Here is a 53472-nt window from a genome sequence, read left to right as displayed (position 1 = left end):
CGCGTCCAACCCGGTGAAGGAGAATCTGATCTCCGAAGCCGGCCAGTTGTGGGGCGTCAGTAACAACGTGTCTCGGGATGGGATGTGGTACTTCACCTATTCCGATCTCAGCGGGGGAACGTTTCCTTCGACGATTCAGGCGGGAACCTACACCTTTTCAGCGCGTGTTGGGGCGAGTTCCAATGCTCCTTTTCCCGGGCTGAATGATCTTAGCGGAGGCTCAAATACCGATGCCGGGTGTGTCGCGGGGTTTTTCTCGTCATTGAATGGTGATGCGGAGGTCGCCAAGAACAACATGGTCGCGGAGTTCAACTCCCGAACGGGCGTCACCTATTTGCCGCCGTCTGAGCCGGTCCCCGCCGCGACCTCCTTCACGACCTGGACCTTCACCTGGATCGTCGAGGAGGGCAGTCCAGTGATCGGAAGCGATCCCTACTTTGGGGTCTACACCAAGATCGGCTCCAGCGGGGGCAGTGGATTCTGGGACGACTCGGCGCTCAGCTATTCGACTGCCACGGAGCCGCCGCCGACGATCAACCGTTTTTCCGCCGACCACACCTACGTGCAAGCCGGTGATCCCGTGCTCCTTTCCTGGAATGTTGCAAACGCGGAGACCATCTCGATTTCCGGTTTGGGAAACGTCGAGCCGAGCGGTTCCACAATCGTGAATCCGGCCACGCGTATCTCCTACACGCTTGTCGCGACGAACTCTTCTGGTAGCGACGAGGCGGAGATCGAGATCAAGGTCGGCCCGGAACGCCCCAATATTCTGCTGATGCTGGTGGATGACTACGGACCGATGGATAGCTCCGTCCCGTTTGCCTACAATCGCTATGATGATGGGGGAAGCCCTCTAACAACCACCTTCAATCAATACTACCGAACTCCCAATATGGAGGTGCTCGCTGCCAACGGCATGAAATTCACCCAAGCTTACGCCATGCCGATGTGCAGCCCGACACGGGTGAGCCTGATGACCGGCATGAACAGTCCGCGGCATGGCGTGACCGTGCATCTGAATGTATATCAAACCGTCGACAATGCTTCCTTCGGAATCAAGACCCACCGCGGGCCGAACCACTGGCGTTTCATGGGTATGGACGGATCGGACACCACCTTGCCTCAGCTTCTCAAGAATCTTGGCTACCACACCTTCCATGTCGGAAAGGACCACATGAGCCACCTCCAGTCGCCGACAGCCATTGGTTTCGACGTGAGCGATAGTGCCCTCTATAAATCGACGGTCCTCACGCCCAAGGCGGCGAGCATGATTGAGAGTGCCGTGGTGGCGGGCAGGCCATTCTTCGGCTACATCTCCTATCAGGATGTGCATTCGGGCTTCTACTACGCCAGTGATGTCAGCCATGACTACGCGCAGGCGACGCCACCGGCCTACAACGCCAACCATGCGAAGTTCTCCACGATGGTTGAGAGCGTCGACAACTCGCTCGGTACGATCCTCGAGAAACTTGATGAACTCGGAGTCGCTGAGGACACCCTGATCATTTTCCTGGGCGACAATGGTAGTGACTCACCGGCGCTGTCCGATGAATTTGGCGCTCACGGAACCAGTTTCGACGACTTCCCCATGCGTGGCAAAAAGGGCTCCGCTTACGAGGGAGGCATTCGGATCCCACTCTACGTTTCCTGGGCTGCGCGTGATGAGAGCAATGGATTTCAGAAGAATCTTCCGATCCCTGCCGCGAGCGTGGAGCACGATATCGTCACGGTTGAGGATGTCGCGCCGACGATCCTGTCGCTGCTAGATCAGCCTGCGCCGGGTATGGATGGTTACGATCTGATACCTTATCTGCGCGCGGAAGCGGGGACCCACCGTCCCCAGAGAGTCCTGCGCCACATGCCACATGAACACCGGAGCAATTACTTCACTGCCTTTCGCGAGGGAGATTGGAAGATCATCTATCGCTACCATATGGCCGGAGCAGTTGCGGGGAGCAACGAAGATGTCAGTAAGGGGCATCCCAGCTTCGAGCTCTTCAATCTTGCCGAAGACCCGTATGAGGTGAGCAATCTCGCCTCAAGCCACCCTGGGAAGCTACTCAGCATGGCCCGCAGCATGGCTCGCGAGCTCGACCATTCATGGGGCTCCTACGGTCCGCTTTGGCCGGTGAGCAATCCGACACTCGCGTCCGCACCGGCACGTCCGCTCGTCGATGACCCCTTCTTCATTGATTTCGGAACGAATGGGCTCGATGGAATCGACGTCGATCAGGACGGGCTGGCCGACGCCATCGAGGACCTCAACCAGAATGGATTGGTCGATTTCGCAGAAACGGATCCTGACGATGGTGACAGCGATGATGATCGCTTCAGTGATGGAGACGAAATGCGGACAGGCACGGATCCCTTGAGCGCCGCGAGCTTCTTCCAGCTTGGTATTGAATCGACCACACCCTCCAGCATGTTGCTCACCTGGCCTTCAGCGCCGGGCGCTTCCTACCGGATCGAAGCGAGCACCGACCTGAATGACTGGAATCCGGTGTTCGACCATCTTCCCGCCACCGACTCCGGCTCTTCGACCAGTCAGGAGATCGATATCCCCGAATCTGCGACCGGGTATTTTCTGAGGGTCCGGTTGCTGTCTGGACCTTCCGAGTGACGGGAGTTTTTTTGTTAACGAATTTCAGAAATGGCGCATCTCCACGGGAACCGCGGCCTGCGGATCTCCGAATCGAACCCAAAAGAAAAAATATCCATATGAAAGTAAGAACGGCACTAGTAACCCTGCTCGGATCAGCTCTATCCGCGAATGCGGCATTCGTCTACGTGGGGACGGATCTTGTCCTAGGTGACGGCTCCGGGATCACCTACACCGTGACGGGGGACGTCGGGACCAATCCTCAGAACAATGGAGGTGCGGACGATTTAAGGTTTCTTGTCAACAACGGTGGATCATTCACGATCACATTCAGCAGCGCCGTCGACCTCAAAATTTTCAATTCGGAGGTCAGCCAGGGGGTAAATTTTGATGCGAACCCGACGACGGCCAATTCAGCGGTAATTACCGCGAATTCGGGAACGGCCTGGGGCTACACCGCCGGGGTTTATGATCTCACCGACGGGAGTGTGGATCCAGCTGCGGGACCTAGTGCGCTGAGCGGTCTCGGGACCAATGTTCTGACCATTGCGAGCACCCGAGGGTACTTCACAGGAGCAGGTATTGCATCGAGTGGTGCTCCGAGCTCTGAAACCGACTGGGGAGAGATCGCGGTTTCCGGCGTGACATCGATCACTTACGAATTCACGAATGAGACAAACTATGATGGATTCAGGATCGATGCGGTAGCCGTTCCGGAGCCTTCTGTGGCGGTGTTGGCGGGGCTCGGTCTGTTCGGTCTGGGCCTGCGTCGGCGTCGCTAATCATCCTACCCTTCGCTAAGCTTCCATCCGATGAAAGCCCGCCCTCCGATCCGATGAGGCGGGCTTTCCTGTTCTCCATCTTCCTCACCTTCCATGAAGACCGAACCCGTCCAATTTGTTTCCCTGCTGATTGATCATCAGGAGATCATTCGTTCGTTCATCATCACGCAGATTCCCGGCAGTCCCGACGTCCGTGACATTCTTCAGGAAGTCAACATCGTGCTGTGGGAGAAGCGGAGTAGTTTCAAGGAGGGCACGAACTTCGGTGCATGGGCTTGCACCGTGGCGAGATACAAGGTGCTAGAACACCGACGCAAAGAGGCCCGGCGCAGCGGGGTGCTGATCTTTAATAATGACCTGAGCGAGATCTTGGCGGAGAAGACCCAGAACCGTCATCCGGATTATCTCGAGGATCAGCGGTTGGCTCTCGAGCACTGCATGTCCCAGCTCTCGAAGACCAACCGTCGTTTGTTAGAAGTCCGTTATGCCGCCAAAAGGGGAGGCCTCGATCAGCTTGCGAAGGATACTGGCCGGACCAACGATTCGCTTCGCGTCACTCTTTTCAGGCTGCGGATCTTGTTGAGGCGATGTATCGCTTCGTTTCTTGAAGCGGAAGGGAGGTGCTCGTGAACCTTCAGGAATTCGAGCAATCCGTCTGGCGTCTATTGGACGGAACTCTTGATGAGGAGGGGTTCCGCGAACTCGAAGCCAGTCTGATCGGGAATGACGAACTCCAGGAGCGTTTCGTTGAAATGGCCGATCTTCACGGCACGCTGCTTCAAACGCTTGCGCGGAAAGGGGGTGAACCGAGCGTGCTGAATATGGATGAGATTCTCCGTCGGCAAAGAGGCCGGCAATTGCTCCGCTCATCACTGGCGGCAGCGGCGATTCTGCTGCTTGTCGGGATCATGCTGAAGGTGGTCTGGCTGAAGCCGCCGCAACCACTGGTGACTTTCCGACATAGTGGCGATGCGCTGTTTGAGGTCACCCATTCGAAAGATTCTGATTCCACCGACGGCCCGAATGCTCTTGAGAAAGGCTCGCGACTTCAGTTGACCCAGGGAAAGGTCGAGCTGACCCTTCGCAATGGCGTTCAGGTTCTTGTTAGGGCGCCTGCAGATCTGACACTGCACGATGAGAGCCTGATCTATCAGGGTCTCGGAATTGCCCGCTACGTGGTCCCGAAATCGGCGGCGGGTTTCCAGGTCAGGACCGCGGACTTGATTGTCACGGATTTGGGGACGGACTTTGGAGTGATTTCCGGACCTGAGAAATTGGATCAGGTCCATCTGTTCAAGGGGAAGGTCGAGGCCGAAAACCAGTGGGGCCTCCAGAAGAAGGAAGTCCTCGAAGAGGGCGAATCGCGCATGGCTGGGCCGGCTGGTCGTTTGCACTCCATCGAACCTCTACCCGAGCTTTTCATGACCACACTCGAGGAGAAGATTCCTTACATCCACTTGAGTTTCGATGATTTGGAGGACGATGAATTCAGGGTCTCGGGAAATCACCCCGACGTTCCGGGTATTTCAGCGATATTGCTCGACAGCACGAGAGAAGACAAGAGGCCGGGCCTCACTGCAGGCAAGTTCGGAAAGGGTTTGGAGCTGCATGGTTTCGGCGGATGCGTGCAAACCAATTGGCCGGGGATCTCGGGGAAAACGCCGCGCTCGGTGGCCTTTTGGGTCAAACTCCCCAGGGAAAACTCTCTCGTCAGGAAGCGCGGATTCCTCACCTGGGGGGATAACGATGTCGAAGCCGGCAAGTTCGAGTTAATCTTCAATCGCAATGCACAGTCCGGACAGTTGGGAGCCATTCGCTTTGATTGCGGCAAGGGCTATGTCATTGGCGAGACCGACCTTCACGATGGCAAATGGCATCATGTAGCCGTAACCATGGGTGGCACTATCGATCCCGCTACCGACATGGCCGTGAAACTCTACGTGGATGGCGAGCTTGAGAGCGTGACGGGATTCCTGCGCAACGAACCCGACACCGTCACCGGGTCCGACGAAAGCTTATGGATGAGCGTTGGACGCTACCTGGAAGCTGGCCATCCCCATGAAGGCTACCTGATTGGCTCGATGGACGAGCTCTTCATTTTCTCGGGGGTTTTGACTCAGGCTGACGTCCGTCAGGTCATGAAGGGGGATTGGTAGGTTCCAGCGTCCTTACGGCTTCGCCCAACTCTTTGGCAAGGCCTTCATGAGTGATGCCATTTTCCGGGGAGAAATGATCGTAGAACGACGGCAGGCTGAAGGTCGCGCGGAGGTCGGCACCCATTCTGGGGAACTTGGCCTCGGCGGCCTCGAGCACGAATCTGCCGCCCATGGCTCCCGGCGAAGTGGCCATGAGCAGCATCGGCTTGCCCGACCAGAGCTTGGCGTCAATGCGCGAAGTCCAATCGTAGAGGTTCTTGAAGGCGGCGGCGTACGATCCGTTGTGCTCGGCGAGTGAAATGACAATCGCATCGTGGGCGCGGATCGTTGCAAGGAACGCGTGGGCATCGGTTGGGATGCCGTGCTCGTTCTCCTCATCGGAACTGTAAATCGGGAGCTCGTATTTTCGAAGGTCGAGTTCAGTGACTTCGGCACCGGAGATGAGATGGGCAGCATGGTTGGCAAGCTGGCGATTGATGGAGGTAGAGCTGGTGGATCCAGCAAGGGCGAGGACTTTCATGAGAGGTGATGGAATGATGAATCAGTTGAGGAGACCTGCGAATTTACCGCGGGCGGACCATAGCAGGTAGGCGGACAGGGTGCTGACAAGAATGACGGGCGCCTGGGTAAGACCCGCGCCGCCGGTCATGAAGACCTGAAAGGCGAGGATGTTCACGACGACCGGGCCGAGTGCGAGTAACCCGATGTTCCGGGTCTTGGGAATGGCCACGAGGATGCCGCCAAGAATCTCGATGGTCTTGATGAAACCAAAGTAGCCGGTCGTGATGAGGGCCCCGAAAAACATTGCGGGAGGGGAACCTTCCGGAGGACCCGGTGGCGTGGGAAGGAAGTTGAGGAAGTGGTTCAGGCCGAAGGTGATGAAGGCGAGGCCGAGGATTCCTCCGGCGATGGCAGGTGCTTTGTCTTTCATGATTTGATGGATGCAGGTGGCTTAGTTAAGGCGGAAAACGAGGAACTTGCTGCTTGCTCCGGCTTTGAGGGAAAGGGCGTCGGGAGCATTTTCGATAGCGATGCCGTCACCGATGGTGAGCGATTCACCGAAGATACTGAGTTCGCCTTCAATGAGCTGAAGCCAGACGTTTGGAGTGCTGTTAGATGCGGGGATCTCAATGGAGGCTCCGGCATCTGCCTTCCCAAAGTAGATCTCGGCGTCCTGACGGATCTCAGTGGAGCCTTCTCGGCCATCGCCGGAGAAGAGCAATGTCAAGGCATTATCCTTGGCGGCGGTGCCGAGGGGCTTCTCGGAGTAGCGCGGTTCTCCTCCGCGTTCGCGGGGGTGAATCCAGACCTGATAGAGAGTAACGGGATTCCCGGATGATGGATTGAATTCGCTGTGACTGACACCCGAGCCGGCGCTCATGTACTGGAGGTCGCCAGCTTTGATGGTGGAGCCATTGCCCATGCTGTCCTGGTGGGCGAGCTCGCCATCGACGATGTAGGTGAAGATCTCCATGTCGCTGTGCTGGTGCATGGGGAAGCCACCACCGGGGGCAATGGTATCGTTGTTCATCACACGCAGCGTCCGGAAACCCATGTGATCGGGATCAAAATACTGGGAGAATGAAAAGGTGAAGCGGGCCTTGAGCCAGCCGTGGTCGGCGCTGCCGCGATCATTGGCACGGCGGATGGTGTAGGTGGGAGTGCTCATGTTTCTCATGTCGCAAAGATGGGGCGGGAACAAAAAATCGGCGAATACCTTGTGATTGGGTGCGCCATGCCTTTTGATTATACCCATGGAGCTACGTCACTTGCGCTACTTCGTGATGGCAGCGGCTGAGGAGAGCATCAGTCGGGCGGCGGCGCGGCTGAACATTTCGCAGCCGGCCGTTTCGCGACAAATCCGTGATCTGGAGGAAGAACTGGGTGTGCCGCTCTTTGACCGCGAAAGCAGTGGGTTGTCTCTAACAGAAGCCGGTCTGGCGGCGCTGCCGCATGCTCAGGAGCTGCTGCGTCGGGCAGGGGATCTGAAGCTGGCGATGGAGGTTTTCGGCAAACCGGTGCGAAAGACGCTGCGGGTGGGGTTCATCGAGACCGCCTTGCCGGGATTTCTCGCCAGTGCGATGCGGGTCTTCAACCAGAGGCATGATGATGTCTGCATTCAGATTCGCAGCATGCCGCCGCTGGCTCAGGAAAAGGCGCTGCGGGAGGGGGAGATCGATCTGGCCTTGTTGGGGACGCCGTGTCCGCAGTTGGCGAGCGAGTTCCGCGTCGAAGCGATCAAGAAAACCCCGATGGCGGTGGTACTGCCGGATGATCACCTGTTGTCGCTGAGAAAGTCGATCGATCTGTCCGAACTGGCGAATGAGCCATTTGTCAGTTTGCATGAGGCTCAGTTTCCGGGGAGGCCGGTGATGCTGGCGGACCTGTGCGGCCGCGCGGGCTTTGTGGCGGATGTCCGGATGAAGGCGGCGGGGCTTCAGGAGATGCTCGGTCTGGTAGCAGGAGGTGCAGGAGTGGGGGTGTTGCCGATGGATGTGAACCTGCTGCCTCACACCGGTGTGGTTTTTGTGAAACTACGCAAGCCGACGCTGACGCTGGTTTCGTCAGCCGTTTGGAAGCGGGAGAGCGAAACGAAGGAGCTGCTGGATTTGATCGGGTTGATGAAAGCTCCGCCCGCGTCCAAGGGGAAGAAGTAGGCCGAAAAAAATCAGTCGCGCTTTCTCACGCCGGGGGTGGCGAGGATTTCGATGTAGACGGATTCACATCCGGCGGCGGCGGCTTCATCGATGGCAGGGACGATTTCCTCGACGTGTTTGCTGACGGGGGCCTCGTTGCCTTGTCCGACCTTGCAGGCAAAGTCCCAGTAGTCGACGCCTTCGGGGAGTTGCTTCTTTCTCTCCCGCTTCAGGTACTTGCGGACATCGTTCTTGATGGCGGCGACGACGCGCTCCGGCTTGTGCTTCGGATCACTGAGTGGGAAGGACTTCTTCATGGCCAAGCTTGTGTCTGGAGGAAGCGCCCTTGTCTAGACGTCAGTTTTCGCAAGGCTTGTTTGCGGGGAGTATTGCTGTAATAAACACCGGTGTGAGCAACGATCCCCTACACGGCATTACCCTCGAACGCATGCTCACGGATCTGGTCGAGGCCTATGGTTGGGAGGATCTTTCCTACCGGATCCGGATCAATTGCTTCAGCAACGACCCCTCGATCAAATCAAGCCTCAAGTTCCTGCGACGGACCTCCTGGGCACGGACGAAGGTAGAGGTCCTCTACAAGCAGTTTCGGGGCTTTCAGAATCCGGAGCGGAGGATTTGAGGTGCCGAGTTGGCCGGCCTGGGACATCGAATGAAGAGGCCATCGGGGGGGGGCTGGGGATCATGGGGTCCCTGCTTGGGCTACGATAAATCTAGTAGATGAGGGGATCGCTCGGGACTCATGCTCGAATCACTCCCGCTGTCAGAAATGCCGTCGGACCCACCGTGGCCGGCTTTGCGATGCGCGGTTTCCTTCCATCGTGAAGCAAGGCAGAGCGAGCAGGACGTGGCCGAAGGGATCTTCCCGGGATATCGAGACCTCTCTATTTCGATCTTCGATTCTGGGGTCGGATTTCTGGGGTCGGTATTCGCCCGGGAGCTGCAGAAACTGCTTTTTCTCCTGCGGGTCCTCATGAGATCATGGGCGGTCGTTGGTCCCTGCTTCCGTCAAAACGTGCGAGTACTTGGCTTGACCTCGGGCGATGCCGTCTCAAAGTAGCGGCGTGTCCGAGGTCATCCAGGAAAGCCCGTTGAAGGAGTTGCATGAGCGGTTAGGGGCCCGGATGGTGCCGTTTGCGGGGTGGAACATGCCGGTGATGTATTCATCGATCCTCGATGAGCATTCGGCGGTGCGGGGAAAGGCGGGGATCTTCGACATTTCTCACATGGGGCAGTTCGTGGTCACGGGAGACGGCGCGGAAGCCTGGCTGAACCGGGTGCTGGCGAACAATGTGGCGAAGCTCGGTGATGGTGAGGGTCAGTACTCCTTCCTGCTAAACGAGAAAGGTGGGGTAATCGATGACCTGATCATTTATCGGGTGACGGCGACGGAGTTTTTCCTGGTCGTGAATGCATCAATGATCGAAGAGGATCTGGCTTGGATGCATGAGCAGCTCGATGGTGATGTGGAACTGATCAATGAGAGCGATCGATGGGCCGGCATGGCGGTGCAGGGGCCCGAGGCTGCGGAAACTTTTGGAAAGGTCTGCGGCGATGCGGTGCTGCCGCCGCGAAATGGCATCGCAAAACTCGCGAATGGTGGGGTGGTTTGCCGGACGGGTTATACCGGCGAGGATGGGTTTGAGTTTTTCTGTCCGGCGGGCGAAGGCGAAGGGATGTTCGAGGCGTTTGTGGCGGCGGGTGCGAAACCCTGCGGGCTCGGCGCTCGCGATACCTTGCGCTTGGAGATGTGCTACCCCCTGAATGGGAGTGATTTGTCTCCCGAGCGGACACCCTTGGAAGCCGGGCTCGGGTTCTTTGTGGATTTGGAAAAGGGCGATTTCATCGGTCGCGAGGTGCTCGCCCGCCAGAAGGCCGAGGGGCTGGGCGAGCGGCTGGTAGCGATCGAGTATCTGGAGAAAGGCGCGCCACCCCGGGCTCACTACAAGGTGGTGGCGGAGGATGGCGAGGAGCTCGGGGAACTGGGCAGTGGAGTGCTTTCTCCAAGTCTCGGCAAAGGAATCGGCATGGCCTACCTGCCAATTGGCCTGAGCAAACCGGGAACGGCAGTGTGGGTCGACGTCCGCGGACGCCGCTTTCCGGCACAGGTCGTGAAGAAACCGTTTTACAAACCGACTGCGAAAAAAGGATAAGCCTTTCAGACGATCAACCAGCCAATCAGACGATGAATATTCCCGACGATCTCCACTACAACAGCTCGCACGAATGGGTCCGCTTCGAGGACGGAATCGCTACGATCGGGATTTCCGATCACGCTCAGGAAGAACTCACCGATGTGGTCTTCGTTGAGCTTCCTGAGGTCGGCCGATCGGTCGATGCGGGCGACCCAACGGCTGTCGTCGAATCGGTCAAGGCCGCGAGCGACATTTACTCACCGATTTCGGGAGAGGTGGTCGAAGTGAACGACGCGGTGGAAGCGGATCCGGCGTTGGTGAATACGGATCCGTATGGGGCTGGCTGGATTTTCAAGATCAAGGTGAAGGATGAAGCACAGCTTGAGAAGCTGATGGATGCCGCCGCCTACGGTGCGCTGATTGGTTGAGCTTCTTTTCTGTCCTCCGACTTCCATGACCGTTCACTCCGATTTTCGCAGCCGCCACCTTGGAGCGATCGGCTCCGAGCTCGATGAAATGCTTCAAGCGATCGGCTACGATTCGCTTGATGCGCTGATCGATGAAGCGGTGCCGGCGGGTATCCGCACAGGCAAGCCGCTCGATCTTCCGGCCGCCCGTTCCGAACCTGATGCGCTGGCTTGGCTGAAGTCGGTGATGGGGAAGAACCGGGTGCTGAAGTCCTTCATTGGCCAGGGTTACTACGGGACCCATGTTCCGGCGGTGATTCAGCGGAACATCCTGGAAAACCCCGGCTGGTACACGGCCTACACGCCGTATCAGGCGGAGATCGCCCAAGGTCGCCTGGAGGCCCTGCTGAATTTCCAAACCCTCATCACCGATCTGAGCGGTCTGGATGTGGCCAACGCTTCCCTGCTTGATGAAGGCACGGCGGCGGCGGAGGCGATGAGTCTCGCTCTAACAGGTACACCGAAAGGAAAGGTGTTCTTTGTTTCGGATGCCTGCCATCCGCAGACGATCGAGGTGGTCAAGACACGGGCGGAGCCACTGGGAATCCAAGTCGAGCTGGGTGATTGGCAGAGTTTTGAGCCATCCGCATGCGAAGGCTTTTTTGCGGCGCTGGTCCAGTACCCGGACACGCTTGGTAGCGTCGACGATTATTCGGGATTCTTTGCGAAGGTAAAGGAGGCCAGGGGCACGGCGATCGTGGCGGCGGATCTGCTGGCGCTGACCTTGCTCAAGCCGCCGGGCGAATTCGGCGCCGACATCTGTGTCGGATCGAGCCAGCGATTCGGTGTGCCGATGGGATTTGGCGGGCCGCACGCGGGCTTCATGGCCTGCACGGACAAGCTGAAGCGAAAGTTGCCGGGCCGCTTGATCGGGGTCTCGCTGGATGCCCGCGGTCGTCCGGGATTCCGCTTGGCGCTGCAGACCCGCGAGCAGCACATCCGCCGCGACAAGGCGACTTCTAACATCTGCACGGCGCAGGTGCTCTTGGCGGTGATGGCATCAATGTATGCCGTCTATCATGGGGCGGAAGGCTTGAAGGCGATTGCTTCGCAGGTGAGGCAGAAAACGGCCGCTCTGGCCTCGGTGCTTTCGAGCGGCGGAGTAAAGCTGAAGAGCGAGCGATTTTTCGATACCCTGACGGTCGAAGTGAGCGATGCCGATCAGGTCATCGCAAAGGCAGTGGATGCCGGTATCAATTTGCGCAAGGTCGATGGCGGCTCGGTGGGGATTTCGCTGGATGAAACGAGTGTCTTTGGGGATCTGGCTCTGATTGCGAAGGTTTTCGGTGTGGAGTGCACGGCAGATGCGCTTGTCGCGGCTTCTTCGGACGCTCAGCCGAGCTGGGATGCGTCGCTATCCCGCGAGTCGGCCTTCCTCGATCAGCAGGTCTTCAATTCCTATCACACCGAGACCGAGATGCTTCGCTACATGAAGCGTCTTGAGTCAAAGGATCTGGCATTGAATGAATCGATGATCCCGCTGGGTTCTTGCACGATGAAGCTCAATGCGACATCCGAGATGATGCCATTGAGCTGGAATGAGGTTGCGAATCTCCATCCCTTTGTGCCTGCGGATCAGAGCGAGGGATATCGCGAGATGCTCAAGTTGCTCGAAGATTGGTTGGCGGAAATTACCGGGTTCGCCGGTGTTTCGCTTCAGCCAAATGCGGGTTCCCAAGGCGAGTATGCCGGTCTTCTGGCAATTCGTCGCTACTACCTTTCACGGGGTGATAAGGATCGCGACGTCTGCTTGATCCCAGTTTCGGCTCACGGCACGAATCCCGCTTCGGCGGTGATGGCGGGGATGCGGGTGATTGGCGTGAAATGCGATGATCAGGGAAATATCGACGTCTCTGACCTGAAAGCACGGATTGACGAGCATCGCGAAAAGCTAGCGGCGCTGATGGTAACCTATCCATCGACTCACGGAGTGTTCGAAGACACCATCGTCGAAATCTGCGAGGCGATTCATGAAGCGGGCGGACAGGTCTACATGGACGGCGCAAACATGAACGCGCAGGTTGGCCTGACAAGTCCAGGTCGGATCGGTGCCGATGTTTGCCACCTCAATCTCCACAAGACTTTCTGCATTCCGCACGGTGGTGGTGGTCCGGGTGTCGGGCCAATCGGCGTGGCATCACAGCTGGTGCCCTTCCTGCCGGGACATGCGGAACTGGAGGCCGTCGATGGAGTGGTGTGTTCCGCGCCATGGGGAAGCGCTTCGATCAATACGATCTCATGGATGTACATCGCGATGATGGGTGGTCCGGGACTGACCGAGGCGACCCAGGTGGCGATCCTGAATGCGAACTACATCGCCCGGCGACTATCATCGTTTTTCCCGATCCTCTACACCGGAAACAAGGGCCTGGTGGCGCATGAGTGCATCATCGACCTGCGTCCCCTCACGGAGGAAAGCGGCATCACGGTGGAGGATGTGGCGAAGCGTTTGATGGACTACGGGTACCATTCGCCGACGATGAGTTGGCCGGTGGCAGGAACGCTGATGATCGAACCGACTGAGTCGGAATCGAAGGCGGAACTGGACCGTTTCTGCGATTCGCTGATTTCGATTCACGGAGAGATCATGGCGGTCGCGAAGGGGGAGTCGGACGCGAAGGACAACGTACTTAAAAATGCGCCGCATCCTGCTGAGGCAGTCTGCTCGGACGACTGGAGTCATCCTTACAGTCGCGAGCAGGCGGCGTATCCGCTCGTTTGGCTGAGGCAGCACAAATTCTGGCCGGCAGTGGCGAGGATTGATAACGTTCACGGCGATCGGAACCTTGTTTGTACCTGCGACAGTGTCGAGGCTTATGCCGAGAACTGAACCGACACTGTGATGGAATCCAGCAATGTCCCTTCGCCGCTCGACTGGGGCATGTGGCGTGCCCACACGCACGCCACGCTGATGTTCATCATCAAGGATGGAAAGATTCTGTTGATTGAGAAAAAGCGCGGGCTCGGTGCGGGGAAGATCAATGGTCCGGGAGGGAAGATTGACCCGGGCGAAACGCCGCTGCAGTGCGCGATCAGGGAGACTCAGGAAGAACTGTTGATCACCGCATTGGGGCCCCGGAAGATCGGTGAGTTGCACTTCGCGATGTCAGATGTGCCTGACATTCTTTGCCATGTTTACGTGGCACATGACTTCGAAGGTGTGCCGACCGAGACGGACGAGGCAAAGCCGCGATGGTTTCGACTGGAGGATATTCCGTACTCCCAGATGTGGAGCGATGACGTTCACTGGATTCCCCTGATGCTGAGCGACCGGACTTTTTTGGGTCGCTTCGCCTTCAGCGATGAAGAGGTGGCGTGGTTTGATGTCGAGGAAGGCGTTGGTTTTCCCTCGGAAGGTTAGGCCTTTGGGCAATCGCCGATGCCGGAGCGAAAGAGGCATTTGGGAAATCTCTATTTCGAGAGATCTAACGATATCGCTCCCAAAAAAATCCCCAACCCGGAGAGGGAAGGGGATGGTTTGGTTAGAGTGGATGGATATTAGAGTGATGATTTGAGGGCGTTGAACTGTGCCTTCATCTTCGAGAGCTCCTTTTCAGCACGCATGATCTGATCATGCAGGGCTTGAAGCTTCGCCAGCTTCTTGCCGATCGGACCAGCGATGGACGGGGAGCTGGGGGTGATGCTCAAGCCGCTCGCTCCACCGATTCCGCTGCGAATCCAGCTTGAGATGGTGAGAGGAGAAATTTTGTATTTCTTGGAAGCGGCGCTTTGGCCACCGCGGCCCTTTTCGGCATTTACCTTGTCGACGTACTCGAGGATCTCTGCTTTTTCAGCCTGGGTGTAACGTCGCCCTTTGGAAACATTGACTTTCTTTTTGGTGCTCATGACGTTCCCCATTTATTACGGGGTTCTAGTAGGATCAAGGTGATTTTGCGCTTGGACACATGAATGGCGGACGATGAATGGGCTGCTTTCTCAGGTGCGTCTTTTCCGATACTCGCTCATAGCTAGAAAAATTTGGACTGAGCGAAGAAATGAAAGCCTTATGGAATCATGCCTACAGGTCTATTAATGAATTAAGTTTCGTCATATCTTCTATCCATGCATCTGCTTTGGAGCGCACCGCCTCGCGTGCGACGACGCCTCCATAGCCTACGAAAAAATCGGTCTCTCTCCGTGACTCGAGATCTGAAATACCATCTCCAACCATAATGGTTCGAGTTGGGAGGAGAGCATGTTTCCATTCGCGAATGATATCCGGTTTTCCACCGTTGCGTGTTGTTGGATAGTTGGCATCGAAATCTACGTAGTTGCCCTGATCATCGAAGTTTAAGGGAACAGCCTCGACATGGTCGATGCCGAGATGGCGGGCCAGGGGCATGATGAGTGGAGCGAAACCTCCTGAGAGAATGATAGGGGTCCAGCCATGTTGTTTCAGCTCAGCGATGGTTTGCTCGGTGCCGGGGGTAATCGTGTTGACGTAAAGTTCGGCGATCTCATCGCATAAGGAGCGATCCGGACGAATGATCTCCATGCGTTTCGGAAAGACTTCCTGGATGGGGATCTCGCCGTTCATGGCAGCATTGGTTAGGTCTTCGACTTGGGCGAATATTTCGGGACCGCGGGCACGCCCGAGTTCGTCGATCCCTTCGATGGTGGACAGGGTGGAGTCGCAGTCAAAGAAGATGAGTTTTCCTCCGGGCTTGATAGGTGGGTGGATGGTCACGGGAGTTCCTGTTTCGATGAGGTTGAAAAGTTCGATGATGTCTCGATTGGTCATGCGGACGCACCCACAACTGGCGGGCGAGCCGATCAGTGACTCATGATTGGTGCCATGGATGTAGATATAGCGTCCCTTTGTGTTGCGGTTCGATGCGTCAAGACCGTCGAGCCACAGGATGCGGGTGAGCACGAGATCCTGCTCGCATTCGCAGGCATCCCAGACGCCTTGGTCGATCCGACCTTTGAAGATGGTTCCTGAAGGGGCTTCAGCGCCGATCATTTCTGAGATGACGAAGTTACCGGTCGGCGTGCGGAAGCTTCCTTCCTGGGTTCCCACGCCTTTCCTTGCGGTCGAGACAGGATAGCTGCGGATGAGCTCACCCTGATAGATCAACTTGAGTTGCTGGTCGTCGACGGAGATTTCGATGCGATAATCGCTCATGATGGTGATTGCAGGGCGATGAGGGAGTGCTTACCGCCCATGGCTGAGGCGATCTTGAAGACTCTTGATGATGGAGGAAGATTCAATTCGGGTGAGCTGGGGGACGCGTCGTGAGTCATCGATGAGGCGATGATGGAGGCTTCCAGCAGGCCGCTGGCACCAATGGTGTGACCTGTCCAGGCCTTCAGGGGAAGAGTGCTGCAGTCCGGACCAATGGTTTCTACGAGAGCGGCAGGTTCGGAAATGGCCTGGGCGTGGGTGCCGCTGGCGTGGGGAACAACGAGGGCGGGACGGCCCCAGGAATCCATCGCCTGGCGGATCATGCGGGTGAGAGAAGGGTGCTCGGATGCTCCGCCAAGTGGGTCCGCGCAATCGCCGACAGTGAGGTAGCTGAGGAGCTGGGCATGCTTTGTCGAGTGGCCTCTTTCGAGGCAGATGGCAGCGGCACCTTCTGCCGGGATCATGCCGTCGCTTTCGGGGGAAAGGGGGGCGCAGTGGTCGCGGGATGAAAGGATGCCGGTGTCGGCGTAAGCCTTGAGGATGGGAGTGACGAGCGGGAGGTCGACGGAGATGACGAGGGCCCGCTCGGCGAGGCCCGCATTCAGCCAGAGGAAGGCCATGCCGAGGGCGTCGAGTCCGGCGCAGCATCCGCTGGAAAGAAGCTGCCAGGGGCCTTCGATACCGAATTCGGATGAAACGGCGGAGGCGGGCTCGCTGGGAAGCGAGTTGCTTGCGGCCATGAGACCGAAAGGTCGGCGGCCTGGCCAGGGTTCGATCCAGCCGGCGAGGGCTCCGCGACTGGTGCCTGCGAAAACGGCGGCGTTGCGTCGCTCCGCCGCCGACCAGCCCGCGGCATCGAGTGCTTCGCGGGCGACGTGGATGGCCGCAACGCTGGGAGGCGACCACTTGCGATGCGTGAGTAGTGAGCGGGATTCGATCCAGCCGGCGTGCTGGTTTTCAAATCCAGGTGGCGTGCCGGGCATCTCGCTGAGCGGGCGGAAGCGCGCGGGCTCGCGAGCGATGGCGGCGTGATGGGCCGCGAGGTCGTGACCGAGCACGCTGAGTGCTCCGCATCCGCTGATCGAAATGGGAGAGGGAAGGCTCAAAGCATTTCCTCAATGAAGCTGCGCTTGTTGAAGAGCGCAAAGGCTTCGGGTTCTTCGCCGGTGCCAATGAAGCGCGTCGGGATTCCCAGCTGATCGTAGATTGAAATGGCGACGCCGCCCTTACCCGAGCCATCCATTTTGGTGACGATCAAACCATCGATCGGCGAGGCGGCGTGAAACTTCCTGGCTTGCTCAACCGCATTCGAACCAGTGGTCGCATCGACGACTAACAGCGTCAGGTGAGGCGCATGTTCATCCTGTTTGCCGAGCGTGCGGTGAATTTTCGAAAGCTCCTCCATCAGGTTGTGGCGGGTGTGAAGGCGGCCGGCGGTATCGCAAATGAGATACTTGGCGCCTTCATTGATCGCCTTCTGGTGGGCGGTGTAGCAGACGGATGATGGGTCGGCATTCGGCGCGCCGGTGACGACCGGGATGTCGAGGCGTTCACCCCAGCGCTGGAGCTGTTCGGTAGCGGCGGCGCGGAACGTATCGGCAGCGGCAAGCACCGTCGGTGAGCCGCGACCATGGAGCCAGTGGGCGAGCTTGGCGCAGGAAGTCGTCTTGCCAACGCCATTCACGCCGACGACGAAGAACACGTAGGGTTTGTCGCCGGAAAGCGGGAGCGGCGGGGGCAAATCGGGGGGCAGAATCTCGGAGACCCGGGTGCGGGCAGTGTCGATGACGTCGTTCGCAGTGACCTGTCGTCCGAGGGCCTGGAGGTCGTCGATGATCCGCATTGCGAGCTTGGGACCGAGGTCCGCGGCGATGAGATCCGCCTCGAGTTCGTCCCAATCGACTTCCGCCTTGTTGGAGAGTTTGTTGTAGAGCGAGGAAAAGAAGCCGGCCATGGCGCGGCGGTTCTAGTGGGCTGGGGACACGGCGGCAAGCGATTCGAAAGAAGGAAATGACCCGATTCCACTCATTTATAGGTGAGGCAAGCGTTGTCAGGCGCGGTTTATTGGCTAGTTTCCGCCAAATGATTCGGCCGACGACCCTATTTTCCCTGCTGGTTCTTACGTCTCACGGTGCCCCTCGGGACCCGAATGCGGATGGCGCGGGCGGTGATCCGTTGCCTGAAGTCGGCGGTCTGGTGGCGAGCAAATCCTTGCCTGGAGCCACGATTCCGCAGGGTGTCAGGTTGCGTGTGGCAGCGGATCATGAAGCCCAGAAGGTTGCCTCACCGACGGCGCTGACGTTCGACGAGCAGGGCGCGCTTTATTTGACTGAGACCCACCGATTCCGTTTTGGAGTCGATGACAATCGGGGCCGGCTCTATTGGTTGATGGACGACTTTGCCAGCCAGACGGTCGAGGACCGGGCGAAAATGTACGAGAAATGGCGGGAGAAAGCGCCGCTCGAACAGATGATCGAGCGCTCGGAGATTGTGAGGAAGCTGAGTGGGCAGGGGACGGATGGGCGTTTCGAGAAATCCGAGGTCTTTGCCGATGGTTTCAATGACCAGCTTGATGGCACGGCAGCGGGTGTGTTCGCCTATGAAGGGACGGTATTCCTCGCGAACATCCCGAAATTGTATGCGCTGCGTGATAATGATGGCGACGGCAAGGCGGAGAGCCGCGAAGTCATCGAAGAAGGCTTTGGTGTCCGGGTGTCGTTTTCCGGGCATGACATGAATGGCTTCGCCCTCGGTCCAGACGGTCGGATTTACGGAACGATCGGTGATCGGGGATTCAATGTGAAGACCGCGAGCGGAGAAGAATACGTGTATCCGGATCAGGGGGCGATTTTCCGTTTCGAGCCGGATGGATCAAACTTCGAAGTGATCCATACCGGTCTCCGGAATCCCAAGGAGATTGCTTTCGATGCGTGGGGGAATGCTTTTACCGTCGATAACAATTCCGACCAGAAGGATGAGGCTCGCATTGTTTACATCGTCGATGGTGGTGATTCGGGATGGCGGATGGAGCACCAGACGATTTTCTCGTTTGCCACCCAGATCGGTCTCGATGGGCCTCCGCCGAGTCCGTGGATGAACGAGCGGATGTGGGAGCCGATGAATGAGGATCAGCCAGCCTGGCTTTTGCCGCCGGTGGCGAATCTAACATCCGGGCCCTCGGGGCTGACCTACCATCCGGGTGCCGGGTTTCTTGAAAGCGAAGTCGGTCGCTTTCTGGTGTGCGATTATCGAGGCGGGAGCGCAAAGTCCGGGGTCTGGTCGTTTGAAGTCGCACCGAAGGGCGCGGGGATGAAGCTCGTGGATTCGCGACCGCTGGTCTGGAGTGTGGGCGCGACGGATGTGGAATACTCATGGGACGGCCGGCTCTTCATCACCGACTTCGTCAATGGTTGGATTTCTCATGATGACGGTCGGGTTCTGGAGGCGACGGCTGAGGAACCCTATTTGCAGGACCAGGCAGAGGAGGCGGCCCGTCTCATCTCGGAGGGCTTTGATCAGCGCTCCGCCGAAGAGTTGGAAGTCTTGCTTTCCCATGCCGACATGCGGGTGCGGACGCGCGCGCAGTTGGCTCTAACAAGACATCTCGATGGTTTTCCGGTGCTTCAGAAGGTGGCGACCGAAGGCAAAGGCTTCGCTCAGCTGCACGGCATCTGGGGGCTGGGAATCGTGGCGCGCCGGGGCAGTGCGGCCTTGCCGAAAGTGGATGCCGATGACTTTGTGGATCTGCCGGGAAATCCGCTTCAGGACCAGGCTTTCAAGGCGCTGAAGCCGTTGCTGGCCCACGGGGATCCGGAGGTTCGGGCCCAGACGGTCCGGGTGCTGGGTGATGCCGGAATTTCCGGATACAAGATGAACATCGGAGCATTGCTCCAGGACGAGTCGGCGCGTGTCCGGATGTTTGCCGCGATCGCAATCGGTAAGACGAAGACGATCGGGATGATGGGCTACATCCTCAACATGCTCGACGTGAACGATAATCAGGATCCCTACCTGCGTCACGCCGGGGTGCGTGCTCTCGAGTTGATGATGGAACCGATCCAGTTGGCGAGCCTCCGGAAACACAAAAGCCCCGCCGTGCGTCTGGCGATTGCGACGGTGCTTGGAAGAAAGGGCAGTGACCGCATTGCCGACTATTTGTTAGATGAAGATCCGCGGGTGGCGGATGAAGCGATCCGGATGATTCACGATCGCGGCATCGAAAGCGTGCGCCCATTGGTGGCCGCGCTTCTGGATGAGGAAGTCGATCGCGAGCGGAGCATCATGATGTGGAGGCGAATTCTTCACAGCGCCTTCCGTCTCGGAGGCCAGGAGAATCTCGAACGGGTATTTGAGTTTGCGATGAATCCCGGGATGACGGTGGCGGCCCGAAGCGAAGCGCTGCGGTTGCTTTCGATCTGGAGTGATCCTCCCCAGGTCGATCAGTCGCTGGGTCGATTCAATCCCTTGCCCAAGCGCGATCCGAAGCCAATTCGTGAGTTCTTCCAGTCGAAGACCGCGGAGCTGATGGGCCTGGAAGGTGAGCTGTTGTCGGGCGGGATGCAGATCGTCTCGTCCTATGAGCTGAATCTGAGTCAGGTCCCCGATAGCAAGCTGAAGAACATGGTCTTCGATGACGGCATTTCCACCGAGGCGAGGACGTTGTCGATCTCCCTGCTGATGGAGAAAGCGCCGGACGATCTCGACGATGTGCTGCTCAAGCTGACGGGCTCGAAGGATGACGAGATCGCGATGGAAGGACTCTCGGGACTGGTGAAGCGGCGGTCGACGATGGCCCTGTCGGCTCTGGAAGATGCGCTGAAATCAGAGCGTCCGCAGATCCGGCAGCGCGCCTGGGAGTTGGCGGCGGATTTTGATGACTCCGCAGTGGTCGGGCATTTCGTCGGAGCCTTGAATGCCCTTGCCAAATCCGACGGGGAAGCGGCCGATGCGATTGAGTTGTTAGAAGCGGCGAAGCAGAGGAACGAGTCCGAGATCAAGAAGGCGCTGGCGGATTACGAAGCAGCGATTGGTTCATCAGAAGATCCACTGGCTAGTTGGAAGTCGGCGCTACTCGGAGGGAATGCGGATCGGGGAGAGAAGATTTTCGAATCCCAACCGGCGGCGCAGTGTGCCCGCTGTCATGCTGCCGGGCCGGGTCAGGCTGGGCCAAAGCTTGATGATGTCGGGCTCCGCGGAGACCGGAGCTTCCTGCTTGAGTCGCTGGTCCTGCCTGCGGCGGAACTGACTCCTGGTTTCGGCATGGTGGCCGCGACCCTGAACGATGGCAGCACGGTGGCAGGAACGCTGTCCGAGGAATCAGAGGAGGCCATCGTTCTCGACATGGCGGGCAAGAAGAAGACGATCCTCCGCAGTGAGATTTCCGAGCTGAGTGAGCCAATATCGGCGATGCCGCCGATGGGTGCGGTGCTGTCGCATCGGGAACTCCGGGACCTGGTCGAGTGGTTGTCCGAGCAGCGCAAACGATGACCGCTTTCCCACGCTTGTCCGCTAAGATTGGTCGGCGTAGTTTCCCTTCAGGCGAATGAGTAAACCTGCAAAAAAACCCGAGCCCCATCCTGGAGCGGCTGCCTTGGCGATCTCGTTCATGGCTCTCGCGGTGGCAGGAGTGCTGGTGATGGTTGGGGTGGCGGCGAAGCTCGATCTGATGGTGGTGCATGTCTCAAGATCCTTCGGGCTCGAGGGGGAACTTCGCGAACTCGGGAGACCCGTGGTCTGGGTGTGGACGGCATTTTCGACGATCGGGCTCTGTCAGGCGATGCTACATGCGCCGGGAAACTGGCGGCGGCTGGTGCTCTTTCTCAGTTCCTTGCTGCTGACGCTTTCGTGGATTCCGGTGCTGGCACTGGCATCCTATGCGGCTCCGATCGCCGTGCCGCTGGCGGCCATCCTCTGGGGTGGTTTTGGCTCGGAGATTTATGCGGTTCGACACCGCGAACCTGAGTGATTTCCTCTTCATGGCTCGAATTGAATACCCTGAATCCGTTGGTGCGCTCGTGGATGAACTGAAACGTCTGCCTGGTGTGGGACCTCGCAGTGCGGAGCGGATGGCAATCTGGTTGCTTCAGAATCCGAAGGCGGATCCGCTTGCCCTGGCTGGAGCTCTGGGGAAGGCGAAGTCGGAAGTTCAGGCCTGCGGAGTTTGCGGTTTCTTCGCCACTCAGGGTTACTGCGCGGTGTGCGATCATTCGAATCGCGAGGCGGTGCTGTGTGTGGTCGAGCAGGCCACCGATGTCCTGCCGATGGAGCGCTCCGCAGTTTTCAAAGGCCGCTACCATTGTCTCGGAGGAAAGCTTTCACCGCTCGACAACGTGACGCCCGAAGATCTGCGCATCGGCTCGATGCTCCAGCGCATCGAGCAGGAGGAAATCGAAGAAGTGATTCTGGCACTGAGCGCCGATGTGGAGGGAGAAGCGACGTCGAACTATCTAGCAGGATTGTTGAAGGGGAAGTGTCCGGTCACGCGCATCGCGCAGGGGCTGCCGGCTGGCGGCGGATTGGAGCACGCGGATGCGCTCACTCTGGCACGCGCGCTCGAGGGACGCCGGGGCGTGTAGCGATGCATGTGCCTTGCGGCTTGTTTGTCGCGGGGGAATGCGGGAACTTCCGGCGTGGACGAGTATCCGAATCGAGGCAAACGCCGCTTTCCCCCCAAGAAGAAGGTCGCACGGCGTGGCGGCTGGAAGCCTCCGGTGAAAAAGCCTGCCGGCAGAAAAGAGCAGGGCTGGGATCAGGTCGCGGCCTGGTATGATCAACTCGTCGGCAAGAATGGTTCGGACTACCACCAGCACGTGGTTTTGCCCGCGGCGATGGATCTGCTTTCTCCTCTGAAAGGAAAGAAGGTCCTCGATCTCTGCTGCGGTCAGGGCGTGCTCATTCCGCTGCTTCTGGAAAGCGGTGCCGTGCAGGTAACCGGAGTCGATGCCAGTCCGCAGCTCATCGAGTCGGCGCGTGCTCGCTTCGCCGATGACCAGCGGGTTTCCACGGAAGTCGCGGATGCCTGTGCGGATGGCAAGTGGGCCGATGCTTCATTCGATACCGTGGCTTCCCTGATGGCTGTGCACGATGTGCCGGACCTCCCGGCAATGTGCCGAAATGCGGCGGCGGCTTTGAAAAGTGGCGGCGAGTTCGTGGCGATTTTCATGCATCCCTGTTTCCGGATTCCAAGGCAGACGCACTGGGGCTGGGACGAAGGCCGGAAGCTTCAGTATCGCCGGGTCGATCGCTATGGTGTCGACCTCGAAATTCCGATCGTCACCCATCCGGGCAAAGGGGGCGGGGAGACAACGAGCTTTTACCACCGTCCGCTGGCGGAGGTGATGAATGCGATTGGTGGGGCGGGTCTCGCCGTGACGCGCTGCGAAGAGCTGGTCAGCCACCGCCGCTCCCAGGCCGGAGGCTCGCGGAGCAAGGGCGAGCATCGTGCGGCGCGGGAGTTCCCGATGTTTCTGGCTCTGAAGGCGGTGAAATTGCCCTAGATACGGCTTTCAAAGCCTGACTCCGCATTTTTGCCCTTTCCCCTGAGAGAGGGCGGGTCTAGCGTCCCGCCGAAATGAGCGGCTGCCACGGACCAAAGATGAAGATGGATCCCTCCCTTCATCAGGAGAAGAAACCCTCTTGGATCAAGGTTCGCCTGCCCAATGACCCGGTTTTCTGGTCGACCAAGTCGCTGATCACCGACCTCAAGCTGGTGACGGTTTGCGAAGAAGCCCAGTGCCCGAACCGCTGGGAGTGCTGGGGGCAGGGCACCGCGACTTTCATGATCGCCGGCGAGAAGTGCACCCGCGCCTGCGGGTTCTGCGCGGTGAAAACGGCCAAGCCCGACGCCCTCGAAGATGACGAACCCTACCGCGTGGCCGAGGCGACGCGACGCATGAAGCTCAAACACGTGGTGATCACCGCCGTGGCCCGCGATGATCTCCGCGATGGGGGCGCCGAACACTTTCAGAAAACCATCGAGGCGGTCCGTGCGATGAATCCGGGCATCGTCATCGAGGTGCTGGTTCCCGATTTCAACGACCGCGACTGGGCGCTGGAAATGGTGATGGCCGCCCGTCCGCACATCTTCAATCACAACCTCGAAACCGTCGAACGTCTGACTCCTCTGGTGCGTTCACGGGCGAAGTACGATCGCAGCCTGATCGTCCTGAAAAAGGCAAAGGCGATGGTCCAGGGCAAGGTCGCCACCAAGAGCGGGGTGATGCTCGGTCTCGGAGAAAAGCACGACGAGATTCTCAAAGCGATGGATGACCTGTTGGAACACGATGTCACCGTGCTGACCATGGGGCAGTATCTGCGCCCGACACCACGTCACTTGCCGGTGGTGGATTATCTGCATCCCGATCAGTTCGCCGAATTGAAGCAAATCGCTTTGGACAAAGGCTTCCGCCATGTCGCGAGTGGTCCGCTTGTTAGAAGTTCCTATCACGCGGCGGATTTCCGTCCGGAGCTCGATATTCTCGACGACATCGAAAAGGCAACGCCGGTGGCCGGCATGGACCTCCAGCCCGAAGATCTTCCGATCCCCGCGGCGACGAAGGACATCGTGCGTGCGTCGGTGAGTTGAGCGGCGGCTTGCTGTTTGATGAATCCCTGAGCTTTCGCGGGATTTCGCGTTTTTCGTCGATCTGAGACGTAGGGCCACAAGGCCGAGTGGTGGGTTCGTCATCAGGAACCTTGGCGTTCTTGACGGCGTGGCATTCTAGTTTTCAAACTTACCACACCAACTCCGCGACGACGGGGCGATGGTCGGAGCCGAGGTCGGGGCCGGTCGCCCGGGTCTTTGTCCCTTGGAATCCGCGCGTGAGGATGTGATCGATCGGGATGGTGACGAGCCAGTTCTTCCGCATCCAGGTGGCGCTGTAGCCATGGCCCTCCTGAGTGTCACTAAAACTTGTGAGGATGGGTTTCATGTGATGGCTCCAACGTGTCGCATTGAGGTCACCGAGAATCACGCAGTGGCCTTCAGCGGCGCTGCTGAGACGCTGGAGCTCGGCGAGATAATGGTCGCGCTCGGAGGCCCAGAAATCATTCATCGGTGGCACCGGATGGCAGCCGAAAACGGTGACGAGGCCATGTGGAGTCCGAATCCGGACTTCCAGAAGGGGGAGTTCGAGGTCTCCGGTAGGATGGACTTTTACAGACTCGATCGGATGCTTCGAGCGAAAGGCGAATCCGAAGTTGCTCGAGTAGCTCATCTCGGTGGCGTAGGGGAACGCGTTCGCAAGTGCGTCGAGCTCGCGAATCCACTTCCGATGGCATTCGGTGAAATAGATGAAGTCCGGGTCGGTTTCGAGAGTCCAGCGAACGGCATCACCGTAACGCTGATTCGAGGTGAGCACGTTGTAACTCGCGACGCGAAGCTCCGGTCCCTGCGGGCCGGGATTCGTCGACTGATAGAGTGGCGCGAGTCGGGCCGTGGGGATCAGCAAGGCCGCGACGGAAATGGCCGCGTGCTTCGGCTTTCGCCAAATGCCGAGCACCACCGAAATGATCAGCAGCGCGGCGAAGTACTGCGCTTGGAGGTGATTGAAGAGATCAAGAAACCAGTGCTGCTTTCCAAAGAGCCCAAGGATCGGGCAGATCGCGATGAGCACCGCCAGGCGCATGAAGGCCGCAGGCGAAGCAAGGTGCTGCCAGCGGGATTTCGCGGATCTCGATGGGGAGGCGTCGCTCACGCAGGCTCGGGGGCTGGCTTGCCGCAGTTCCAACATTCACTGAACTGCCCTTCGACGAGTTCTCCACAGGCGGGACAGGTCCAATCGGCAGCGACGGGCTGGTTCCTGAGTTTCTCACGGTAGTCCTCGACGAATGCCTTGGCTTTTTCGAGATCCGCATTCGAGAGCACCCAGAGTTCCGGGTAGACTTGGGTGAAGGGGACTTCACCCGCCACGCTCACGCCGCCTTCGTTACGGATTTCGCAGCGGATGCCCTGACTTTCCAAGAGGGACTTCATGTGCCCGACCATCGCAAACTCGAGGTTTTCGTAGACTTTCTTCATAGCTCTTTGGTGATTGTCGAATCATAGGGAATCCTCCTGCCGATGGGAGAAGAGATTCGTGAATTTTGAATGAAGGGGACGACGCGCTTCGAATCGAGCGATGACTAGAGAAAGCCGAGTTTTTCGAACATTTCGCGGGACTTGCTCTTGCCGGCGGACTCGATGACCTGGCCGTGGCCGACGATGACGCGATCGAAGTCCCAATCTAACAATTGCGCCAGCGAGCGACGGAAAGCCGCTTTGTCGGTGATGGAACCACGGAATCGTTTCGACATGCCGGGGGCGTGGTGGAGACCCATCGCGGGGTAGAGCAGAAGCTTTGTCCAGAGGCTGGGGGCTCTGCGGTAGTTGAAGATGAGATCGGCGACGATCAGGGTGTGCGATGGGCGGTGAAAGAGGGCGTATTCGTTGAAGGAGGGATTGCCTTCGATGGCCATCACCTCGATTTCCTCAGACCATTCAGCGGGGGGGGCGGTCAGGGACTGGACAGCTAAGGGCACCCGTTCCTCGAATCCCGGCGGCGCGAAGTAGGGGATTTCTGGGAAGGCGTCGCGCCCTTCGTTGCTGAAGGTGTCGTGATCGAGCATGGCCTCGACCAGCCACGCGGGTTCGCCTTCGCGCTTGATCGAATCGATGTCGCCGGACGTGAAGGGCGCGGTGGAGTGAATGATCAGTTTTCCGGATGCCAGGCGGATCACCGAGATATTGCGGGTAATGTCGGCGCCAAGCACCTTGAGGGGGTAGCTGAGCAGCCAGAGATTGTCGGCGAGTTTCCGCATAGGTCGAAGCGAATAGTCAGGCGCGATTTTCAAGAAGCGCAACTCCGCTTTCAGGGAATCTGGAATTGATCTGGCAGAGCCTCGCTTTCGTGCTTATTCATAAAGCATGAGATTTTTCCCGCTACTGCTCGTCTGTCTGGCCGCTTCGCTCGTTCCCGCGTTGGGAGCTGAAAAGGATTCGGTGCCGGTCGCGGCGAGCAAGCTGTCGCGTGAGGCGCTGGCGAAGGCGGCCGAGGTTTTCGTTTTCGAGGGACTTCCGCATCCCACACTGGAGCAAAAGCTTCGCACCTCCGAGTCCGAGCGGACCGACACGACAAAGTTCATGGGTCAGGTTTTCTACACCCCGGATGTGAAGGCCAAAGCGGAGGATACCGAGCTGCTCAAGAGCCTGCTATCGGGTTCTGATCATCTCTCGGTTTTTCAAGAAGAGGCCGAGCCCAAGGAGTTCCACCCGGATTACGCGGTCCGCTGGAAAAACGGAACCTTCACCACGGTGGCGATGATTTGTTTCGATTGTGGGGAGGTGATCTACGTCGAGGCCGGAAAGAAATTCCGATACGGACTTACGGAAGAGACGCTGAATGAATTGAAGGAGATTCTCGACAAGTATCAATCGAAGCGGCCGAAGTCTGAGTTTCTCGAAGAGTGACGGCGGACTGATGCGATTTTCCGTGCGCGCGGGACGAAATGGGGCATTCCTTTCGTGCAGCGGAATCGATGAGCGAGGAACCGATCAGTGAGAGCGAGGAGCTCGTGGAGAACAAGGCACCCGGCCTGCGGCAGGACCTGGCGGTGCTGACAAAGGTCAGGCTGAACGTGTTCGTGCTGATCACGACCTTCTTCGGCTTCCTGCTGGCGTCGAAAGGCGGGGAGTTTGATGTGGTGTTGTTGCTTCACACGCTGATCGGAACGGCAGCGGCGGCTTTCGGCTCGGCGGCTTTCAATCAACTGATGGAAGTCGATCTCGATGCGCGGATGAAGCGCACGGCGGATCGGCCACTGCCATCGCGGCGCATGGATCCGCTTTTTGCCTTCGGCGTCGGCTGGGTGCTTTCAGCGGCAGGGATTATCCACCTGGCGGTGAAAGTGGGCACGGTGGCGGCGGTTTTGGCGGCGGTGACGGTAGCGGTTTACGTCTTCATCTACACGCCGATGAAGCGGATGAGCAGCGCCAACACGCTGGTCGGGGCGATCCCGGGAGCGATCCCGCCGGTGATGGGCTGGGTGGCCGTGCCGGGGCATGGGCTCGATCAGGGCGCGGCGATTCTTTTCTCGCTGCTGTTTCTCTGGCAGCTCCCGCATTTCGTGGCGATCAACTGGCTGTGCCGTGAGGAATACGAATCGGCTGGCTACAAGATGTGGAGCGACGGCGATGTCTCGGGGCGTCGAAGCGCGTTGCTGAGTGCGGTTTTCTCGCTGATGCTCGCCGTTCTGCCGGTTTGGCCGTGGTTGGCGGGGCTGACTCCGGGCGTGCCGGGGCATATCGCGCTGGGCGGTGGGGTGCTGCTGGGTCTGATAATGGCGGGACTTTCCGGGCGCTTCATGCGCGATGGAGAGCGCAGCTCGTTTCGGAAGCTCTTCCTTTTCACGCTGCTCTACCTGCCGCTTGAACTTGGATTGCTTGCGTTTGCATGGAGGTAGTCTAGTTTCCGCCGCCCCATGAAGCGGTATCCTGCTCAAGACCTTGAACCTGCGGTTCGCGACCCGAAGAAGCTGCGCCTGACCGGGATTATTCTCGTCGTGCTGATGCTTGTCAGCGGCTTCGGAATCCTGATCGCCTACAATCGTTCGGCCAAACGACAGGCGGGCGATGATCGTCCGGCACTCGGCTCAGGACGACTCGACAAAAATTTTCGCGTCTGGCGTCAGGACGAGAGCGAAGCTGCATTGCTCGATATGGAAGGGGATGTGTTTGTGATCTCACCGGTGAGTTTCGAGCAGCCCGAGGGATGGAAGACGACTCGCAAAGTCCTCCAGGATTTGAAGGCACGTTATGGATCACGTGATGACTTCCATCTCGTGATGATGACCGTGGATCCTGAGAACGAGCCGCCGACGAAGCTTGCGGGCTATGCCGAGGAACTCGGTGCGGAGTTGCCGTTCTGGTGGTTGGTCGGAGCGAGCGAGGAAAGCACCCACAAGTTTCTCAAGAACCGCCTCAAAGCCCAGATCATGCCGCACAAGAAAGACGGCGAGTGGCAGTACGATCGATCGTTGGTGATTGTCGACCGTGACCGCCACCTTCGTCAGGCGACGGTTCGAGCGAAGAACTCGAAGGGCAAGGAATTGAATTTCAGAAATCCCGTGCCACTCGATTTTGAGCAGGCGGCGGCGTGGGATGGGGAAGGCCGCACGGAGGGATTGGAGAAGAGCAATGTCGAGAGCATGCAGGATCTTCTTTACAAGACGATCGATGATTTGCTTGCCCAGCCTGCCGCTGAGAAACCTGATGCCGAACAAAAGCCATGAGTCGAAAAGCACAAGTCATCGCCATCTATTCGGTCGTCATCGTTCTCTCGGTGGCGATGTTGATTTATTTCCGCGGAGTCGGCGCCCGGGCACCTGAAGCGGACCTGCCCATTGTCTCGGACGCGGGAAGAACCGAGGTGGAAACGATGTTTCCCATCGAGAAGGATATCGATCTAACAAATCAGGAAGGCGAGGCGGTCAAGCTCTCGGATATCAAGGGTGAGGTGACCTTAATCGCGGAGTTCTTCGCGGTCTGTCCGCACTGTGCGGTGCGCAACGGCAAGGAATTGGTGGAGATTTACAAGCAGTTCGGAAGTCACCCGGATTTCAGGATCGTGTGCATCAGCGTGGATCCGGAAACTGACAAGGTTGCGCAGCTGAAGTCGTATGGTGATTCGCTGAAGGCAGACCCGAAGAACTGGTGGTTTGTGCGTGGTGAGAACGAGGAGGAAGTTCACGATTACCTCGAGAACACCCTGAAGTTTTTCCAGATCAAGAAGTGGCGCAACCCGGTGGATATCGCGAGCAATGGTCGCTATTCGCACGACATGGGATTCCTGTTAGTCAACCGCGAGTTTGAAGTGATCGGCAAGTGGCCATTGGTCGATGCGAGATCGGATCAGGCGGTGGAGCGCGATCCCGGACTCTACGGGAAGCTCAAGCTTGAGATGTACGACCGCATTCGCAAGGAACTCGAAAAGAAATGAGCGAACGATCCGAGTGGCTGGCAAAGCCGGCGAATGAGGCGCTTTCCCGGAAGCTGAAGGCGGTGGCTTGGGTGCTGACGACGGTGGTACTGACGCTGGTCGCGGTGATGCAGAAAGTAAGGCTGCCGTTGCCGGATGGCTGGGACACCTCGATGCTGCCGCCGTTTCACGCGGCGGTGAACGCGGCGGGAGCGATCGTCTTGATTCTGGCACTGATCTTCATCAAGCAGGGCAAGGTCCGCGCCCACAAGACGGCGATGGTCACGGCGATGGGCTTGTCGGTGCTGTTCCTGCTTTCCTACGTGGCCTATCACATGACCAACGACCCGACGCGTTATGGTGGCGAGGGGCCGATGCGGACGGTGTATTTTGTCCTGCTGATCACCCACATCGTTTCGGCGGCAGTGAGTTTTCCCTTCATCCTGTTCACCTTCGTAGCAGGCATCACGAATCGCTTCGATGCGCATCGCCGGATGGCCCGCTGGGTGTTTCCGCTGTGGCTCTACGTCGCGGTGACCGGGCCGGTCTGCTATCTGATGCTCCGGCCCTATTATTGAGGCTTGGCCAAGCGGGATTGGGACGGCAGATTCCGCCCGTGAAAGTTCTGAGTTATCGTGATCCTGGCTATGTGGAGTTCGTGCAGGGACTGAAGCGTCGGGCAATTCCTGGCGATGATGTTCGCGACCTGGTTTCGGGAATTATTTCCGAGGTATCGGCGAAGGGGGATGCGGCGCTTTTCGAATACGCCAGGCGTTTTGATCGGGTAGAGCTTTCGAAAGAGAGTCTTTTCGTGAGCGAGGCAGAGTTTGCGGAGGCGAAGAAAGCGGTATCGCCGGCGACGAAGAAAGCGATCGCTGCGAGCTTGAAGAACATCACCGAGTTCGCGAAGCGCAGCATGCGCAAGGACTGGTCGTACCGGAACGCGGAAGGTGCGCGAGTGGGGGAACGGTTCACGCCCTTCGAGCGGGTGGGTGTTTATGTCCCTGGCGGCAAGGCGCCCTTGGTTTCGACCGCGCTGATGACGGCGGGATTCGCCAAAGCGGCAAAGGTCCCGGAAATCCTCGGGGCAACTCCCTGTGGACCGGATGGAAAAGTGAACCCCGCATTGCTCTACGCGCTCTATGCCGCAGGGGTGCGCGAGGTGATCAAGATCGGTGGCGCGCAGGCGATCGCGGCGATGGCTCTGGGGACGGAGTCTGTTAGTCCGGTGGATCGGGTGTTTGGTCCAGGAAACAAGTTTGTGGTCGAGGCGAAGCGACAGCTGGTCGGTGCGGTTTCGATCGATCTGCTGCCGGGACCGAGTGAAGTTTTGGTGCTTTCCGATAAGACAGGAAACGCGGAATTCATCGCGGCGGACCTGCTGGCACAAGCCGAGCACGGTGGTGATAGCGTGATTGGCTTTGTCACTGATTCAAAGGCGCTGATCGGAAAAGTTCAGAAGGCGATCGGCCGTCAGTTAGAGACGCTTTCGCGTGCGGAGTACATCCGTGAAGTCATCGAAAAGGAAACCTTCATGCTGCACGTGAAATCATTCGCCGATGGCGTGGCGATCTCGAATGATTTTGCGCCGGAGCACTTGTCGCTGGTATGTGCCGAGGAGAAGAAGTGGCTCAAGGAGATCCGCACGGCAGGTGCGATTTATGTCGGAAACCTTTCGGCCGTGGCTGTGGGGGATTTCCTCGCCGGTCCAAGTCACACCCTGCCGACAGGTGGCGGTGGTCGTTCGTTCTCAGGCTTGAGAGCGGATCAGTTCCAGCGTCGGACAAGTGTCGTGAAGCTTGACGCCGGAGCAGTGAAGAAGTCGCTGGCCTCGGTGGAAGAGTTTGCACGGATTGAAGGCCTCGATGCGCACGGACGCTCGGTGAGCATTCGAGTGGAGAACTGAATTGCCTTTGTGCCTGTTGCGTCGCGACGGTTGATGTTAGCCGAGGGCTTCGAGCCCACGGAAAGAGGACGTTTGAAATCCCGTCGCGTCGCGACGGTAGGCTTCATCAAACTCGACGCCGTGCCTTTCCAGGAAAGGCTACGCTATTCTTGCTCAAAGGTCTTGTGACGATGATGCTGGCGCTGGTTGGCGGTGTAATTTACGACGTCGGGAACGGAAGACGGGCCCTCACTTCAGCGCTTCGGCGATGATCCCGACGTTCTTGCGCATCATCTCTTCGTAGGTGTCGGCGGTGGAGCCGTCGGCGTTGAGAGGAGGGGCGAGGCGGATGCCGGTTTCTTCTGTTAGAGCGGCGAGCGTCTTGGGATTGGAGGCGGCTTCGGGGAAGATGACGGGAACCTTCTTGCTTTTGAGGTCCTTGATCAGGTTCGCAAGAGTGCGGGCGTCGGGCATTTGCTCGCGATTGATGCCGCTGATGGGAAGCGGCTCAAATCCGTAGTCGCGACAGAAGTAGCCGAAGGCGGCGTGGGCGGTGGCGAGGATGCGCCGGTCCTGGGGAATGCGAGCGAGGGTTCTCCGGGTCCAGCGCTCCAGTTCGTCGAGCTTGGCTCGGTAGGCGAGGGCGTTGGCTTGATAGACTTCGGCGCCGGCGGGATCCGCTTTGGCGAAGGCGGCGGCGGTCAGGGTGCTGGCGCGGCGGAAGGTATCGATCGAGTGCCACCAGTGCGGGTCGAGCTCGTGAGCGTGGTCATGCTGGGCGTGATTGTGGGTGGGGTCGTTGCAGGCGCCTTCGATCGAGGGAAGTCCATCGCCGAGGACGATGAGCTGGCTCGGCGGTTGAATGATGGTTTTCAGGGACGAAAGGTAGCTTTCGAGGCCCATGCCGGAAGCGAGGAAAAGATCGGTGCCGCTTGATTGACGGAGCTGGTCGGGAGTCGGTTCGAAGTGATGTGGGTCGGAGGTTTTATCCAGAAGATCGACCACGTGGACCCGGTCGCCGCCCACCTGGCGGGCAAGGTCACCGAGCAGCGGGTGCAGGGTGGCGACTTGAAGTTCCTTGGCGGAAAGCGAGCCGGCAAGCAGAAGGATGAGGAAGCTGATCCAGTGGCGCATGGCGGGAAGGTGCATGCGAAATCATCTGTTGCAAGTGAATTGCGTTAAGGAGGTCTTGCGAGGGAGCGGATCGGGGTTTACAGCGGGGCATGAGGATTGTGCTCGCATCGACATCGCCCCGACGCCGTGAATTGCTGGAGCGGGAGGGGCTTGAGTTTGAAGTGATGGCCTCTCCGGCGGAGGAGCTGCACGACGAGTCGATCGCGCTTTCTGAGCTGTGCGAGAGGAATGCCGAGCTGAAGGCGCGGGCGGTGGTGGTGCCGGAGGCGGCGGTGATCGGCGCGGATACGCTGGTGTGGATCGACGGCGTGCCGCTGGGGAAGCCGAAGGATATGACGGAGGCGAGGGAGGTCCTGGCCCGGCTGTCCGGACAGGTGCATACGGTTTGCACGGGGGTTTGCGTGGTTTTTCCGGGTGGGAAAGTGGAGCGTTTCCATGAGTTGACGGAAGTGAGCTTCAGGGATTTTGACGAAAAGGTGATCGAGGACTACTTTTCGAAAGTGAACCCATTGGACAAAGCAGGGGCGTATGGCATCCAGGAGCATGGCGAGATGCTGGTGGAGGAGATTGTCGGGAGCTTCGACAATGTGATGGGATTGCCCGTCGCGTTGTTAATGGCGCGGCTCGAAGCTTGCGGGACGGCCATGGGATGAGTTGAATTCCCCCACGTGATTCTTCCTCGGAGATACCCGGTTTTGTTCAACCCCAAGGCGCGCAGCCAGCGGGGACGAAGGGCGTTGGAATTTTTGATGGATAATGCCGCAGGTCTCGGGCTCTACGCGACGCGTTCGGCGGAAGAGGCGGAAGCTCTCTCGAGGCGCTTTGCGGATCAGGGTGAGGACATCGTGATCGCGGCGGGTGGCGATGGAACCCTCAACGCGGTGGTCAAGGGTCTGGCTGGCTCCCGGACGGCGCTCGGTGTGCTGCCGACCGGAACGATGAATGTCTTCGCGCGTGAGTTGGGCATTCCCTACGACAATCTGGATCGTGCCTTTGAGGTGATTTTGGAAGGTCACGTGCGTGAGGTGGACTTGTTCGAAGCGAACGGCACGCCCTTCGTGCAGATGGCGGGCGTGGGATTCGATGCCGCAGTGATCGAGGAGACGACCTGGGAGAGCAAGAAGGTGCTCGGTCCTTTGGCCTATCTTTTATCGGCGGTGAAGGTCCTTGGTGAGACTCCGCCACTGATGAAAGTGATCGCCGATGATGGCCGGGAAGAGGAAGGCGTTGCCGTGCTGGCGGGGAATGGATCGCTCTATGGAGGGCAGTTCAAACTGTTTCACAAGGCGGACAATACCGACAACAAGCTCGATGTGCTGGTCTTTAAGGAGGCGGGTTACAAGTTGGTGTTGGATTCGCTGCGGGGGATTGCAATGGGTGGCGTGGACTTCAGCAACTCGACGGTGGAGTACTTTCAAACCGAGCGCCTCGAGGTCACGGCAAACCGGATGGTTCCGTTGGAAGTGGACGGTGAGTTGGTGGGCCGGACCCAGCATGTGATTTTCAAGGATGACCAGCCGGAACGTCTGCGGGTGCTGGCACCGAGACAACCGATCGGGACCCGCTTTGAGGAATCATTGAAGGCCATGATGTCATGGACGAAGAAGACCGTGGGAGGTTCATCGATGTGAAGACCCCGGGGCGATGGAAACGAATCCTGAAGCGGATGGGATTGTTCCTGTTTACGCTGGCGGGACTGTTTGCGGCCTTTGTCGCGTGGGCAAACATTGCGGCGGTGCTGGCAGGTGCCGGGAAGGTTCACGATGAGGTGGATCGGCTTCCCAGCGATGGTGTGATGCTGGTTTTCGGATGTGACGATCAGATCGATGGACGCGAGAATCTCTATTTCCGCTACCGGATCGATGCGGCTGCCGAGGTGTGGAAGGCGGGGAAGGCGCGTTGCGTGATCGTCTCAGGCGACAACCGCACGAAATACTACAACGAACCGAAACGCATGCGCCAGGCGCTGATTGAAAAGGGGGTGCCGGCAGACAAAATCATCTGCGACTACGCCGGGCTACGCACTCTGGATTCGGTGGTGCGGGCAAAGGAGATCTTTGGTGTGGAAAAGGTCGTGTTCATCTCCCAGAGATTTCAGAACGAGCGTGCGGCCTATCTGGCGAAGGCGAACGGGATGGAATACACCGGATACAACGCCAAGGATGTGGCAGGGAAAGGCGGGCTGAAGACCCGACTTCGAGAAGTCGGGGCGCGGGTCAAGATGTGGCTCGATGTGAAAGTCCTGGGAACCCGTCCCAAGCATCTTGGTGAACAGGTCCCGTTGCCGGAATAGGGGTCACCCGCCTGCGGCAATCGTAACAATCTCCAGTTCGGAGCCATCGCTGACAGGCGTCGACGGATAATCGCCAGGCAGTACGGCCTCGCGGTTCAATTCGACGACGACGGGTTTTCCAGCGAGGTCGAGCTCGTGGAGGAGCTGGTCGACCGTGATCTCGCTGGCTTCGAAACTGCGGACGGTGCCGTTGATGGTTAGAGTCATTGTCAGGATCCGAGGATGGCTTCGTCCCAGTCTTTCCAGACGGGATCGAGTCCGCGTTGTTGGAGCATGGTGGCGACTTGGGAGGGTGAGCGGGTGTCGTCGATCTTGAATTGTTCGGTGGCGCGTTCGCAGCCGGAGGCATTCTCCATTTCGACCCTGCGGCCTTTGACGGTGAGGTGCAGGTCATCGTGGCCGGCACCGGTGTAGCCGCCCGGTTCGGTCTTCGCGCCGGCGGACATCATGGTGATGCCGAGCGGTGCGAGCGAGTCGCGCAGACGGGCGGGTTCACGGGTGGAAAGGACAATGCCGACCTGGGGAAAGCAGTTGCGGAAGGCGGCGACGAGTTGGACGAGCGCGCGATCGGAAAGGAAGAGGTCGGGGTCCGGTTCGTACTCGTAGTTGCCGGCGTAGGGCCGCATGCGCGGGAAGGCGATGGTGAACTGGGCTTTCCAACAGTGCTTGTAAAGATACTCGAGGTGCGCGGCGAGGGCCATCGCTTCGTAGCGCCACTCGGCAAGGCCGAACAGGGCGCCGATGCCGATGCGACGGAAGCCACCGGCGTAGGCGCGCTCAGGACAGTCGAGCCGCCAGTCGAAGTTCTTTTTCGGACCAGCGGTGTGCAAGGTGGTGTAGGTCGGGCGGTGATAGGTTTCCTGATAGACGATCAGACCTTCCGCGCCGTGACTGACGATTTCTGCGTACTGGTCATCCTCCATCGGGCCGACTTCGATGCCGATGGTCGGAATGAAACTCTTGATGGCATCGAGGCACTCCTGAAGGTAGCCGTCCGAAACGAACTTGGGGTGCTCGCCGGCGACGAGGAGGATGTTTCTGAAGCCGAGCGCGTGGAGGTGCTTTGCTTCCTCGACGACCTGAGGGACGGTGAGAGTGGTGCGGAGGATCGCGTTGTCGCGGGAAAATCCACAGTATTTGCAGTTATTGACGCATTCGTTTGAAAGGTAGAGCGGTGCGAAGAGACGCATGGTCCGACCAAAATGATAACGAGTCAGCCTTTGTGACTCGCGGGCGAGTTGTTCAAGTCGGGAATCGGAGGTTGGCTCGATCATCGACCCGAAGCGCTTGAGCAGCGGGGACGGGTGGTTGAGGAGTTGTTCGAACTGTTCTGAAAAGGCCATCGGCGGCGGGAATATGGACCGCCGGAGGCAGGAGGTCAAAAGCGATCGAGCAGAGGGGCTTGCCAAGCTGCCTGAAGACAGGTTTTCTTTGGCTCTACCGTATGAGTGACCGAGTTGTTTGCAAACCTACCCCGTGGTTCTTCCTGAGAGCCGCTGCGATGATCGTGATGTTCGGGGTCTTTGCTGTTCTTTTCTATAAGGACGGCAAGTCAGGCTACCGGGAGGCCAATCTTTCCTATTTCCTGTCGGAGAGCTTCAAGAAGGCGGCGGAAGAATTCACGGCGAAGGGCGCGTCCATGAGCCCGGAGGAGTGGGCGGCATACGCCTCGACGCAGGAGGTGGCGGTGCCGGAGAACCCTGAGTTGCTGCCGGTGGGCACCGAGTTTCCCATCATGTGGCCGGAAATGCTGCACGACCACGCGGCCATGGCGGAAAAGGGTGTCAGCAATCCGAAGAGCTACTTCGATGCCTATCGCCAGGAATCCGGCCTGGCGAAAAGCCCGCCCGAACAATCCTACACGCAGCAGAAGATCAACGAGCAATGGTACGTCTTCTGGATTTGTCTCGGTCTCCTGGCGGTGGCCATCTTTTTCCTGCTGAGAACCCTGACGAGGAAAATGGTGGTAGAAGGTGACACCTTCCAGCCGGCTGGCGGAAAGGCGGTGCCAATCAAGGATCTGGTGCGCCTGGATTTGCGGAAGTGGAGCAGCAAGGGGCTGGCGATGGCGTGGGCAAACGACGGTTCGGGGGGGGAAAGGAAGATCCGGATCGACGGTCTGACTTACGGGGGCTTCAAGGCGGAGGACGGTGAGCCGGCCGAGAAACTGATGCAGGCGCTGAAATCAAGATTTTCAGGGGAAATCATCGAATACGAGACGGACGAGGACGAATCCGAGGAGGCTCTGCCAGCTGATGCCTCAGAAGCCCGAGATTGACTTTTTTTCGGGGTTGCCAAGATCACTCTCCATCGCGTAAGCCCTTTGGCAGTTCCAACACGAATTACACCATGTCTGATAAGAGCATCGAAGACCGCGTAAAGGACATCATCGTCGACCAGCTCGGCGTTAATGCCGATCAAGTAAATCCTGAAGCCAAATTCATCGAAGACCTCGGTGCTGACTCTCTGGATACGGTCGAGCTGGTGATGGCCTTCGAAGAAGAATTTGAAATTGAAGTGCCAGACGAAGAGGCTGAGAAGCTTCAGTCCGTTGGTGACGTGATCACTTACGTCAACAAGGCCAAGGCCTGATTTTTCATAAGAATTATTTCGCTGACGGGCGGGCTCCTTGGCGAGTCCGCCCGTTTTCTTTGCGTAGCGGCGATTTTCGTCGAGCATTGGTGATGCATTCCCCTGACGACATTCAGTATGCGATGGAGGCGACCCGGGTCCTGTTGGAGCCGGATCGGCGGATCGATACCTTTGGTGAAACTCGATTTGAGTTTCAGCTCTTGAGCGAGCTGATGGACAGCACGGGGCAGATTCGCATTCGCACCGGCGAAGTGGAAGCGCTCAAACCGCAGATTGTTAGACCCGACGGTTATGCCAATATCGAGCTTGAGGGATTCGAAGAGAAGGCCCGCGAGCGATTCGATGCGCTGGTCGAGAAACTGCGGGCGCAAGGTCAGGACATGGCATTCTTGAATTACGGGTTTCGTTTCAAGCGCGGACAGGTGAAAGAGGAACTCGTTCATGATTCCATGGACGTGGTTCGTGATCGGGTGCTGGAGGATGCACGGATCAAGGGGAACCCTGCGCGGGCCATCATCGAGGGGGTTGATGACGCCTGGGAGGTCTCCATTTTCAAGTTCAGCTTTGAAATGATCGTCCGATCATGGGCGATCAACCGATTCGACTTCCAGAGGCGCGGACTTCTCTGAATGATCGCGCCTAGATGAGCCTCTGGATGCTGATCAAGATCGTCGCGGGCCTGGTGGTCCTCGGTGTGGTGATTTTCACGGCGATGCTGGTAAAGCATGTTCGCCAGGAACCGCTTGGCGGCGCCTTCAGCGAGTGGGTGCCGGTGAATGTCGATGCCAAACCTCTGGTGGCTCTGCCCGAAGCGGATTCTGATCTGCCGGAGATCGATCCAGGTGCGAAGGTTTTCGAGAAGGCACGTGAGATGATCGCGATTGGAGATTTGCAGGGCGCGCGGGACAAGCTGCAGACCGTGGTGAGCATCTATCCCCGCTCAAAGGCCGCAGGCGAAGCTCGCAGGATCGTCGGAGAAATGAATCTCGATGAACTTCTTTCCGCCGGCCGCATGACCAACAAGCAGGTCTACACGGTCAAGCGCGGCGATTCGTATCTCGGCATTGCGGGGAAATTCGGAACCTCGCTTGATATGATCATGCACCTCAATGGCTTGATGGATCTCAAGTCACTGCAGCCGAATGACGAATTGATCGTGATGCCTCTGAATTTCCGCGTGCTCGTGGAGCCGCACAAAAAGGTGCTTTCTCTGTGGAATGACGGTCGGTTTGTGCGTGAGTATCTTCTTTCGGCGGTGGTAGGCGCCCCGACGCGAGACTTGAAGACGAAGATCGAGGGAAAGAGCGGCGTCGTGGGAGATCGTCGAGTTCCGCCAGCTTCGCCCAGCTATCGCGGGGCGACCAAACTCTTAAGTATCGAAAAGGTATCGGCGGTGATCACTGCCATGCCTGAAAGCGGGGCAGAAAGTCCGGATGAACTGCCTCAGGGGCTGTATTTGGCTCCCGCTGATGCTGAAGAACTGTCACTTTTGCTCCGACCGGGGAATGAGGTGGAATTCCGTACCTCGACCCGCTAGACTTTCGCCACGCCGACACTGATTTCCTGATGCAGCTCCTTGAATTTGAAAAGCCAATCGCCGAACTCGAACGTGAGTTGGACAAGCTTCGTACGCAATCCGATTCACAGGACATCGACATGTCCGCGGAAATCGCCACGATGGAGGAGAAAGTTGCTGAGACGCGCCGACAGATTTACAAAAATCTGACCCCATGGCAGCGTGTTCAGATCGCCCGTCATACCCAGCGGCCCTTCATGCTTGATTACCTTGCCCACGCCTTCAGTGATTTTTGCGAACTCCACGGAGACCGCCGGATTGGCGATGATCATGCAATGCCGGGTGGCTTCGCGACGATTGGCGGCCAGAGGGTGGTGGTGGTTGGCCATCAGAAGGGGCGCGACACGAAGGAAAATCTCAAACGAAACTTCGGCAGTGCGAATCCGGAAGGCTACCGCAAGGCGATGCGCCTGATGAAGCTTGCTGAAAAGTTCAAGATGCCGGTCGTTTGCATGATCGATACGCCGGGAGCATATCCGGGAATCGGCGCGGAAGAACGGAACATCGCGGAAGCGATTGCTTACAACCTGCGGGAGATGATGCTCCTGGAAGTCCCCGTCGTGGCGGTGGTCATCGGTGAAGGTGGCTCCGGTGGGGCGCTCGGTATCGGCGTGGCCGATCGAGTGCTGATGCTGGAGAATTCCTACTACTCGGTGATCAGTCCCGAAGGCTGCGCGGCGATCCTCTGGAAACACCGCAAGCACGCGCCCGAAGCGGCCGAAGCCATGAAGTTGGCGGCACCGGACCTTTTGAAGCTGGGCCTCATTGATGGAGTCATCCCGGAAGCGCTGGGCGGTGCCCATCACGACCATTTGGCGACCGCAGCCGCTCTCAAGGATGCCGTGCTCGGTCAGCTTGAAGAACTCTCAAAGCTCTCGGTAAAGAAGCTGCTCGACCAGCGCTATGAGAAGTTCCGCAATTTCGGTGAGTGGAACGGTTAGAGCGAGGACACTGCTTTCATAGACCCGCGCACCAGAGGGCGGCGTGGATTTTGAAGTCGAGGGCGAGGCCGGCTTGTTCTTTTTCGCGGAGCCAGCTGCGGAGGGATGCTTTAGGAACGAGGTGGACCTTGATGTCCTCGGCTCCGACTCCACCGCCGGCCTCCCGCTTTTCCAAATCCGTGGCGAAAAAGAGGTGGGTGAATTCGCTGGTCATGCCGGCTGATGTCGGACTGATGATCAAGGTTTCGATTTTCCCGGCATGGTAGCCGGTTTCTTCGAGGAGCTCGCGTCGAGCGGTTTCGATGATGGTCTCGCCTTTGAATGCTTCTTCGTCGCCGATCAGTCCGGCGGGAATTTCGATGACGGATCGTTGAACCGGGATGCGGAATTGCTCGATGAGAACCACCTCGTCATCCGGGGTGACGGCGAGGATGCCGACGCAGGCATCCGAGTTTGGACGACGGACAAAATCCCAGTGTCCGATGCGGTAGACACCGAGCCAGCGGGTTTCAAACAGGGTTTCGGTCATGGAATGCTAAGAATTGTTGGTCGGAGGCCGTAGGTAGGGGCATATTTTCCCTGCAAGCGATGTCACGTCACGATTTCCAGATTCCTCTCAGCTTCAAGCACCGCGTGTGTTTCACGCGTGATGCGTTCTCGTCGGACAATGCCATGCTGGCGGAGCTGCTGGAAGAAGGGGGTGGCCGGCGTGTGCTCGTCCTCGTGGAAAAGACAGTGGCCGAGCTTTGGCCGAAGTTGAGCTCGGGGATCGAGAGCTACTTCGCGGATCTTGGTTTTGACTGGCGGGGGGTGCGTGTCCTCGAGGGTGGCGAGGCGGTGAAGAATGATGACGACCTCGTCCGCACGGTGTGGGAGACGGTGGACAAGGAGCACATCGATCGGCATTCGTATGTGATCACGATCGGTGGTGGCGCGTTTCTCGATGCGACGGGCTTTGCGCTGGCGACGGCCCATCGTGGGGTGAGGTTGGTGCGCTTTCCGACGACAACGCTTTCTCAGGATGACAGCGGAGTGGGGGTGAAATGCGCGATCAACCAGTTCGGAAAGAAGAATTGGGTGGGTGCTTTTGCCGTGCCTTTTGCGGTGGTGAATGACTTTCTGTTTCTGCACAGCCAGGATGAAGAGACGTGCCGTGCGGGATTGATCGAGGCTGTGAAGGTCGCCTTGGTGAAGGACCAGGGATTTTTCCGCTGGATCTCAGTGAATGTGGAGGCCTTGGCAGAGCTTGAGTCGGGGGTGCTGGAAGAATGTGTTGAGCGCTCGGCTTTGCAGCATGCCACCCACATTGCGCAAGGCGGTGATCCCTTCGAGTCGGGGAGCAGTCGTCCGCTTGATTTCGGGCACTGGTCCGCTCACAAGTTGGAGCAACTAACAGGTTTCACTCTGAGCCACGCTCATGCGGTGGCAGTGGGCCTGGCATTGGACACGTTATACTCCGCGAAGTGCGGACTTCTGCGTGAATGCGATGCGGAGCGCGTGCTCGATGTCGTCGAGGCTTTGAAACTGCCACTCTGGCATGAAGCGCTCGATCTGCGTGATGAAAATGGCCGACGCCGCGTGCATGAAGGACTTGAAGAATTTCGCGAGCATCTCGGTGGCGAGTTGACGGTCCTGCTGCTCCGGGAACTTGGTCGAGGTCAGGATGTGCACCATCTCGATGAAGGGCTCGTGGATTCCTGCCTCGATGATTTGAAGAAGCGCTATGCGGTCGTGAAGAAGGCGGAGGAGCGTTGTTGAGGAATATGGGGACGGACTTTTGAAGTCCGTTGTTAGGTGGGAAAGGTGGTGGTCCTGTGGTGAGGCCAGAGGAGTTGCAATCTCCTTCTCCCGATTCAGTCGTCACGGCCGGGTGAGCGGCGGAGGTTCTTCTTGTTGGAAAGGATCCGCTTGTCGGCGACGGAGCGCTGTTTGGACCGGCGCGAGCGACGGCGTTTTTGACGGCGGACCTTCTCCATTTCCTGTTGGCGCTTGGATGCCTTGCCGAGCCGGATTTCGTCGAAAGCATCGCAGAGATCACGGCGGGCGGCGTAGCGGTTCATCTCGCGAGACCGGGATGACTGGTTCTTGATCTCGATGCCGCTGGGCTCATGCTTGATGTAAACGCAGGAGTGGGTCTTGTTGATTTTCTGGCCGCCGGAACCGGAACCGAGGATGAACTTCTCCGTAAGATCGGCTTCGAGGATGCCGAGCTTTGCCATGCGCGATTCCAGCGCGGCTTGTTTTTCGGGACTTACCAAGGTGAAGGAGATTGAGAATCAGGCTTGGACACGGGAACGGTAGGCTTGGACGGCACGCGAGATGTTAGATGCGAGGTCGGCTTCGGGCTGGGCGAAGGGAGGGACGAACCAGGGATAGCTGCCGAGAAGGTCGGTGATGACGGCGACTTCGCCGTCACAGGTGTCGCCTCCACATCCGATGCCAATGGTAGGAACGCTGAGTTCCCTGGTAAGATGACGGGCAGTTTCGGGGATGACGCTTTCGAGAACGATCGCGAAGACACCTGCTTCAATGAGGGCCTTCGCCCCTTCGAGGATGGCGCTGGCTTGTTCGGGTGTCTTGCCCTTTTTCTTGTAGCCTCCTTCTTCCAGAACCCTCTGGGGAAGCATGCCGAGGTGTCCGCAGACGGGGATGCCGGCCTCGGTGATGGCTCTGACCTTTTCCGCCTGGCGAATGCCGCCTTCAAGTTTCACCGCATCGGCGCCGGCTTCGACCAGACGTCTGGCATTGGCCACGGACATTTCCGGCGTCTGATAGCTGTTGATCGGCAGATCGGCGACGACGATGGCTTTCGTGTTCGCCCGCGCGACGGCGGCGGTATGATGCAGCATGTGCTCCATGGTGACATGGGTGGTGTCGGGATAACCGAGCACCACCATGCCGAGTGAGTCTCCGACTAACAGCAGGTCGACGCCGGCTTCATCGAGAAGTCGGGCGGTCGGGTAGTCGTAAGCAGTAAGGGTAGCGAGGCGGACGCCATGCTTGCGTTGGCGGATGGCATTGGCTTTCTGGAGACCGGTCACGCAAGAAGCATCGGTCCTTCCTTCGCAACTTACAAGTCGCTCGGTCACCAAGCGCTCTGAACGAGCGAAAGGGGCGGCTCGTCTGAATCGAGGTGGGAGAGATGCTCGGCGATGGTGGCGCTATCGCCCGGAAGAATCAGGTCGGGTCGGATATCGGCGAGCGGCTGGAGCACGAATCGCCGATAGGTGAGGCGGGGGTGGGGGAGTTCAAGCAAACCCTCGGACTCGGTGGCTTCACCGAGATAGAGGATGTCGAGATCGACGATGCGGGGCGCGTTTCTTTCAGATCCCTGGCTCCGGCCGAGATGAAACTCGATGGCCTGAGTGGCATCGAGGAGTTCGTAAGGAGAGCCCGAGTATTCGATTTCGACGACCGTGTTGTAGAAATCCGGAGAACCGTCGGGGCAGCTGACGGGGGCTGTCTGGTAGATCGGGGACTGAAGAAAGTCGCTGCCTTTCGGTGCGAGTTTCTTCAGGAGGTCTCGGGCTGCCTGCAGGTGATGCAGGCGGTTTCCGAGATTGGAACCGAGGGCGATGCCGGCGCGGCGAAGCATGGCAATGAGTGAGCCTTATTTGAGGTCCAGAACATCCTGCATGTCGTAGAGTCCGGCAGGTTTCTCGGCGAGCCAGACGGCAGCACGAACCGCGCCGGAAGCGAAGGTCATGCGCGAGGACGCCTTGTGGGTGAGCTCGACGCGTTCGCCATCGGCGGCAAACATCACGGTGTGGTCGCCGACGACGTCGCCACCGCGCAGGGTGTGCATGCCGATCTCGCGCTGCGTGCGAGCGCCGGTGATTCCGAAGCGACCGTGCTTGATGTCATCTTCGTAAGTGGTGCCCGTTTCCTCGTTGAGGATCTCTAACAGACGACGTGCGGTGCCGGACGGAGCATCGATCTTGTGGCGGTGGTGCATCTCGACCACCTCGATGTCGAAGGTTTCCTGCTTGAGGACCTGGGCGGCCTTGCGGGTGAGCCAGAAAAGGGTGTTGACGCCGACGGAATAGTTGGCGGCCCAGACGATCGGGATCGACTTCGATGCTTCGACGATCGCGGCGCGTTCTTCATCAGTGTGGCCGGTGGTGCCGATGACGAGACGGGTGCCGCTTTTCAGAGCGGCATCGAGCACGTCCCTGGTGAAGGAGTGAATGGTGAAATCGATGGCGGTGTCCGCCTTGGCGATGGCGGCGGTGAGATCCTGGCCGGCATCGTGGGTCGAGGCGAGGGAGGCGTCGGGGTTGGCTTCGATGGCGGCAATGATGGCCTGGCCCATGCGTCCGGATTCACCGGTGACGAGGATGTTGATCATGGTTCTTCGTTTTCTGGTCGATAGGTTCCCGCGTAGCCGGGGGTGTAGAGTCGTAATCCGAGAATTCGCGCCATCAGGGGAAAGTGCTTGTCCACGGAGTAGACGCGGCAATTCTCATTGAGCGCGAGAGTTGCCACAAGGACGTCGTTCCAAGGAACCCTGAAGCCTGACTGGCGGAGCTTTGCGAAGTTGTCACCGGCCTTTCGCCAGAGTTTCTGGTCATTGCGCAGGTAGGGGACGACGGAGCACCACCGCTTGAGGCGATCAACCTCGTCGGGACGCGCTCCTCCGAGGTATTCCATTTCCACCGGTCCGCAGAGGGTGGCTTCATAAGCATCAAGCAAACCACGGAGCGCGAGTTTTGCCTCCATGCTGCCCTTGGTACGGTGGGCCTCGATCCAGGCGCTGGTATCGACGAGAACCATGGAATCAACGGTCGAAGGCTTCGATTTCGTCGTTGGTCAGGGGGTAATCTCCAAGTTCGCCTTCCATCAGCTTTCGCCCAAACTCGCTGGCCATGTGACGCCGGATGAATTCCTGAGCTGCTTTTACAACGGCAGGGCCCTTCTTTTTCTCACCTGTCAGGCGCATGGCCTCCTCGAGAAGTTCCTCCTCAATATCGATGGTGATTCGCATGAGGAGGGGATACGGTGAAAAAAGATGAAAGTCAAACGGTGAAAATCATCATTCTACATCAATCAATCAGGTCGTGTGCGACAAGCAGCTCCCGGAGTTGATCGCGTTGCGAGTCCTCGAGGCCGACGAGTGGCAGTCGGAATTCATTGCTGCAGTGGCCTTGGAGGGCTACGGCTTCCTTGATCGGCACGGGATTGACTTCGAGCGACATCAGCTTGCGGAAGAGCGGGTGGTACTGCTTCTGCATGGCGAGGGCTTCATCGTAAGAGCCATTGAGGCAGGCGCGGACGAGCCGGACCATGACGTCGGGGATCAGGTTTGAGGCCACGGACACCAGACCAACCGCACCGCAGGCCATGAACGGCAGGGTGAGCGGATCATCTCCGGAAAGGATGGCGACATGGTCGGGCAGGGCGCTGTAGAGCTGGTTGACGCGTTCGACCGAGCCGCCGGCTTCCTTGATGGCGACGACGGTCGGGCAGTCGTTGGCGAGACGCACGGCGACTTCGACCGGGATCTCGATGGCGGAACGGCCGGGCACACTGTAAAGCATTACCGGGAGCGCAGTGGCTTCGGCGACGGCCTTGTAGTGCTGATAGAGGCCTTCGGCGGATGGCTTGTTATAATAGGGGCAGACCTGAAGGGTGCCGGTGGCGCCTGCTTTTTCAGCGGCGACGGTGAGCTCGATGGCCTCGGCGGTGGCATTGGCGCCGGTGCCGGCGACGACCTGGCAGCGCCCGGCAGCGTATTCGATCGCAAGCTTGATCACCTCGATGTGCTCGGGGGTCGTCAGGGTCGGCGATTCGCCGGTGGTGCCGACGGGAACGATGCCATCGATGCCTGCCTCGATCTGGCGATCGATGAGTGCTTTGAAAGCAGGGCGGTCGATTTGGCCGTCGCGGAAAGGAGTGATGAGGGCGGTGTATGTGCCTTGGAAAGTCATGGCGGGCGGAGAATGTACCGCCACGGGCATTCGTCCAACCCGGAAGAGCGGGATTGGTGAAAAAGCTTGGGGTGCCCGGGAGACTCAGAGCTTTTCGCGGACCAGCTTGCCGTCCTTCCACACAATCAAGGGCAGACCGAGGCGCTTGTTCTCGGCGCGCAGCTTTTTGTCGGCACGACGATGAGCGCGTAGAGCTCCTTTGGCAAATTCGGGAAGTTCCGATTCGCGGAGGTGAGTCAATTTACTTTGGCGGGGCGCGATCATCTTAATATTTGAGCCACTTCAAGGATAGTATGGCTTTCGTGAGAAGCCAAGGGTTTAGGCGGCGAGTCGCGGTTATCCCAAACGATCCACCGATCGGCCAAAGGAAGGTAGAGTTCGGTCAAATTAGTCATAATTCGGTCATAGCGCCTGAGAATGTCAGCTTCGGGAACCGAATGTCCGCCCTTTTTGACCCGTTGCCTGACCCGAGCGAGTGAGGTCCGTGCATCGGGTATCCACAGAAAATGGAAGGTGATTTGGTAACCCACTGCTTTCGCTCGTTTCAATACCTTCGAGTAACTGCGACCCGACAAGGTCGATTCGAGTGCGAAATCGGTCTTTGTCGCGATGAGCTCGTCGATTTCTCCAAGCAGGATCCGACCAGCTTTGCGGCTAACTTGATCGGGGTTGAAAGGGGAAAGTCCCCGGGCGATTTCGTCGTTGTTGAGGAAGCGCATTCCTTCCAATTCGCGTGGAAGGTAGTCTCGCGCGAATGTCGTTTTCCCCGCTCCATTCGGGCCACCGATGAGGACGAGTTCAGGCACTTGTTAGATTTCGATGTCGCCCTCAAAGACGAAGTCGGCGGGGCCGGTCAGGGTGACGTTCTTGAATCCTTCCTCGCCGTCCTTCTCAAAGCCGATCTCAAGAGTGTCGCCGCCTTTCACATCGACCTTGATCGGTGAGGGCGCACCGGTGAGCAGGTGGTGCATCAGGGCGCAGGCGACCATGCCGGTGCCGCAGGCGAGGGTCTCGTCCTCAACACCGCGCTCGTAGGTGCGGATCGCGATGTGGTCAGGGGAGAGGACCGTGGCGAAGTTCGCGTTGGTGCCTTTTGGCGCGAAGTGCTCGTGGAAACGAATGGCGGCACCGTGCTTGACGACATCCGTTGCGGGGAGGTCATCGACAAAAGCGACCGCGTGCGGGACGCCGGTATTGATGAATCGCAGCGGTGCATCGAGACCCGGAACGGTGGCACCGGTATCGAGTTGCAGGTCGAAGGGCTCCGACATGGCAATGCGGATGTTGTCCTCGACCAACTCGGCGGTGAGGGTGCCGGCGATGGTTTCGAAGCTGACGCTTTCGGCCGGTTCGTCTAACAACGCTGCGGTGAAGCGTCCGAAACAACGCGCGCCATTGCCGCACATTTCGGCTTCGCCGCCGTCGGCATTGTAGTAGCGGAATTTGAAATCGGCTCCATTTTCAGCGGGTTCGACGGCGAGCAGGCCGTCGGCGCCGACGCCGCGGTGGCGGTCGCACAGGTGCTCGATCTGGTCCTGGCTGAGATTCAGGGAAAGGTCGCGGTTATCGACGACGACGAAGTCGTTGCCGGCACCATTCATCTTGTAGAAGTGGAGGAGCATGGTTAGGGAATTTTTCAATGATCAATTTTCCAATGCCAAAAACCGATTAGATCGACTTGGCCGCGTGAATGAGTGGGGTGGTGAATTCTACCACAGCTTCGGCGGCGCGCTCGGGATGGAGTTCGATCTGCTTGACGATGGCGGAGCCGACAATGATGCCGTCGCCTGCCTGGGCGACCATTCTGGCTTGGTCGGGTGTGGTGATTCCGAAGCCGACGCAAATGGGTGTCTTGGTGTGTGGTGTGATGCGCGCGACTTGGGCGGCGATGTCTTGCGAGGGCGCACCGTGAGCTCCGGTGACTCCCGTTCGAGAAAGGGCGTAGATGAATCCTTCGGCATCTCCGGCGAGGAGCGGCACGCGGGCGTCGGGGGTGGTCGGCGCGATCAGGCGGATGTGCTTGAGACCTTCACCCTTGGCCAGATCAGCATTGAGCTTGGCTTCATCCGGCGGCAGATCGAGGAGCAGGATGCCATCGGCTCCAGCGGCGGCAGCATCGGTATGAAATTCTTCAAAGCCGTAGGTGAAGATCGGATTGAGGTAGGTGAAGAGCACGATCGGCGTGTCGTGGGTCTTGCGGAACGCGCGGATCAGTTCGAGAGAGCGGAGGGTGCTCATGCCGGACTTGAGGGCTCGCTCGGCAGCCATCTGGTTGACGATGCCGTCCGCCAGCGGATCGGAAAAGGGGAGACCGAGTTCGATGATGTCGGCACCCGCATCGGCAAGCCCCTGGATGACCTTCAGCGACTCGTCGAAATTCGGGTCTCCGGCGGCGACGTAGGCGACAAAGGCTTTTTTCCCTTCGGAGCGGAGACGTTCAAATGCGGCATCGATGCGGTTCATGGGCGGCGGGACTTTCCTCAGAATCGCTTGTTGAGGCAAGGGTGGTGTGGGTTTTGGCGAGATTTCTCCCGGCTGACCAAGACCGGAGCTTGTGAAAACTTTCACAAACGGCTTGAGGCTGGGCCCGGGGATGGCATCTTCGCGGCGTTCCACATGGTCACTGACAACAATTCCACAGCCCACGCGGCCTACGATTCGAAGATCGAAGGCAATGTGATCGTCACTCGCGTGGATGCCGCGATGAACTGGATGCGCAAGAATTCGATGTGGCCGATGCCAATGGGCCTCGCCTGCTGCGCGATCGAGATGATGGCTTCGGCCTGTTCGCGCTTTGACCTTTCCCGCTTCGGGATGGAGGTGATGCGCTTTTCTCCGCGTCAGGCCGACGTGATGATCGTTTCCGGCACTGTTACTTATAAAATGGCTCTTGCGGTGAAGCGGGTCTGGGACCAGATGCCCGAGCCAAAGTGGTGCATCGCGATGGGCGCGTGTGCTTCGAGCGGTGGGATGTATCGCAGCTATGCGGTGCTGCAGGGAATCGACCAATTGATCCCTGTGGATGTTTACATTTCCGGTTGCCCACCCCGTCCTGAAGCCTTGATCGCCGGCCTGATGAAATTGCAGGATGAAGTCGATAAGACGCCTGCCGTGGCCAATCAGAAGAAGGAATTCTTCGAAGAACTTTCCTCATAATTGACGATGTCGACCTCTGCTCAAGATATCGAAGCCCTCAAGGCGAAGTTTGGTGATGCCGTGACGGGAACCATTGAGTTCCGTGGCGAGCACACGATCTGTGTTTCTCTTTCGTCGCTGCACGATGTGCTGGCGCACGCGAAGAACGAACTCGGTTTTGATTTCCTGCTCGATATTTCGAGTCTGGATCATTTCGGCGAGGATCCTCGTTTTGAGATGGTCTATGAGTTGGCGACGCTTGATGACTCCAAGCATCTGCGTGTGAAGTCGAAAGTGGCTGAGGACGAGAAGGTCGCGAGCGCCACGGACATTTGGCTTGGCGCTGATTGGCATGAGCGTGAGGTCTACGACATGATGGGCATCGCGTTCACCGATCACCCGAATCTCAAGCGTATCCTGATGTGGGAAGGTTATCCTTTCCACCCGCTGAGGAAGGATTTCCCGCTGGCGGGTCGTCCGAGTGAGATGCCTGATGTGGCCTTCACCGGTGTGGCTCCTCTGGAGGGTGGCCCCTTTGTGACCGTTCCGGGCACTGCTGATGTCGCCAAGCGCGAACCTCGTTCGCGTGCGATGGATTAAAGGCCTCGATTTTCCGTTTCCCACCACCCCGCGATCCCATGCAGACTCCTCCGACCATGCGCGGAGGATCTGTGTCCAAATGGAGCACGATGGGCAGTGACCTCATCGCGGCACGGGCGACCCTCGGGTTGGTCGGTTTGCTGTTTCTTATCCAGTTGGCCATTGAGAGTTCCGGTGGATTTGCCGGGAATCCTGAGCTTTTCGGAAAGCTCGGGCTCAGCCGTCAGGGGATCTCAAATGGGGATTTCTGGCAGCCATTCAGCTACGCATTGATTCACGGAAACTGGGTCCACCTGATGATGAATGCCTTTGGTTTGCTGGCGATTGGCCCACGGATTGAACGCATCGGAGGAGCGCGACTTCTGCTGGTTCTCCTGATCGCGGGATGGTTGATGGGGGGGCTGTTTCACCTGATGATGAGTGGGGGTGAAGTGCTGGTTCCCTTGGTGGGGATATCCGGGGGAGTGGCTGCTGCTCTGCTCTGGTTGACGGGGGTATCGCCAGGATCCCGAATGTGGCCCCTGCCGATTTCAGGAAAAAATCTCGGGATCGGGGTGATGCTTGCGTCGGGCCTCCTCGCCGTGATCCAACCCGCGCTGGGGCAAGGGAGAGGCGCGGATGTTTCTCACGCCTGTCACTTCGGAGGCGGCCTGCTGGGCTGGGCGATGGCACGGTGGGCACTTCGGCCACGGGTGACGTTGGCAAAGCTGCAAAAAGAACGGGCCCGCCGCGAAGCTGCTGGCGGACCCGCTCGAAGTCTGAACCGGCGATCGAGGCCTTAGTTCACATTCCGGCGCTTCTGAATTTCTTGCAAACGCTGGCGCTGGGCCTCTTGGACGGCTCTCACGTTCTCCTGACGTCTGGCTTCTGCGACGGGAATGTGGACGCCATTTGCCCTTTGTCGCTGTGGGGTGGGTGCTGGTTGGGCCTGACGCTCGCGTTGAGGTCCTGCAGCGGGTTGATTCGATGGCCGTGGTCGAGCGTTGATTGGCTCACGTGAAACATGGCGATCAGCTTGTCGGCTGCTTGGTTGGCCATGAGTTTGGTTTCCTGACGTCCCCCGGGTCGAGTTTCCGCGTGAGTACGGGCCAGGCTGCTGGCCCTGCCTTTGAAAGTTTGGCTGGCTGCGATCCTGATCCCTGCGGAAATTGCCACCGTTGCTCGCATGGTTTTGTGAGGGGCGGATGGCATTCCCGTCGTTTCTGACGTGAGCCTGATTGGCCCATGAGTAGTTGCGAGCCCGAAGTTGGGCGACGCGGTCCTGGTGCTGGTTCAGGGTCCTTCCGTTGACGCTGCGCGGAACAGGCGCGTGTCCCCGGCCTCCCCAGCCATACGGATGAGGGCAGTTGGCGATTGGGCGGGGTTTGTAGCCGCGGGGGTAGTATCCGTAAAGGTAGGGATCATAGTAGCAGCTCCGTCGGCGGTCGTAATAGCAGCGCACTACCGGGTCATAGTACCAGTAGTCACTGCTCGTGGAGACGAAGGACGCACTGACGGCCGTAGTTCCGTATGTTCCATATCCAGAGCTGTAGCTGCCATACGATGAGCCGTAGTAGCAGGAGCTGAAAGCCGCTGCGGCAGCCGCGATGACTGCGGACTTGATCAAGAGAGTTGTTTTCATTGTGGGGAGTATGACGGCTCCCAGCGGAATCTATTCATGGGATTCCGGCATGTGTCTAGGGCTTGGATTGACAGTACGGGCTGAGGTCTCTTTTTTGGGGCACCCCCAGCGGCATTTTATGAGCAACCCCATTCTCGTTACAGGCGGAGCCGGATATATCGGCTCCCACACCGTCAGGCTTTTGGCCTCCCAGAACCGCAAAGTGGTCGTTCTGGACAATCTCGCCTATGGGCATCGCGACGCGATCATCGACGAAGGCGTCGAGCTGGTCATCGGTGACGTGGGTGACCGCGCGCTGCTGGAGAAGCTTTTTGATCAGCACCAATTTGGTGCGGTGGTTCACTTCGCAGCCTTTGCCTATGTGGGTGAGTCGGTGACGGACCCTCTGAAATACTACCGCAACAACACCGCGGAGCCCCTGACATTGCTCGAGACGATGCAAGCCAAGGACTGTAAGGTTTTCGTATTTTCCTCGACCTGTGCGACTTACGGCGTCCCGGATGCGGTTCCGATTGTTGAGACCAACAAGCAGGATCCGATCAATCCCTATGGTCGCAGTAAATTGATGCTGGAGTGGATTCTGAGGGATTGCGAAACGGCGTGGGGCTTGAAAAGCGCTTGTCTGCGCTATTTTAACGCGAGTGGCTCGTCAGCAGATGGAAAAATTGGAGAGGATCACGATCCGGAAACCCATTTGATTCCGCGGGTCTTGATGGCGCTGACAGGCGAGATTTCCCACCTGGACGTGTTTGGAACCGATTATCCGACTCCGGACGGAACCTGCATTCGCGACTACATCCACGTCGAGGATCTGGCTGATGCTCATGCGAAAGCCCTCGATTTCCTCGCGGCGAATGGTGATTCGATTCGCTGCAATCTTGGAACGGGAGTCGGAGTTTCGGTGAAAGAGATCATCGATGCTGCCGAGGAAGTGACGGGCAGGAAAGTGCCTGTCAAATTTGGGCCTCGACGCGAAGGTGATCCTCCGCAACTTCTTGCGGATCCAAGGCTTGCAAAGGAGCTCCTCGGTTGGGAGGCTAGTCGCAAGGACGTTCGTGAGATGGTCAGGGGCGCCTGGGCATGGATGAACGGCCCAAACTCCGGCCGCTACGAAAAATAACCTGGTGTCGCGTAATTGCGATGTAATCACATTCTTGCTTGCCAACTCATCAAGTTGGGGGCACTAGTTTTCAAAACCTGAATTCCCGATGAAAAGACCTTCTGAACGCTCCAGAGCAGGTTTCACCTTGGTGGAACTGCTCGTCGTCATCCTCATTATTACCGTCCTGCTCACCATCGGTGCGGCGGGATTCCGCAACGCTGGCGGAAAAGGAGTGAGTACCGCATTGCCCTCCGCTGAGGCGATATTTGACGAAGCTCGCTCAGTGGCAGTGGGAAAAGGGACCTTGTCACGAGTCTTGATCGACGTTGATGACCCGAGTTCGGAAGGGAACTACCTGCGCCGAATGTTTGTGATTTATCAGGCAACCGACGACAATGGTGAGCCCATTCCAAATTCGTGGGTGCTTTCCGGAAAGGCCTACATTTTCCCGCCGAAGACCTACTTCAGCCGTGAATTCAGCAAAAAGAACCACAAGGCCCAGTCCGGCAGTCTGGATACCATGACGCTCTCGGGCGTGTCCGGGATGTACAATTCGAAGAAGACAGGCTACCTTTACTACGAATTCAATGCCGAGGGGATCTGCACCACGGGATTGAATGGTGACGAGTATGATGCGCCAAGTTTTGTCATCGCAGGTGGTGCCCGAGGAAGAGGTGAAGATACCCCCAGAACCACGAGCGATGGTCGCCGGGACTTCGGCGGTTTTGTGATCTGGCGCAATGGAGCGACCTCGGTTTTCCGCAATCCCACACAAATCATCGGTGCTGATTCACCT

Annotated in this window: 62 protein-coding genes (2 of these 62 cut by a window edge); 35 read left to right on the top strand and 27 right to left on the bottom strand. The window is 58.5% G+C overall.

Annotation, left to right across the window (positions count from 1 at the left end; all coding sequences use genetic code 11):
• The 4 genes from ACFQY0_RS08075 to ACFQY0_RS08060 form a co-directional block, all read left to right on the top strand.
• Nucleotides 1-2620: the 3' portion of a sulfatase-like hydrolase/transferase gene (locus ACFQY0_RS08075; protein WP_379711159.1), read on the top strand. It extends 83 nt beyond the left edge of the window; only the last 2620 of its 2703 coding nucleotides appear in the window; the start codon falls outside the window, past its left edge; its stop codon occupies nt 2618-2620.
• A gap of 98 nt (nt 2621-2718) precedes the next feature.
• Nucleotides 2719-3381 carry a PEP-CTERM sorting domain-containing protein gene (locus tag ACFQY0_RS08070; RefSeq protein WP_379711157.1) on the top strand — a complete coding sequence of 221 codons (663 nt, stop codon included), beginning with the start codon at nt 2719-2721 and terminating at the stop codon, nt 3379-3381.
• 93 nt (nt 3382-3474) lie between these two features.
• Nucleotides 3475-4011, top strand: a complete 537-nt coding sequence (locus tag ACFQY0_RS08065) for a sigma-70 family RNA polymerase sigma factor (RefSeq protein ID WP_379711154.1) — start codon at nt 3475-3477, stop codon at nt 4009-4011.
• The gene (locus tag ACFQY0_RS08060; protein ID WP_379711151.1) at nt 4008-5537 is read left to right on the top strand and encodes a LamG-like jellyroll fold domain-containing protein; all 1530 of its coding nucleotides are present in this window, start codon (nt 4008-4010) and stop codon (nt 5535-5537) included. The genes ACFQY0_RS08065 and ACFQY0_RS08060 overlap by 4 nt, the downstream gene beginning before the upstream one ends.
• On the opposite strand, the gene ACFQY0_RS08055 is transcribed toward ACFQY0_RS08060, so the two are convergent.
• Genes ACFQY0_RS08055 through ACFQY0_RS08045 form a run of 3 tightly spaced genes read right to left on the bottom strand, consistent with a single transcriptional unit; the run spans nt 5518 to nt 7206 of the window.
• Entirely contained in the window at nt 5518-6057 is a 540-nt protein-coding gene (locus ACFQY0_RS08055) for an NADPH-dependent FMN reductase (protein WP_379711148.1), read from the bottom strand. The genes ACFQY0_RS08060 and ACFQY0_RS08055 overlap by 20 nt on opposite strands.
• Nucleotides 6058-6078: 21 nt before the next feature.
• Entirely contained in the window at nt 6079-6468 is a 390-nt protein-coding gene (locus tag ACFQY0_RS08050) for a hypothetical protein (protein ID WP_379711146.1), read from the bottom strand.
• A 21-nt stretch (nt 6469-6489) separates the two neighbouring features.
• A complete protein-coding gene (locus ACFQY0_RS08045; RefSeq protein WP_379711143.1) occupies nt 6490-7206 on the bottom strand; it encodes a pirin family protein in 717 nt (238 codons plus the stop codon).
• Between the two features lie 85 nt (nt 7207-7291).
• Here ACFQY0_RS08045 and ACFQY0_RS08040 point away from each other — a divergent pair, with 85 nt between their 5' ends.
• Nucleotides 7292-8194, top strand: a complete 903-nt coding sequence (locus ACFQY0_RS08040) for a LysR family transcriptional regulator (protein ID WP_379711140.1) — start codon at nt 7292-7294, stop codon at nt 8192-8194.
• Between the two features lie 11 nt (nt 8195-8205).
• Here the strand turns inward: ACFQY0_RS08040 and ACFQY0_RS08035 are convergent, their stop codons facing one another.
• Complete coding sequence (locus ACFQY0_RS08035; RefSeq protein WP_379711137.1) at nt 8206-8490, bottom strand: DUF6172 family protein; 285 nt, start codon at nt 8488-8490, stop codon at nt 8206-8208.
• Nucleotides 8491-8582: 92 nt separating this feature from the next.
• On the opposite strand from ACFQY0_RS08035, the gene ACFQY0_RS08030 reads away from it, so the two are divergent.
• From ACFQY0_RS08030 to ACFQY0_RS08010, 5 genes are all read left to right on the top strand, one after another.
• On the top strand, nt 8583-8813 hold the full coding sequence (locus ACFQY0_RS08030) for a VF530 family protein (protein WP_379711135.1): 231 nt from the start codon (nt 8583-8585) through the stop codon (nt 8811-8813).
• A gap of 442 nt (nt 8814-9255) precedes the next feature.
• On the top strand, nt 9256-10344 hold the full coding sequence (gene gcvT / locus ACFQY0_RS08025; RefSeq protein ID WP_379711133.1) for a glycine cleavage system aminomethyltransferase GcvT: 1089 nt from the start codon (nt 9256-9258) through the stop codon (nt 10342-10344).
• Nucleotides 10345-10376: 32 nt separating this feature from the next.
• Nucleotides 10377-10754: a glycine cleavage system protein GcvH gene (gcvH, locus tag ACFQY0_RS08020; RefSeq protein WP_379711131.1), complete on the top strand. Its 378-nt coding sequence runs from the start codon at nt 10377-10379 to the stop codon at nt 10752-10754.
• A gap of 25 nt (nt 10755-10779) precedes the next feature.
• Complete coding sequence (gene gcvP, locus ACFQY0_RS08015) at nt 10780-13623, top strand: aminomethyl-transferring glycine dehydrogenase (protein WP_379711129.1); 2844 nt, start codon at nt 10780-10782, stop codon at nt 13621-13623.
• 12 nt (nt 13624-13635) lie between these two features.
• Nucleotides 13636-14154 (top strand): 8-oxo-dGTP diphosphatase, encoded by a 519-nt coding sequence (locus ACFQY0_RS08010; protein WP_379711127.1) that lies wholly within the window; start codon nt 13636-13638, stop codon nt 14152-14154.
• A 137-nt stretch (nt 14155-14291) separates the two neighbouring features.
• On the opposite strand, the gene ACFQY0_RS08005 is transcribed toward ACFQY0_RS08010, so the two are convergent.
• The 4 genes from ACFQY0_RS08005 to ftsY all read right to left on the bottom strand — a co-directional run bounded on the left by ACFQY0_RS08005 (nt 14292) and on the right by ftsY (nt 17872).
• On the bottom strand, nt 14292-14639 hold the full coding sequence (locus tag ACFQY0_RS08005) for a hypothetical protein (protein ID WP_379711125.1): 348 nt from the start codon (nt 14637-14639) through the stop codon (nt 14292-14294).
• Nucleotides 14640-14811: 172 nt separating this feature from the next.
• Nucleotides 14812-15918 carry an HAD-IB family phosphatase gene (locus ACFQY0_RS08000; RefSeq protein ID WP_379711123.1) on the bottom strand — a complete coding sequence of 369 codons (1107 nt, stop codon included), beginning with the start codon at nt 15916-15918 and terminating at the stop codon, nt 14812-14814.
• The gene (locus ACFQY0_RS07995) at nt 15915-17024 is read right to left on the bottom strand and encodes a beta-ketoacyl synthase N-terminal-like domain-containing protein (RefSeq protein WP_379711121.1); all 1110 of its coding nucleotides are present in this window, start codon (nt 17022-17024) and stop codon (nt 15915-15917) included. The genes ACFQY0_RS08000 and ACFQY0_RS07995 overlap by 4 nt, the downstream gene beginning before the upstream one ends.
• The gene (ftsY, locus tag ACFQY0_RS07990; RefSeq protein WP_379711119.1) at nt 17021-17872 is read right to left on the bottom strand and encodes a signal recognition particle-docking protein FtsY; all 852 of its coding nucleotides are present in this window, start codon (nt 17870-17872) and stop codon (nt 17021-17023) included. The genes ACFQY0_RS07995 and ftsY overlap by 4 nt, the downstream gene beginning before the upstream one ends.
• Before the next feature lie 128 nt (nt 17873-18000).
• Between ftsY and ACFQY0_RS07985 the strand changes: the two genes are divergently transcribed.
• From ACFQY0_RS07985 to lipA, 5 genes are all read left to right on the top strand, one after another.
• Nucleotides 18001-21405, top strand: a complete 3405-nt coding sequence (locus ACFQY0_RS07985) for a DUF7133 domain-containing protein (protein ID WP_379711117.1) — start codon at nt 18001-18003, stop codon at nt 21403-21405.
• A gap of 55 nt (nt 21406-21460) precedes the next feature.
• A complete protein-coding gene (locus ACFQY0_RS07980; protein WP_379711115.1) occupies nt 21461-21883 on the top strand; it encodes a hypothetical protein in 423 nt (140 codons plus the stop codon).
• A gap of 10 nt (nt 21884-21893) precedes the next feature.
• The gene (gene recR, locus ACFQY0_RS07975) at nt 21894-22493 is read left to right on the top strand and encodes a recombination mediator RecR (RefSeq protein ID WP_379711113.1); all 600 of its coding nucleotides are present in this window, start codon (nt 21894-21896) and stop codon (nt 22491-22493) included.
• A gap of 54 nt (nt 22494-22547) precedes the next feature.
• Entirely contained in the window at nt 22548-23414 is an 867-nt protein-coding gene (locus ACFQY0_RS07970) for a class I SAM-dependent methyltransferase (protein WP_379711111.1), read from the top strand.
• Nucleotides 23415-23488: 74 nt separating this feature from the next.
• Entirely contained in the window at nt 23489-24502 is a 1014-nt protein-coding gene (lipA, locus tag ACFQY0_RS07965; RefSeq protein WP_379711109.1) for a lipoyl synthase, read from the top strand.
• A gap of 148 nt (nt 24503-24650) precedes the next feature.
• Here lipA and ACFQY0_RS07960 read toward each other — a convergent pair whose 3' ends face one another.
• The 3 genes from ACFQY0_RS07960 to ACFQY0_RS07950 form a co-directional block, all read right to left on the bottom strand.
• On the bottom strand, nt 24651-25613 hold the full coding sequence (locus ACFQY0_RS07960; protein WP_379711107.1) for an endonuclease/exonuclease/phosphatase family protein: 963 nt from the start codon (nt 25611-25613) through the stop codon (nt 24651-24653).
• Nucleotides 25610-25936: a putative signal transducing protein gene (locus tag ACFQY0_RS07955; protein ID WP_379711105.1), complete on the bottom strand. Its 327-nt coding sequence runs from the start codon at nt 25934-25936 to the stop codon at nt 25610-25612. Before ACFQY0_RS07955 ends, ACFQY0_RS07960 begins: the two co-directional genes overlap by 4 nt.
• Before the next feature lie 104 nt (nt 25937-26040).
• Nucleotides 26041-26715, bottom strand: coding sequence for a hypothetical protein (locus tag ACFQY0_RS07950; protein ID WP_379711103.1), 675 nt, complete (start codon nt 26713-26715; stop codon nt 26041-26043).
• Between the two features lie 106 nt (nt 26716-26821).
• Between ACFQY0_RS07950 and ACFQY0_RS07945 the strand changes: the two genes are divergently transcribed.
• The 6 genes from ACFQY0_RS07945 to hisD all read left to right on the top strand — a co-directional run bounded on the left by ACFQY0_RS07945 (nt 26822) and on the right by hisD (nt 31776).
• Nucleotides 26822-27364, top strand: a complete 543-nt coding sequence (locus ACFQY0_RS07945) for a hypothetical protein (protein ID WP_379711101.1) — start codon at nt 26822-26824, stop codon at nt 27362-27364.
• Nucleotides 27365-27432: 68 nt separating this feature from the next.
• Entirely contained in the window at nt 27433-28356 is a 924-nt protein-coding gene (gene cyoE / locus ACFQY0_RS07940) for a heme o synthase (protein WP_379711099.1), read from the top strand.
• 18 nt (nt 28357-28374) lie between these two features.
• Nucleotides 28375-29184: a hypothetical protein gene (locus ACFQY0_RS07935; RefSeq protein ID WP_379711097.1), complete on the top strand. Its 810-nt coding sequence runs from the start codon at nt 28375-28377 to the stop codon at nt 29182-29184.
• Nucleotides 29181-29891, top strand: coding sequence for an SCO family protein (locus ACFQY0_RS07930; protein WP_379711095.1), 711 nt, complete (start codon nt 29181-29183; stop codon nt 29889-29891). Before ACFQY0_RS07935 ends, ACFQY0_RS07930 begins: the two co-directional genes overlap by 4 nt.
• Entirely contained in the window at nt 29888-30448 is a 561-nt protein-coding gene (locus tag ACFQY0_RS07925; RefSeq protein WP_379711093.1) for a DUF420 domain-containing protein, read from the top strand. The genes ACFQY0_RS07930 and ACFQY0_RS07925 overlap by 4 nt, the downstream gene beginning before the upstream one ends.
• Before the next feature lie 38 nt (nt 30449-30486).
• Entirely contained in the window at nt 30487-31776 is a 1290-nt protein-coding gene (gene hisD / locus ACFQY0_RS07920; protein WP_379711091.1) for a histidinol dehydrogenase, read from the top strand.
• 228 nt (nt 31777-32004) lie between these two features.
• Here hisD and ACFQY0_RS07915 read toward each other — a convergent pair whose 3' ends face one another.
• Nucleotides 32005-32889 carry a metal ABC transporter substrate-binding protein gene (locus ACFQY0_RS07915; protein ID WP_379711089.1) on the bottom strand — a complete coding sequence of 295 codons (885 nt, stop codon included), beginning with the start codon at nt 32887-32889 and terminating at the stop codon, nt 32005-32007.
• An 89-nt stretch (nt 32890-32978) separates the two neighbouring features.
• On the opposite strand from ACFQY0_RS07915, the gene ACFQY0_RS07910 reads away from it, so the two are divergent.
• Genes ACFQY0_RS07910 through ACFQY0_RS07900 form a run of 3 tightly spaced genes read left to right on the top strand, consistent with a single transcriptional unit; the run spans nt 32979 to nt 35182 of the window.
• Nucleotides 32979-33542, top strand: coding sequence for a Maf family protein (locus ACFQY0_RS07910; RefSeq protein WP_379711087.1), 564 nt, complete (start codon nt 32979-32981; stop codon nt 33540-33542).
• A gap of 15 nt (nt 33543-33557) precedes the next feature.
• Entirely contained in the window at nt 33558-34520 is a 963-nt protein-coding gene (locus tag ACFQY0_RS07905) for a diacylglycerol/lipid kinase family protein (protein WP_379711085.1), read from the top strand.
• Nucleotides 34484-35182, top strand: a complete 699-nt coding sequence (locus ACFQY0_RS07900; protein WP_379711083.1) for a SanA/YdcF family protein — start codon at nt 34484-34486, stop codon at nt 35180-35182. The genes ACFQY0_RS07905 and ACFQY0_RS07900 overlap by 37 nt, the downstream gene beginning before the upstream one ends.
• A 3-nt stretch (nt 35183-35185) precedes the next feature.
• On the opposite strand, the gene thiS is transcribed toward ACFQY0_RS07900, so the two are convergent.
• Nucleotides 35186-35389: a sulfur carrier protein ThiS gene (thiS, locus tag ACFQY0_RS07895; protein ID WP_379711081.1), complete on the bottom strand. Its 204-nt coding sequence runs from the start codon at nt 35387-35389 to the stop codon at nt 35186-35188.
• 2 nt (nt 35390-35391) lie between these two features.
• On the bottom strand, nt 35392-36525 hold the full coding sequence (thiH, locus tag ACFQY0_RS07890; RefSeq protein WP_379711079.1) for a 2-iminoacetate synthase ThiH: 1134 nt from the start codon (nt 36523-36525) through the stop codon (nt 35392-35394).
• Nucleotides 36526-36626: 101 nt separating this feature from the next.
• Here thiH and ACFQY0_RS07885 point away from each other — a divergent pair, with 101 nt between their 5' ends.
• The 5 genes from ACFQY0_RS07885 (at nt 36627) to ACFQY0_RS07865 (ending at nt 40291) form a co-directional block, all read left to right on the top strand.
• Nucleotides 36627-37460, top strand: coding sequence for a hypothetical protein (locus ACFQY0_RS07885; RefSeq protein WP_379711077.1), 834 nt, complete (start codon nt 36627-36629; stop codon nt 37458-37460).
• 71 nt (nt 37461-37531) lie between these two features.
• Nucleotides 37532-37774: an acyl carrier protein gene (locus ACFQY0_RS07880; RefSeq protein WP_379711075.1), complete on the top strand. Its 243-nt coding sequence runs from the start codon at nt 37532-37534 to the stop codon at nt 37772-37774.
• A gap of 92 nt (nt 37775-37866) precedes the next feature.
• A complete protein-coding gene (locus ACFQY0_RS07875; protein ID WP_379711073.1) occupies nt 37867-38403 on the top strand; it encodes a hypothetical protein in 537 nt (178 codons plus the stop codon).
• A 14-nt stretch (nt 38404-38417) separates the two neighbouring features.
• Nucleotides 38418-39311: a LysM peptidoglycan-binding domain-containing protein gene (locus tag ACFQY0_RS07870; RefSeq protein WP_379711071.1), complete on the top strand. Its 894-nt coding sequence runs from the start codon at nt 38418-38420 to the stop codon at nt 39309-39311.
• A gap of 29 nt (nt 39312-39340) precedes the next feature.
• On the top strand, nt 39341-40291 hold the full coding sequence (locus ACFQY0_RS07865; RefSeq protein WP_379711069.1) for an acetyl-CoA carboxylase carboxyltransferase subunit alpha: 951 nt from the start codon (nt 39341-39343) through the stop codon (nt 40289-40291).
• Between the two features lie 16 nt (nt 40292-40307).
• Here the strand turns inward: ACFQY0_RS07865 and ACFQY0_RS07860 are convergent, their stop codons facing one another.
• A complete protein-coding gene (locus ACFQY0_RS07860; protein WP_379711067.1) occupies nt 40308-40820 on the bottom strand; it encodes an NUDIX hydrolase in 513 nt (170 codons plus the stop codon).
• 59 nt (nt 40821-40879) lie between these two features.
• Here ACFQY0_RS07860 and ACFQY0_RS07855 point away from each other — a divergent pair, with 59 nt between their 5' ends.
• Complete coding sequence (locus tag ACFQY0_RS07855) at nt 40880-42049, top strand: 3-dehydroquinate synthase (protein WP_379711065.1); 1170 nt, start codon at nt 40880-40882, stop codon at nt 42047-42049.
• Between the two features lie 95 nt (nt 42050-42144).
• Here the strand turns inward: ACFQY0_RS07855 and ACFQY0_RS07850 are convergent, their stop codons facing one another.
• From ACFQY0_RS07850 to trpA, 11 genes are all read right to left on the bottom strand, one after another.
• Nucleotides 42145-42549 carry a peptide chain release factor family protein gene (locus tag ACFQY0_RS07850; RefSeq protein WP_379711063.1) on the bottom strand — a complete coding sequence of 135 codons (405 nt, stop codon included), beginning with the start codon at nt 42547-42549 and terminating at the stop codon, nt 42145-42147.
• 18 nt (nt 42550-42567) lie between these two features.
• Complete coding sequence (panB, locus tag ACFQY0_RS07845; RefSeq protein WP_379711061.1) at nt 42568-43332, bottom strand: 3-methyl-2-oxobutanoate hydroxymethyltransferase; 765 nt, start codon at nt 43330-43332, stop codon at nt 42568-42570.
• Nucleotides 43333-43376: 44 nt separating this feature from the next.
• Nucleotides 43377-43886 (bottom strand): 2-amino-4-hydroxy-6-hydroxymethyldihydropteridine diphosphokinase, encoded by a 510-nt coding sequence (folK, locus tag ACFQY0_RS07840; protein WP_379711059.1) that lies wholly within the window; start codon nt 43884-43886, stop codon nt 43377-43379.
• Nucleotides 43887-43901: 15 nt separating this feature from the next.
• Entirely contained in the window at nt 43902-44639 is a 738-nt protein-coding gene (gene dapB / locus ACFQY0_RS07835) for a 4-hydroxy-tetrahydrodipicolinate reductase (RefSeq protein ID WP_379711057.1), read from the bottom strand.
• Nucleotides 44636-45064: a PIN domain-containing protein gene (locus tag ACFQY0_RS07830; protein ID WP_379711055.1), complete on the bottom strand. Its 429-nt coding sequence runs from the start codon at nt 45062-45064 to the stop codon at nt 44636-44638. The genes dapB and ACFQY0_RS07830 overlap by 4 nt, the downstream gene beginning before the upstream one ends.
• A 4-nt stretch (nt 45065-45068) precedes the next feature.
• Entirely contained in the window at nt 45069-45275 is a 207-nt protein-coding gene (locus ACFQY0_RS07825; protein ID WP_379711053.1) for a type II toxin-antitoxin system VapB family antitoxin, read from the bottom strand.
• A gap of 58 nt (nt 45276-45333) precedes the next feature.
• Nucleotides 45334-46218, bottom strand: a complete 885-nt coding sequence (gene dapA / locus ACFQY0_RS07820; RefSeq protein WP_379711051.1) for a 4-hydroxy-tetrahydrodipicolinate synthase — start codon at nt 46216-46218, stop codon at nt 45334-45336.
• An 84-nt stretch (nt 46219-46302) separates the two neighbouring features.
• Nucleotides 46303-46482, bottom strand: coding sequence for a hypothetical protein (locus ACFQY0_RS07815; protein WP_379711049.1), 180 nt, complete (start codon nt 46480-46482; stop codon nt 46303-46305).
• A complete protein-coding gene (locus ACFQY0_RS07810) occupies nt 46479-47024 on the bottom strand; it encodes a zeta toxin family protein (protein ID WP_379711047.1) in 546 nt (181 codons plus the stop codon). The genes ACFQY0_RS07815 and ACFQY0_RS07810 overlap by 4 nt, the downstream gene beginning before the upstream one ends.
• Nucleotides 47025-47027: 3 nt before the next feature.
• The gene (dapF, locus tag ACFQY0_RS07805) at nt 47028-47840 is read right to left on the bottom strand and encodes a diaminopimelate epimerase (protein ID WP_379711045.1); all 813 of its coding nucleotides are present in this window, start codon (nt 47838-47840) and stop codon (nt 47028-47030) included.
• A gap of 46 nt (nt 47841-47886) precedes the next feature.
• Nucleotides 47887-48681, bottom strand: coding sequence for a tryptophan synthase subunit alpha (trpA, locus tag ACFQY0_RS07800; RefSeq protein WP_379711043.1), 795 nt, complete (start codon nt 48679-48681; stop codon nt 47887-47889).
• A 153-nt stretch (nt 48682-48834) separates the two neighbouring features.
• Between trpA and nuoB the strand changes: the two genes are divergently transcribed.
• Genes nuoB through ACFQY0_RS07785 form a run of 3 tightly spaced genes read left to right on the top strand, consistent with a single transcriptional unit; the run spans nt 48835 to nt 50735 of the window.
• The gene (gene nuoB, locus ACFQY0_RS07795; protein WP_379711041.1) at nt 48835-49374 is read left to right on the top strand and encodes an NADH-quinone oxidoreductase subunit NuoB; all 540 of its coding nucleotides are present in this window, start codon (nt 48835-48837) and stop codon (nt 49372-49374) included.
• Between the two features lie 6 nt (nt 49375-49380).
• Nucleotides 49381-49953: an NADH-quinone oxidoreductase subunit C gene (locus ACFQY0_RS07790; protein ID WP_379711039.1), complete on the top strand. Its 573-nt coding sequence runs from the start codon at nt 49381-49383 to the stop codon at nt 49951-49953.
• 56 nt (nt 49954-50009) lie between these two features.
• Entirely contained in the window at nt 50010-50735 is a 726-nt protein-coding gene (locus tag ACFQY0_RS07785; protein ID WP_379711037.1) for a rhomboid family intramembrane serine protease, read from the top strand.
• Here ACFQY0_RS07785 and ACFQY0_RS07780 read toward each other — a convergent pair.
• On the bottom strand, nt 50732-51574 hold the full coding sequence (locus ACFQY0_RS07780) for a hypothetical protein (RefSeq protein ID WP_379711035.1): 843 nt from the start codon (nt 51572-51574) through the stop codon (nt 50732-50734). The genes ACFQY0_RS07785 and ACFQY0_RS07780 overlap by 4 nt on opposite strands.
• 118 nt (nt 51575-51692) lie before the next feature.
• Between ACFQY0_RS07780 and galE the strand changes: the two genes are divergently transcribed.
• Nucleotides 51693-52694, top strand: coding sequence for a UDP-glucose 4-epimerase GalE (gene galE, locus ACFQY0_RS07775; protein WP_379711033.1), 1002 nt, complete (start codon nt 51693-51695; stop codon nt 52692-52694).
• Nucleotides 52695-52782: 88 nt separating this feature from the next.
• Nucleotides 52783-53472: the 5' portion of a Tfp pilus assembly protein FimT/FimU gene (locus ACFQY0_RS07770; RefSeq protein WP_379711031.1), read on the top strand. Its footprint extends 12 nt past the window's final position; 690 of the gene's 702 nt are visible here — the first part of the coding sequence; the start codon lies at nt 52783-52785; its stop codon lies off the right edge, out of view.

This window comes from Haloferula chungangensis (genome assembly GCF_042664875.1).
GTDB classification, from domain to species: Bacteria; Verrucomicrobiota; Verrucomicrobiia; order Verrucomicrobiales; family Akkermansiaceae; genus Haloferula; species Haloferula chungangensis.
This window is presented reverse-complemented; position numbering and strand designations above follow the sequence as displayed.

Excerpts from the sequence above, each read along its gene's own strand:
- ACFQY0_RS08005 (WP_379711125.1), bottom strand. The coding sequence starts at position 14,639 with ATGAGCACCAAAAAGAAAGTCAATGTTTCCAAAGGGCGACGTTACACC.
- cyoE (WP_379711099.1), top strand. The coding sequence starts at position 27,433 with ATGAGCGAGGAACCGATCAGTGAGAGCGAGGAGCTCGTGGAGAACAAG.
- ACFQY0_RS08065 (WP_379711154.1), top strand. The coding sequence starts at position 3,475 with ATGAAGACCGAACCCGTCCAATTTGTTTCCCTGCTGATTGATCATCAG.
- dapB (WP_379711057.1), bottom strand. The coding sequence starts at position 44,639 with ATGATCAACATCCTCGTCACCGGTGAATCCGGACGCATGGGCCAGGCC.
- ACFQY0_RS07785 (WP_379711037.1), top strand. The coding sequence starts at position 50,010 with ATGCGCGGAGGATCTGTGTCCAAATGGAGCACGATGGGCAGTGACCTC.
- lipA (WP_379711109.1), top strand. The coding sequence starts at position 23,489 with ATGAGCGGCTGCCACGGACCAAAGATGAAGATGGATCCCTCCCTTCAT.
- ACFQY0_RS07925 (WP_379711093.1), top strand. The coding sequence starts at position 29,888 with ATGAGCGAACGATCCGAGTGGCTGGCAAAGCCGGCGAATGAGGCGCTT.
- folK (WP_379711059.1), bottom strand. The coding sequence starts at position 43,886 with ATGCTTCGCCGCGCCGGCATCGCCCTCGGTTCCAATCTCGGAAACCGC.
- ACFQY0_RS08035 (WP_379711137.1), bottom strand. The coding sequence starts at position 8,490 with ATGAAGAAGTCCTTCCCACTCAGTGATCCGAAGCACAAGCCGGAGCGC.
- galE (WP_379711033.1), top strand. The coding sequence starts at position 51,693 with ATGAGCAACCCCATTCTCGTTACAGGCGGAGCCGGATATATCGGCTCC.
- gcvP (WP_379711129.1), top strand. The coding sequence starts at position 10,780 with ATGACCGTTCACTCCGATTTTCGCAGCCGCCACCTTGGAGCGATCGGC.
- ACFQY0_RS07880 (WP_379711075.1), top strand. The coding sequence starts at position 37,532 with ATGTCTGATAAGAGCATCGAAGACCGCGTAAAGGACATCATCGTCGAC.
- ACFQY0_RS08055 (WP_379711148.1), bottom strand. The coding sequence starts at position 6,057 with ATGAAAGTCCTCGCCCTTGCTGGATCCACCAGCTCTACCTCCATCAAT.
- nuoB (WP_379711041.1), top strand. The coding sequence starts at position 48,835 with ATGGTCACTGACAACAATTCCACAGCCCACGCGGCCTACGATTCGAAG.
- ftsY (WP_379711119.1), bottom strand. The coding sequence starts at position 17,872 with ATGGCCGGCTTCTTTTCCTCGCTCTACAACAAACTCTCCAACAAGGCG.
- thiS (WP_379711081.1), bottom strand. The coding sequence starts at position 35,389 with ATGACTCTAACCATCAACGGCACCGTCCGCAGTTTCGAAGCCAGCGAG.
- trpA (WP_379711043.1), bottom strand. The coding sequence starts at position 48,681 with ATGAACCGCATCGATGCCGCATTTGAACGTCTCCGCTCCGAAGGGAAA.
- ACFQY0_RS07930 (WP_379711095.1), top strand. The coding sequence starts at position 29,181 with ATGAGTCGAAAAGCACAAGTCATCGCCATCTATTCGGTCGTCATCGTT.
- ACFQY0_RS07950 (WP_379711103.1), bottom strand. The coding sequence starts at position 26,715 with ATGCGGAAACTCGCCGACAATCTCTGGCTGCTCAGCTACCCCCTCAAG.
- dapA (WP_379711051.1), bottom strand. The coding sequence starts at position 46,218 with ATGACTTTCCAAGGCACATACACCGCCCTCATCACTCCTTTCCGCGAC.
- ACFQY0_RS08045 (WP_379711143.1), bottom strand. The coding sequence starts at position 7,206 with ATGAGCACTCCCACCTACACCATCCGCCGTGCCAATGATCGCGGCAGC.
- ACFQY0_RS07910 (WP_379711087.1), top strand. The coding sequence starts at position 32,979 with ATGAGGATTGTGCTCGCATCGACATCGCCCCGACGCCGTGAATTGCTG.
- ACFQY0_RS07790 (WP_379711039.1), top strand. The coding sequence starts at position 49,381 with ATGTCGACCTCTGCTCAAGATATCGAAGCCCTCAAGGCGAAGTTTGGT.
- ACFQY0_RS07855 (WP_379711065.1), top strand. The coding sequence starts at position 40,880 with ATGTCACGTCACGATTTCCAGATTCCTCTCAGCTTCAAGCACCGCGTG.
- ACFQY0_RS07935 (WP_379711097.1), top strand. The coding sequence starts at position 28,375 with ATGAAGCGGTATCCTGCTCAAGACCTTGAACCTGCGGTTCGCGACCCG.
- ACFQY0_RS08010 (WP_379711127.1), top strand. The coding sequence starts at position 13,636 with ATGGAATCCAGCAATGTCCCTTCGCCGCTCGACTGGGGCATGTGGCGT.
- dapF (WP_379711045.1), bottom strand. The coding sequence starts at position 47,840 with ATGCTCCTCCACTTCTACAAGATGAATGGTGCCGGCAACGACTTCGTC.
- ACFQY0_RS07860 (WP_379711067.1), bottom strand. The coding sequence starts at position 40,820 with ATGACCGAAACCCTGTTTGAAACCCGCTGGCTCGGTGTCTACCGCATC.
- ACFQY0_RS07875 (WP_379711073.1), top strand. The coding sequence starts at position 37,867 with ATGCATTCCCCTGACGACATTCAGTATGCGATGGAGGCGACCCGGGTC.
- recR (WP_379711113.1), top strand. The coding sequence starts at position 21,894 with ATGGCTCGAATTGAATACCCTGAATCCGTTGGTGCGCTCGTGGATGAA.
- ACFQY0_RS07825 (WP_379711053.1), bottom strand. The coding sequence starts at position 45,275 with ATGCGAATCACCATCGATATTGAGGAGGAACTTCTCGAGGAGGCCATG.
- ACFQY0_RS08050 (WP_379711146.1), bottom strand. The coding sequence starts at position 6,468 with ATGAAAGACAAAGCACCTGCCATCGCCGGAGGAATCCTCGGCCTCGCC.
- ACFQY0_RS07955 (WP_379711105.1), bottom strand. The coding sequence starts at position 25,936 with ATGAAGAAAGTCTACGAAAACCTCGAGTTTGCGATGGTCGGGCACATG.
- ACFQY0_RS07870 (WP_379711071.1), top strand. The coding sequence starts at position 38,418 with ATGAGCCTCTGGATGCTGATCAAGATCGTCGCGGGCCTGGTGGTCCTC.
- ACFQY0_RS07915 (WP_379711089.1), bottom strand. The coding sequence starts at position 32,889 with ATGCGCCACTGGATCAGCTTCCTCATCCTTCTGCTTGCCGGCTCGCTT.
- ACFQY0_RS07815 (WP_379711049.1), bottom strand. The coding sequence starts at position 46,482 with ATGATCGCGCCCCGCCAAAGTAAATTGACTCACCTCCGCGAATCGGAA.
- ACFQY0_RS07980 (WP_379711115.1), top strand. The coding sequence starts at position 21,461 with ATGAGTAAACCTGCAAAAAAACCCGAGCCCCATCCTGGAGCGGCTGCC.
- ACFQY0_RS07885 (WP_379711077.1), top strand. The coding sequence starts at position 36,627 with ATGAGTGACCGAGTTGTTTGCAAACCTACCCCGTGGTTCTTCCTGAGA.
- gcvH (WP_379711131.1), top strand. The coding sequence starts at position 10,377 with ATGAATATTCCCGACGATCTCCACTACAACAGCTCGCACGAATGGGTC.
- ACFQY0_RS08000 (WP_379711123.1), bottom strand. The coding sequence starts at position 15,918 with ATGAGCGATTATCGCATCGAAATCTCCGTCGACGACCAGCAACTCAAG.
- ACFQY0_RS07945 (WP_379711101.1), top strand. The coding sequence starts at position 26,822 with ATGAGATTTTTCCCGCTACTGCTCGTCTGTCTGGCCGCTTCGCTCGTT.
- ACFQY0_RS07900 (WP_379711083.1), top strand. The coding sequence starts at position 34,484 with ATGGACGAAGAAGACCGTGGGAGGTTCATCGATGTGAAGACCCCGGGG.
- ACFQY0_RS08040 (WP_379711140.1), top strand. The coding sequence starts at position 7,292 with ATGGAGCTACGTCACTTGCGCTACTTCGTGATGGCAGCGGCTGAGGAG.
- ACFQY0_RS07780 (WP_379711035.1), bottom strand. The coding sequence starts at position 51,574 with ATGAAAACAACTCTCTTGATCAAGTCCGCAGTCATCGCGGCTGCCGCA.
- ACFQY0_RS08070 (WP_379711157.1), top strand. The coding sequence starts at position 2,719 with ATGAAAGTAAGAACGGCACTAGTAACCCTGCTCGGATCAGCTCTATCC.
- ACFQY0_RS07985 (WP_379711117.1), top strand. The coding sequence starts at position 18,001 with ATGATTCGGCCGACGACCCTATTTTCCCTGCTGGTTCTTACGTCTCAC.
- thiH (WP_379711079.1), bottom strand. The coding sequence starts at position 36,525 with ATGGCCTTTTCAGAACAGTTCGAACAACTCCTCAACCACCCGTCCCCG.
- ACFQY0_RS07830 (WP_379711055.1), bottom strand. The coding sequence starts at position 45,064 with ATGGTTCTCGTCGATACCAGCGCCTGGATCGAGGCCCACCGTACCAAG.
- ACFQY0_RS07865 (WP_379711069.1), top strand. The coding sequence starts at position 39,341 with ATGCAGCTCCTTGAATTTGAAAAGCCAATCGCCGAACTCGAACGTGAG.